This is a genomic window from Pontibacter anaerobius (genome assembly GCF_026241195.1).
GTDB lineage: Bacteria > Bacteroidota > Bacteroidia > Cytophagales > Hymenobacteraceae > Pontibacter > Pontibacter anaerobius.
In genome coordinates this window covers 1-57,671 of record NZ_JAPFQO010000002.1, presented here as the reverse complement: position 1 = coordinate 57,671, position 57,671 = coordinate 1, and the positions used below count along the sequence as shown (strand labels likewise).

The window sequence follows — 57,671 nt, the reverse complement described above, 5'->3', positions numbered from 1 at the left end:
TGGACAGTGTTGCCTTTAAAGGGCTCGACGAGCGCCTGCTGTTCTACCTGAAGCGCCACGTAAAGGTAAGCGGCAAAGAGGTAAGGCTTTCTCACCAGCAAATTGCCGATGAACTGAACAGCTCCCGCGAGGTAATTTCCAGGCTGCTCAAAAAGCTTGAGCAAACCGGCGCCATCACCCTGCACCGTAACTACATAGAGGTGCACGACCTGGACGTAGTATAGCCTTCCCACGCGCAGCAGCTTGCGCCTCCCCAAATTATACTTTAGGCAGATGCAGCAAGTACACAAAGCTTGCTGCAGGTTTCGCTTCCCGATTTATGCTTTGGGTCAGACGAAAATCCGTTTCCTCCGCTGGCGAATACTTTATGAAAGTGCCAGCGGGGGAAACAGATTAATATATAGTAATTATCTTTATACTCAGCGGCCATTTTACCCATCCGTACTGCTAACGCAAAAACCCTACTATTTAGCTACTTACACCCACCCACAAGGTTTATCTCATCCGGTAAACTTTACCTAAAAATCGCCCTCTGTGATAATAGTCACTGTATCTCCTTTTGCCATTATATACTTTTGTATCAGTAAAAACTAATACACTCGTATCACTTAACAACACACTAAAACACAAACTATCAATGGAAATACTTGGATATATTGCAGCCTTGATGATTGGACTTTCGCTGGGCTTAATTGGCGGTGGCGGCTCTATCCTTACGGTGCCGGTATTGGTTTACCTCATAGGGCTAAGCCCGGTAATTTCTACCGCTTACTCGCTATTTATTGTGGGCCTTACAAGTTTGGTAGGTTCATATAAGTTTTACAAAAAAGGGTTGGTAAGCCTTAAAACAGCCGTGGTATTCGGTTTGCCATCTATTGTGGCCGTTTACGTTACCCGGCGCTACATTGTACCAGCCATACCTGACAATCTGTTCACGGTGGGTGACCTGGTGGTAACCAAGGGCGTACTGCTTATGCTGCTGTTTGCCGGCCTTATGGTGTTTGCCTCTATCAGCATGATCAAGAAGAAAAAAGAAACGCCTGCTGACCCGGCCGAACCTGTAGACGAGAATATCGACACAGAGCTTGACGTAGAGCACGAGAACCCGAATGCTCCGCACCCGAAGCCAAAATTCAACTATGGCGGCATTCTGGCTGAAGGCGTAGTAGTTGGTACGCTAACGGGTCTGGTTGGTGCAGGTGGCGGATTCCTGATTATCCCGGCGCTGGTGCTGTTCAGTAAACTCGATATGAAAATGGCCGTGGGTACCTCCCTGCTGATTATTGCGGTTAAGTCGCTGTTCGGCTTCATTGGCGACATTTACAACTATGAGATCAACTGGCTGTTCCTGGCGATCTTCTCTACCATCTCCATTGCAGGCATCTTCATCGGGTCTTTCCTGTCAACCAAGATCCATGCAGATAAACTGAAGACTTCTTTTGGATGGTTCGTGCTGCTGATGGGTCTTTACATCTTCGCAAAAGAACTTTTCTTCTAAAAATATCCCTAGGTGACCAAAGTCACTGATAAGGGCTGATAATCTTACGATATTTGTATTGTCATCCAGCATTAGGACGACACAAATTATAGGAGCTTAAATTACTAAAACCCAATAACCATGAAAGTAGAACAGATCTATACCGGCTGCCTGGCACAAGGCGCTTACTACATCGAGAGCAATGGCGAGGCCGTAATCATTGACCCGCTTCGCGAGATAAAACCATACCTGGAGAAAGCAGAGAAGGATAGCGCTAAGATCAAGTATGTTTTAGAGACGCACTTCCATGCTGATTTCGTATCTGGCCACGTGGATCTGGCAAAAGCTACTGGCGCAAAGATTGTTTTCGGCCCGAATGCACAGCCAACCTTTGAGGCGCACATCGCTAAAGACGGCGAGGAACTGAAAGTGGGTGACGTGACTATTAAGGTGCTGCACACACCTGGCCATACCATGGAATCTACCACTTACCTGCTGAAGGATGAGAATGGTAAGGATTACGGTATCTTCTCCGGCGACACCCTGTTTATCGGTGATGTTGGCCGTCCGGACTTGGCGGTGAAGTCTGACCTGACCGAAGAGCAACTAGCTGAGCACCTGTACGATTCGCTGCGCACCAAGATCATGCCTTTGGCTGATGACGTGATCGTTTACCCGGCTCACGGTGCCGGTTCTGCCTGCGGTAAGAATATGAGCAAGGAGACAACCGACCTGCTGGGCAACCAGAAAAAGAACAACTACGCCCTGAGAGCCGACATGACGAAGGAAGAATTCGTGAAAGAGGTGACAGAAGGCCTGCTTCCTCCTCCGGGATACTTTCCGTTGAACGTGAAGATGAACAAGGAAGGCTATGCCAGCATTGACGACGTGATGGCCCAGGGCCTGCAGGAGCTTTCTCCGGAGGCATTTGAGGCGGCTGCTAATGAAACCGGCGCACTGGTACTGGATACCCGCAAGCCGGAAGATTTCACAAAAGGCTTCATCCCGAACTCCGTGAGCATCGGAATTGACGGCAACTTCGCCCCATGGGTGGGAGCCCTTATCCCGGACATCCAGCAGCCGATCCTGATCGTTGCCGACCAGGGCCGTGAAGAAGAAGTGGTAACCAGACTGGCACGCGTAGGATACGATAATGCTATCGGCTTCCTGAAAGGTGGTTTCCAGAGCTGGAAAGATGCTGGTCAGGAAGTAGACACTATCCAGTCGATCTCTGCTGAGGAGTTTGCCAAGCGTTACGAGCAGAACAGCACAATGAAGGTGGTGGATGTACGTAAGCCAAGCGAGTACCAGGCTGAGCACGTAGAGACAGCCCAGAGCGCTCCGCTTGACTACCTGAACGAGCACCTGGCCGAGCTGTCAAAAGACGAGGACCTGTACCTGCACTGTGCTGGCGGTTACCGCTCTATGATTGCGGCGTCTATCCTGAAGGCAAGAGGTTTCGATAAACTGGTAAACGTAGAGGGTGGTTTCAAGGCGATTGCCGAGACAAACGTACCTAAAACAGCTTTCGTTTGCCCATCAACCCTTAAGTAATAGCAGTTTGTGTTGGGGTTGCCTGCAAGTATAGGGCAGCCCCGACTACTGCCTTACTCCCTGTCTGTACTTAGTGCCGGATATTAAGACCTGCGTGATTAAAGTCACTGAATCAGCGTAATGCTTTTCCGACCTTTGTACAGTAATCAGTTAAAGTATAAACTAGTAAAAGATTCAAAGTCATGTTCAATATTTTCAAATCCGCTCCAAAGAACTATGAGGACCTGGACGGAAAAACTTTTAAAACGAAGTTTGAAGCAACGCCTAAGGCAAAGCTTCTGGACGTAAGAACACCAGGCGAGTTTTCTGCGGGCACCATCAAAGGAGCCCAGAACATAGATGTTACTTCCGCACAGTTTCAGTCAGCGCTGAAGACGCTGGACAAAGACAAGGAGTACTTCCTGTTCTGCCGCAGCGGAAACCGCAGCGGGTCGGCCTGCAAAATGATGGCTGACCAAGGTTTTAAAGTATACAATCTGGCCGGAGGTATTGGCGCCTGGCCTAGGTAACAGCTCTGACATGCATGTGCAGATAAGGTGCGGCTAAATGCATCTTATTTGCCTGCTACTACTACAACACTACCACCATTATCAACACCATTAACTTAAACATTATGTTAGAATTCATTAGCCAGCCATGGCCATGGTATGTATCAGGCTTCCTGATTGTCTTTGTGATGGTCGTGCTGCTGTTCTTCGGTAAGTCTTTTGGCTTCTCGGCCAACCTGCGTACTATCTGCTCTGCATGCGGTGCGGGTAAAACAGCAAAGTTTTTCGATTTCGACTGGCGCAGCCAGGTATGGAACCTCTTGTTCCTGGTAGGAGCCATTTTGGGAGGTTTAATTTCAGCGCAGTTCCTAAACGGAAACGCCCCGGTTGATATCTCTCAGGCAACTGTTCAGGATCTGACAGCACTTGGCTTCTCAGCCCCGGACGACCTGCAGCCTGAGGAGATCTTTAGCCTGGAGGCAATATTTACACTAAAAGGATTCCTGGTGCTGCTGCTTGGCGGTTTTGCCATCGGGTTCGGAGCGCGTTACGCGGGTGGTTGTACCTCAGGCCACGCCATCAGTGGCTTGTCTAACCTGCAGCTGCCATCGCTTATTGCTGTGGTCGGCTTTTTCATCGGAGGTCTAATCACCACCTTTCTGCTGATGCCGCTTATCTTTTAATGAATGATAAGTAATGAATGATGACTGTTGTTTAGTGAGTAATAAAGTGGTTTCGCTCTATAATCTGTTTACAGCAATCATTTAACTATTGTCGTCATACATCATTCTAAATTAATTGTTCATTCATCATTAGTAATTCTTAATTATTCGTACCGTGAAAGGATTAAAATATATAATCGCCGGCATTTTGTTCGGCATTGTCATGAGTAAGTCGGAGGCCATTTCGTGGTACCGTATCCAGGAGATGTTCCGCTTCCAGGCGTTCCACATGTATGGCATCATCGGCACGGCCGTAGTGCTGGGTGTCATCGTTACTTACATCATCAAGAAGTATAACCTGCGCGATTACCAGGGCAACCCGATCGTGTTCCACCCGAAGGAGATGTCTATTCCGCGCTACCTGATCGGGGGTACCATCTTCGGACTTGGCTGGGCGCTTACAGGAGCCTGCCCTGGCCCTATGTTCGTAAACATTGGCCACGCTTACTGGGCAATTATTGTAGCCGTGGTAGGTGCTCTGGTAGGAACATACCTGTATGGTGTGCTACGCGACAGGTTACCTCACTAAGTTTAAGTATAAAAGTATAACACATAATACAGCCGTGTTGCCAACTCGCAGCAGGAAGCAGCAGCACGGCTTGTTTAACCTCATCAACACTATGTTGGTGTTTTGGTGGATGTAGAGCGCTCTGTTAAACTGGTTTTCGTCAAGTTTTTGGCTGCCGGATACAGCGCGCTCTTTCCGTTTATACTTTAACTACAAGAAAATATATATGCGGAGCAGCTTCTTGCGGGCTTTTAAAAAGTGTGCTTAACAATAATTAGCTTCATCCAACACAAAGCCTTTAAACGCTTGCAACGGAACACATGATTCTGTATTTTTGTTAGAAGAGGCATACAGGCAAAAACACCATTCTTAAATGCCTGTTCCCGAGGAAAGGAATGCCAGTTGGTTTGCTAACTACTGGTTTACCCTTAAGAAGACATATGAGGAACTACCTTCTTTTATTTATCAGCACCATACTTTTGCTGTTTGCCCTGCCCCGCTACGGCAGCAACGGGAACAGCATTCCCGGTATGGAGAAAGCTGTGGTAAAAAAAGCATGTACCTATAAAAGACTCGTGAAGCGCAACTGCGTAAAGGGTTGCCTTAAACACCAGACGCATTCAGAACAGCAAAACACAGCCGGCGTGGTAATAGACTGCAGCCAGCCGTTTTATGCTATCGTTAATCCGCTGGAAGAGCAGTTGCTGCACGCGTTGGTGTTACGCCAGGACAACGTGCAGCCGCTTACCCCCAAGCCCCTCTCCCCTCCTCTGGAGATAGAGCCCGACCCACCTCGGTTTTCTTAAATTACTGTACACGTAAGGCAGTCCGCTTTAGGGCCTCCTTGTTTTGTGCTATACTTTATATCCTGCTCTTTCAGGGCAAGTATACAGGCAATCTCTGCCTGGAGTATGGCTATGCAGATCAATCTTAAGAAAACTAAATCTTGTTATCATGGAAAATACGCCATTGCAAAAGGCTTCCTTCCTGGTGCTCCGCATCTTGGGCAGCCTTCTCTATATTTTAGCAGGCATCCTTCATTTAGCTAAAACCGCTGAACCAACTGCCCGTCTTGAGAAAGCCGCTTTTGCACCTCTGGTAACCTGGATAGCCCCTGCCGAAACCCTGATCATACTTTCGGGAATAGGTTTGCTACTGGGCGGTGTACTGTTGTTTGTAGGCTTTAGAACAAGGCTGGCAGCCCTGGCGCTTGCCGGCATACTTGTGCCGATAACCCTTACCGTTCAGGTAAACAACCCGGAGGGCGCAGGCCCGCTGTTCAAGAATGTGGCCCTGCTGGGCATACTTTTCTTCTTTATGGTAAACGGTGCACGTTACTATAGCCTGGATCAAGTTTTAGAAGCGAAAAAGAAAATCAAGAAAAATATGAAAGTAGTACATAGTGGAAAATATGTAGCGATGCTGGCTACTGCAATTATGTTCGTTTTAGGCTCATGCGCTACAGGCACAACAGTGGCGCAGACTCCTCCTGCTACGGCGCAAGGTGCGGCAACTGCTGCGGCTAAAAAAGATTATGCTGTGCTTATCAGCCAGCCAAACCACCTGAAAGCCGCTGTGAACACCGCCCAGACAATTAAATCGGACAGCAAGTATAACAGCAACAGCTTTGTGATCATGGCCTGCGGCAAGTCTGTGGAGGCTTTCCTGAAGGATAGTAAAATGGTCCAGGAGTTTGAGGCAGGCAAGGCAGCAGGCGTTACCTACCGCATCTGCGGCATGTCGATGAAGAAGTTTAACATTGACAAAAGCCAGCTGATGGACGGTGTGGAGGTAGTGCCGAACGGCCTCACCCACATGTTTGACCTGCAACTGCAGGGCTACAACACCGTGGAGCTTTAAGCACGACATTTAGAACAACTAATAAAAAACATTATCATGGATAAGAAGAAATTTTCGATCAAGAGCATACCGGGGTGGGCAGTAATGCTGGGCATTTTCGGTATTTTATACTTAACCGGCCTGCATACAGAGGCCATTGGCCAGGTGCAGCGCCTGCTGCTGGCAACCGGCATAAAGAACGCCGATGTGCCGGAGACACTGCAAAACCCTGACGCTACCGCCGTAGTGGAGGCATCAGCTGCGGCTGGCTCGCCGATGGCGGGTGCCGGCTTTAAAATGGTAGACCTGAACGGCAAGCAGGTTAACTTCGAGAGCCTGAAGGGCAAAGTGGTTTTCATGAACATCTGGGCTACCTGGTGCCCTCCGTGTGTGGCCGAGATGCCGAACATCCAGAAGCTGTACGAGAAAGTAGGCTCTGACAAGATCACCTTCGTAATGCTTTCGGTGGATGAAGGCGGCATGGAGAAAGTAAAGAAGTTTATCGACAAGAAAGGCTTTACGTTCCCGGTTTACATGCCGGCCAGCCAGTTTCCGCAGGAGTTTTACTCAAATGCTATCCCTACCACGTTCATTATCTCGCCAGAGGGTAAGATAGTGGCCAAGCAGGAAGGTATGGCTGACTACGATACCAAGGAGGTGCGCGAGTTCCTGCAAGGTATGGCGAAGAAGTAACACAAATAAGCAGGCTGCCAGCAATATAAAGTTGCAGCCTGCTTATATTTATACGTTCAACTTATACTTCCAACCAATGATGAAAAGAATACCCCTTATACTTGCAGTAGCTTCACTCTTGGCTTCCTGCAGTGCCGAATCGGCTACGAATGCGCAAATCGAGTCAAGCGCTGTTCCCCTCTCCCAAACCGCGGAAGCCGCCAAGGTGCAGACCATCGGCAGCCAGGCTGCGAAAGCCCTGCTGGATCAAAAGAAAGATGTTGTGGTGCTGGATATCCGTACTCCCGGAGAGTTTAACGCCGGCCACCTGGCAAACGCGCAGCACCTCGACTTTTATCAGGCCGACTTTGCGCAGAAACTGAAGGCGCTGGATCCTGAAACGCCATACCTGGTTTACTGTGCCGTTGGGGGCAGGAGCCGTGAGGCTGTGCGGATGATGCAACAATTGGGTTTTCAGCAGGTATATGATGCAACAGAAGGATATGCGGCCCTGAAAAATGCTGGTGTTTCTGTAGAATAGTGGTGTTATAACTTAAATCTATGTAATCATGAGAATTAAACTGATCCTTGTACTAGTCCTGTTTGCTTATGTGACTTCGCCGTCGTTTGCGCAGGTTAAAACCAATGCAAAAAAAGCCAGCAGCAAAACAGCCCAGGCTACGCCGCACCGCATCGTGTACGACATGACGGCGGCCGACACAACGCAACAGTCTATGCTGATGAGGCAGCTGAACAACATTAAACGTGGTTGGCCTGAAGCGCAGATAGAAATTGTGGTACATGGCAAAGCACTGGATATGCTGGTGTCTGAGAAATCAACCAATGCCGCAGCCATTAAAGAACTGCAGGAAAAAGGCGTGGTTTTTGCCGCTTGTGAGAATAGCATGCGCGCCCGGAAAGTAGAAAAAGCACAATTGCTGCCCGGCGTCATCACAGTACCGATGGGCATCGGAGAAGTCGTAATGAAACAGGAAGAAGGCTGGAGCTATATTAAGTTCTAAGCCGGCTTCAACATACTATAAAAAGCTACATGGAAAAGTACTGGAACATTTTTATCTCGTCGTTCGCAGATTACGGAGGTTATCTGTGGCGCGAGATACTGAACCCCAGCTGGGGCAATTACTTCTATTGGCTAATTGGCTTATCGCTGTTCTTCTGGCTGCTGGAGGTTATACTTCCGTGGCGCCAGAACCAGGCGAAGATCCGGCAGGATTTCTGGCTCGATGGTTTCTACATGTTCTTTAACTTTTTCCTGTTTTCCCTGGTGGGCTTTAACGCCATCTCCAATATAGGGGTAGAGGCGTTCAACGATTTCCTGGGGCTGTTTGGCATCAAGAACCTCGTGGCGTTTGAGGTACAATCGTGGCCGGTGTGGGCACAGCTGCTGACGCTGTTCGTAGTGCGCGATTTTATACAGTGGAATGTGCACCGCCTGCTGCACCGCTCGGAGTTCCTGTGGCGCTTCCATAAAGTACACCATTCGGTACGGCAGATGGGTTTTGCAGCGCACCTGCGCTTTCATTGGGGAGAGACCATCGTATACCGCACACTGGAGTATATACCGCTGGCCATGATCGGTTTCGGCATCCAGGACTTCTTCCTGGTGCACATCTTCGCCACGGCTATCGGGCATTTTAACCACTCCAACTTTCATGTGCCGCTGGGGCCGTTCCGATACATCTTCAACAACCCGCAGATGCACATCTGGCATCATGCCAAGCACATGCCGCGCCGCTACGGCGCCAACTATGGCATCAGCCTGAGCCTGTGGGACTACCTTTTCGGCACAGATTATATGCCAGAGGATGGCCGCGACATTGAATTAGGTTTTGATGAAGTGGAGAAGTACCCGAAGTCGTTTATGGAGCAACAGCTTTATCCATTTAAAGAGAGACAGGTTAAAGAAGCGGATAACACACCCGTAGAAGATCCGCAGAAACTGGAAAGTGCCTGATCCCACCTCATCATCAGAAAGCCTCACTAACATACTTGGTGAGGCTTTCTGCTTTTAGGATATCCTACAATTCTTAATTCTTACCTTTCTTTCCTGAGCTCTTTCTCCGATCAACAGGATTCTGGCGCTGTTTGGCGGGCTTCTGCCGAAGCTGCTGATGCTGTTCGAAACGGGACTGCTGCTGCTCCGTCAGCAGTGCCCTGATCTCTGCAGTGCGCCGCTCCTGTATCTGCTGCGTCTGCTCTTTCCTCTCCTTCCGGCTTAGGCCCCTGTTATCCTTGACTTGCTGCATCTCCCGGGTTGTGCGTCGGTTAATCTCCGCTACCTGGTTTGTCTGTTGCTCATTAAGATTCAGCTGCTTTTTCAGGTCCTGCGTCATGCGCTCCGCCTTCTGCTCTGTGGTCTGCTGCTGGCTTTGCTGTTGCGTAGTTTGCTGCGCCATGGCGGGGCCTGCCAGCAAGCCACTCATTAACAACACCAGCACAGCCTTCATACTTTTGTCTTTCATAAGCCCTCTTTTTAAGTTAGAAAAAGGTATTCCCTTGGCTCTTAAAGTATACGACTAAAGTATAAAACAATGGTACTTCATAAAATGACAAAAGTCACACAACCACCTAAGGCTGTGTGACTTTTGAAAAACAAAGTATAAACTGGCTTACTTTCGCGTGATGCTTACCTCGCCCAGGTTGTCCGGCTTCGATACAGTTTTCTTCTCCTTCAGCTTCTCGATGATAAATTCCGTCAGCGGCTTTTCGGTTCTCTTGATGTTCTGCCCTTTGCCGATCTCCTTATAATTGTGCAGACCGGTCAGTAGGCCGGAATGCGTAACTACACGATAAGATTGGCTGTCGCTTATCGGTTTGTCTTCTATCCTTACATTGCTGATGCGTTGCCCCACCGGCTTGGTAAAATCAAGTGAATAAGCAATACCTGCCGTCTGGATCAGGCCCCCTACCACATCCAGCTTGTTGCCTGGTTTCAGGTTGGTGGCGCTTTGCTCAAGCGTCTGCTTCAGCTGGGCACCGGTCATATTCAGCGTAACGATCTTAGACGAATGCGGCAGCAGTTTGTATACTTCCTCGCTCGTAACAGGGCCAGGCTTAAACGAGATGCCATAGCCAACGCCCGGCATGATCGCCACCTGCCCGTTGTAGCCCTCATTCAGCAGGTTACCTACCAACCTGTCAAAAGGGCTTTCAGACTTATACTGTCTGCCGATCACGTCCTTGCTTTCCACCACAGGCTCCTGCAGCTTGGCCAGGTGTGGCTTGCGCAACTCGTTTACCAGCGCCTCCACTTCAGCGTCTGGCTGCCATTCATCGTGCCATAGCCAGTGGTAGTTGTCTTTCACCTCTACAAGCTTCTTGCCTTCCAGAATCAGCTCCGTATCGCCCAGCACGGCGGCATCCGACATGGCCTGCACCACATAGGTGTCCCCTATTTTCTTGCGTGGCTCAATAATATCGTGGCTGTGGGCACCTATAATCACGTCGATGCCTTCTACCTCGCGGGCCATCTTGTAATCCACGGCCGTGCCCTCATGCGACAGCACCACCACAATATCCGCCTTCTGGCGCAACTCCGGCACGTACTTTTGCGCCACTTCCTGGCCGATGCTGAATGTCAGGCCTTCCACGTTTTTGGGGTTTCCGGTTTTAGGGGTGTTGCGGTAACCGAGCGGTAATATCGCCACCTTTACCCCATTCTTCTCTTTGATGATGTAGGGCTCTCCGAAAATAGGCTGCCCAGTCTGGTTGTCCTGGATGTTGGCGGCGCGCATCGGGAAATTAGCCAGACCCTCCAGTTCGCGTGTTCTCTCCAGGCTATAATCGAAGTCGTGGTTACCCAATGCCATCAGGTCATAGTTTACGGTGTTCATCAGCCGGATCATGGCCTCTCCTTTTGTCAGGTTTGCCAGTTGGTCATCGCCAAAGGTATCGCCCCCATCCAGCAGCAGCACGTTCTCGGCACCCTTGTCTTCCCGTACCTTTTTGATGGCGCTGGCCATGTAAGCGTAGCCACCTATCTCGGCTTCTTTACTGAAGTTAATCAGGGTGTCACGTCCAGGATCACCGGTTTGTGCCGTGGCATTGTCGGTTACTGCTTTAAATGGCATGTAGGATCCGTGCATGTCATTGGTATGCAGGATGGTGATAACCTTCTGGTCTGAATTCGTTGCCTCAGTTGTTTCTGCTGTACTGGTATCTGTCGTAGTACTGGTACATGCCCCGGCCATCAGCAGGGGTGCCATCATCAACGGCAGGTAACTTCGCTTTTTCATAATAATAGTGAGTTGTTTATTGATGTTATACTTTGAGTTTATACTTTGAACAGGCTGCCACAGACTTAGGACGCCAGCCGAGTTAGGTTGTTAGACAGCTGTAAATGTACTGAGTAACGCAACCTCTATCGGGGCATGATACTTCAGGTAATCTATCATGGCCTCAACAGCTTTTATACCTGAACTTGCACGGTTATGCCCATACTTTGCCGGCACGCCCTGCTCCGTTACGAAAGCTGCTTTATACTTGCGCTGGGGTTCCACTTCTTCGCCGCTCACAAAAAGCTTCTGAATACGGTTACCTTTCGGTGCCTCGATTTTGATGAAAGCCTTCAGTCCCATACTTCGCTTCACGAAACCGCCCTGTTGGTTATACGGATCCGGGGAAAAGGTTTTTTCCAGGTTATCCTCCAGCATCTCCAACAGTTCCTGGCCTGTTATATCCACGGTCTGTACCGGCGGATTCATCGGGATGATATTGTAGAGGTCGTTCAGCAGGATTGGCCCCGGAACGATGGGAACGCCGTAGCGCCAGCCGTTCGAGAAAGCCAGTTCTGCACCGGTGGCTTCCAGCATACTTTGCAGCAGCAGGTTATCCATCGTGGACTCCAGGATGGTGTTGCGGTCGAGGGCGGTTTTGGTTTCGCCAACTTTTTCGCGCAGCATCTCCCGGTAAGGTATTACAGCCTCTTCTACCATACGCTTTATCTCCTCATCCTCCGGCAATTGCTCCGACACTTCCACCATCTCGTGGCTAAAAGCTGTGATTCTGCCGTCTTCCAGCGTCAGGTCCAGCCGGCCCAGGAAGGAGCCGTGGCAACCGGATTCGATCACGATAGTATCTCCCTGCCTGGCTGGTGCTGGTGTGCGGTAATGCGTATGGCTGCTCAGGCAAACATCCACGCCCGGCACCTCCGAGAGCAGCTTCATATTCTGCGGAAAACCCAGGTGCGAGATCAAAACTATAATGTCAGCTTTTTCTTCTTCTTTCAGTTTTTTGATATTACCAGGAAGCTCTTCGTTGCCCAGCGTAAAGTATAAACCCTTACTAAAGTGGGGCGGCATGGTTTTGTCTACGATGTTGCAGGCAATCCCTATCACGCCCACTTTCACCCCGTTCACTTCCTGCACCAGGTACGGCTTATACACCAGCTCATCGGTCTGCTTATCGTAGATGTTGATGGCCAGCATAGGGTAGTTTAGCGCGGTAGTGATCTTTTTGAACTGCTCCGGGCCATAGGCAAACTCCCAATGCGCCGTCATGGCGGCAAGGCCCAACTTGTTAAGTATGGGTACCATCACTTCGCCTTTGGTATGCACCGCCGGGTAAGTGCCATGGAAGGTGTCGCCGCAGTCCAGGGCCAGTACCGCCCCTTGCTGCTCCTCGCGCAGCTGCTTCAAGTAGCCAGCAATGCGGGCAAAGCCCCCGGCTGTGCGGTATACTTTATCGCCGCCCTCCCAGAACATCTCCTGGTGCGGCTCCAGGTAAGCATGGCTGTCGTTTAGCTGCAGGATTGTTATTTTCTTCGTCATGATATAAATACATTCCAGAACAGGAACGCTGGTTTCCTTTTCTGCGATAAGTAAAATTTTGTTACAAAGCTTTAAGCCCTGCCTCTGTCCCCTGCTCCGGTTAAACGCAGGAACAGGCGGCAGAGGCAAGGCTCAGGAGGCACTTATACTAGTTTTTAACGGGTTGTATTTTAGATTTCTCTTTCAGCTCCTCAGAGCCTTTTAGCACCACCAGGTCTCCTGTTGTAACATTGCCAAACACTTCCTGCAGGTTTTCCCGGCGCATGCCTTCTACTACCGGAACCCGTTGCACTTTGTTATTTTCGACTTTCAGCACAAAAACACCGGACTGCGCGTTCACCACACTACTTGCCGGAACCCAAACCGTGGAGTCTGGCCGCTGGAGCTTTAGCTGCACCTGCGCGTATTCCCCGCCGCTCAGCGCATTCTCCCGGTTGTCTACATCAAACTCTACATTTACGGACCGCAGCTTCTGGTTCAGCACTTTGCTGTTGCGCGACAGAGTGGCATGAAACACTTTGCCCGGCCTGTTGCTTACCGTAAACGTAAGCGGTGTGTCCTCGTCCAGGGACTGCGCATGTTTTTCGGGCACGGCAACCACCAGGCGCAGGCGCGACTGCTGTGCCACCGAGAACAGCGGTGTAGCCTGTGCGCTTGCTTCTCCCACCAGGGCCCCTACCGAAAAGTTTCGTGCCGTAATAATGCCATCAAAAGGAGCTTTTATAGTCAGATAGCCCCTCATGGATGAGATAGAACTAGCGCTTGCTTTGGCTGCCACATAGGCAGCGCTGTCGCTACGGACTTTTGTGGATGCCCTGTCCAGTTCTATGGCTGCCACGGCTCCATCCTTTGCTGCAGCCTGCTGCAGGCGTTTCAGCGCTTGTTTGCTATACACGAAGTCCTCGTAAAGCTTTTGTGCCTGTGCCTTAGCTGCACTCAGCTGCTGGTTCACCTCAGGGGCCTCAAGTGTGGCCAGTACCTGCCCCTGTTTTACATGGCTGCCTCTGTCCACATGCAACGTCTTGATAAAGCCTTTAACCTTCGGATAAATGTCTACCTGCTCGTAGGGTTGCAACTCTCCGGGTAAAGACAAGGCATACTCCGGCTGGTCACGCTGCACGGTTACTACCGGTACTTTGGGTACTGTCACCTGCTCATTCTCTTGGCTTACCTGGGTATTCTCGGCACTGCCCGTGCAAGCGCCCAGCGACAGCAGAACTATAGTATAAAAAAAGCCACTTACTACAGAATGGCTAAAGAATCTCTTTTTCATTAGATAGGATATCATGGTTGATTTTGATAAAATTAAACTGTCTGTGCTACAGCAAACCTGCTTTTCGGATCATCCGGGTCGAGGGAATTGCTGATGCGGCTGGCTTTTCTGCGCACGGCTACAAACAGGTGAGGCAACACCAGCAATGCCGTGAGCGTGGAGAACAGAAGCCCTCCGATCACGGCCTGCCCCAGGGGCGCTACCTGCTCGCCGCCATCGCCCATGCCGGAGGCCATAGGCACCATACCCATGATCATGGCAAGCGTTGTCATTAGGATGGGACGCAGCCTGGAAGAGGACGCCAGCATAGCTGCCAGTTTCACGTTCATGCCGCGGTCCAGCCGGTTGTATTCCGCCTGGTTGATCATCAGCACCGCGTTTGACACCGACACCCCCACCGACATGATGATGCCCATATAGGACTGCAGGTTAAGTGAGCTGCCGAATAGCAACAGGGTAAGCAAACTACCGCCAATCACAGCCGGCACCACAGAAAGTATAAGCGTTGAGATGGCAAACGACTGGTAGTAAGCCGCCAGCATCAGGAAGATCACCACAATGGCTACCCCCAGGCCAACCTGCAGACCGCTCAACGTTTCCTCCAGCAGTTGCAGCTGTCCGCCGGTGTTTACCAATACGCCTCTTGGCGGCTCGCCTGCACTTTTAATTGCTTCCTGAACGGCCTTAGACGCAGAGCCCAGGTCCTGCTGGTAGGTGTTGGCCTGTACCGTTACGTAGCGGTTTGCCCCTTTCCTGTTTACCTGCCCCGGCTGCTTCGCCAGTTGCAGCGTAGCCACGTCTTCCAGCACCGGGCGCGGCTGCCCTTCTTTCAGAGGCAGCTGCCGCAACTTGTCCAGAGACTGCATAGCCGCCTCGGGTATCTGTACCTGCGTCTGAAACACAAGCCCTGACTTAGGATCAAGCCACAGGTTTTTATTGGTAAAGCGCGTAGAGGAAGTAGCGATGGTAAGGGCCCTGGTTACATCCTGCATGGTTAGCCCAAACTGCCCCGCACGCTCCCGGTCTACCTCAATGTTCAGGCTGGGGTATTGCAGCGGCTCGGCAATGCGCACAGCGCGCAACGATTTGTTCTTCTTTAGCTCCGCCTCTATCTTTTTAGCATGTGCGGTAGCCACTCCTAACTGCCGGGCGGCTACGCTGATCTCAATAGGCGTGGCGGCTCCCTGACTCATGATCTTCTCCACCATCTCCATCGGCTCAAAGCTGAGCTCCACATCAGGGAGCTGCTCCTGCACGGCCAGTCGCACCTCCTCCTTCAGGTCCGCGATCGAGCCCGTATACTTTTCCTGGTCCACAGATACCTGCAGCACGGCCTCATGGGTGCCGCTTGTAAAAGTAAAGATGGGGTTGATGGCCATACCGGAGGGCTGCATCCCCACGAAGGCAGAGCTGATCTTGATCGCGTCGTCTGGCAGCTTCGACTCGAAGATTTCGGTTACCTGGTGCAGATATGATTCCGTTTTCTCCAGGCGTGCTCCCTGCGGGGCAACAATACGCACCTGTATGTCGCCGCTGTTACTAGTAGGGAGTATGTCGGTACCTATACTCAGGGCACCCACACTAATCACGGCAACCACCACCGCAATGTAAGCCAGGGTTACACCTGTTATCCGTTGCTGTGAGGCCTTCATCAGCACCAGGTAGCGTCGCTTAAATTTATCAAAACGGCTCAGCTTGCCTTTCTCGCCCTTCGCCTTATGGTGCTTGGTATGATCGGCTTTCATGATCCAGTTGGCCATGATGGGCACAAAGGTCTGGGAGGCAACGAAAGAGGCGATCATCGCAAAAGCCACGGCCATGGAGAGCGGCATAAACATATCCTTTGGTATACCTGTCATCATCACGGAAGGCACCAGCACGGCCAGTATACACAGCAGGATCAGCAACTTAGGAACCGAAATTTCGAGCAGGGCGTCGAGTATGGCACGTTCTTTCGGCTTTTCCATCTCAAAGTGCTGGTGGATGTTCTCGATCGTTACCGTAGCCTCATCCACCAGTATGCCCACAGCCAGGGCCAGCCCGCTCAGCGTCATGATGTTGATCGTCTGCCCAAACAAGTAGAGCATGATCACCGCCGAAAGTATGGCAATAGGTATGGTAAGCACCACGATCAAAGCGCCGCGCCTGTCGCCCAGGAACAGCAGTATCACCAGGCCGGTAAGTATAACGCCCAGCAGGCCTTCATGCACAAGGTTGTTCAGGGCATGCTCAATGTATACCGACTGGTCAAAAACATACTTTATCGTTACATCCTCGGGCAAAGCGGCTCCTAAGGTAGGTAGGGCGTTTTTCAGGTTCTCCACCACTTTCAAGGTAGAGGCATCCGCCGTTTTAATGACAGGCAGGTAAACAGAGCGCTTGCCGTTAACGATGGCATAACCCGTTGTCACGTCGGCTGCATCTTCTACCCGGGCTATATCGCGCACGAAAACGGTAGGCCCGCTACCCGTGCGGACAGGGATGTTCAGAAACTCCTCCGGGTTGCGGGCGATAGAGTTTACCGGCGCCATCAGGTTCTGGTCACCGATGCGTATGTTTCCGGCCGGGGAAGGCAGGTTGTTTTTGGCGATGGCTAGCGTCACCTCCTCCGCAGAAAGGCCATAAGACTGCATCAGCTCCGGATTTACGTTCACCACCATGGTGCGGATGTTGCCTCCGAACGGAGCTGGTGCCGTTACGCCCGGTATGTTCACAAACTGAGGGCGTATGCGCGTGACAGCCAGGTTTTGCAGCTCCGTGATGGAACGTTTGGGGCTCTCAAACACCAGTTGCCCGATCGGGAGCGAACTGCCGTCGAAGCGCACCACCTGTGGCGCCACAGAGCCCGGGGGCAAAAAGGCCATGGCCCGCGATACTTGGGCCGACAGCTCGGACGAGGCCTGCGCCATATCCGTGCCCGGGTAAAAAGTAAGCTTCATGAGGGTAAAACCCTGTACACTCTTAAAGTCCAGCTCTTTTACGCCACTTACATACACGAGCACTTTTTGAAACTCATTGGCCATAAAGCCATCCATGTAAGAGGGCGTGAGGCCGCCGTAAGGCATGGCCACGTAGATGGCCGGAGACTCAATTTTAGGAAAAATATCAATGTTTATGTTGCGTAGGGCCGAAAACGAAAAGTAGGCGATGGCAAGAATAGCCACTATCACCGTTATAGGTTTTCGTAAGGCAAACCTGATCATATTCATAAGGTGTCCGCTTTAAATTAGAATTTAGTCGAGAGGTAAGAGAAGTCGCCTGAAACCTCTGCCTGCATAATGGCCTGATCCCAGTACTGCTGATGCGCTTCGATATTGTCTTTTTCAAGCTGCTGCAGCACACTTTGCAGCTGTAGCAGTTCTGTCAGGCTAATCAGGCCGTTCTCATAACGGCTCAGGTATAGCTCGTAGGCTTTGGAGGCGTTTTCAAGGGCTTGCTGCGTGGCTTCTAACTGCTGCAGTTGCTCCTGCATGTTCGCCTCCACGGCCTGGAGCGAAGCAGTCAGTTGCAGGGCCTGCTTGTCGTAGCGGGCCTTGGTGGCGGCCAGCTGCGCGCCTGCTTCCTTGCTTTGCAGCGTGCTGGTGTAGCCTGCCGTCAGGTTCCAGGTAAGGCCTAAGCCCACCAGGTAGTTGTCAGCCCTGTTATTGAAACCGGCACCCCACTCACGGCTTACGTTACCGCCTGCGTCCACCCCGCTTCCACGGGTAGAAAGGCCGCCCAGAAAAGAGAGTGAAGGGTACTTTTGGCGTTCTGCCAGCTCTTTGCGGGCATTGGCAACATTCACCTGCTGATCTAAAACCTCCAGGTAAGGATGCCCCGCCGCCACAGTATCCTGTGTAAGTTTCATAGGGCCTACATCAGAAGGCATGAAGCTGGATGAGCTTACCTGGATGCTGCCCGGCGAAAGAGAAATTAACTCGGATAGCTGCACCTTACTGGAATTGAGTTTGCCCTGCCAGCTTTTGGTTCCAGCCACCGCTTGCTGATGCACCGAAGCCGCTAACAGCGAATCGGCACCGGCTTTGAGGCCTGCCGCAGCAAGGCTTTTCGACAAGCTCAGGATCTTTTCCAATCGCTCTGCGTTTGCCTTGGCCCAGGTAAGGTTAGCCTGGTTGTACTCTACTGCCACAAACAAACGGCTGACCTTCGCCTGCACAGCCACCTGCGAGGCCAACAAACCGTTCTGGGCTGCATTCTGCTGAAATGTGGCAACTTCAAGAGCCTTGTTCCTGCGGCCAAACTCAAATATTTTCCAGTCTACCACAGCTGAGGAATAGAAGCTGGAGGTGGCATCCGGCTGGTTCTCTAAAGCCGGTTTTGGGGTAACGTTAAAAATGCCGGGCAGCGGGAAAAACCCACCAGCGCTGCCTTCATAAGAACCATAGGTATTCTGAAGCTGCAGCTGAAGATTAGGCAGGTAGCTGTTCTTAACGGCTCTCTTGTTGTACGCTGATGCCTTGATCAGCGCCTTTTGCTCTGTAAACTCAGGGTAATGCTCGAACGCCAGCTGCCAGGCCTCGGATAAAGAAAGAGGTGTTGAATTTTGGGCGTGCGTATAGATACTGGCCAGCATAAACATGCCGACCAGATAAAGTTTTCGCTTTATCATACTTCTTTAAAAGAATAGACAGTAAAAAGTGTACTCCCCGGGAGCTGATTCAAAGCAGCTAAGGGAATAGAAAACAGTTGCCTGCACAAAGCCGGGCCTGGTGCAGAACTAGTCTAAAAGAAGTATAAAGCTTATAGCAGGATGCTGCGGTGCAGCAGAAATAAAGGTATGGGTAATGGAGAAAGGTTCTTGTGTGCCTGTCCGGAAGGTGCGCCTCTGCCATAGTACATTAACAGGAAGAGCATTGGCAGGACCAGAAGCGCCATCACAAGCGGTGCTTTCAGCAGCACAGGGGCCTGGGCGCTTTCCAGGTCTATTTTATCCAGCAAAGTGAGTTCCGTCGCTTTACAGGATTCCTGCAGCTGTTGCAGGGAGGGTACCTCCTGTGCTACTGCGGCCTGTGCAGGCAAGGGATTAACGGCGCGGGCAATGTTAAGGGCAGCCCGTAGCTCCAGCTTTATCGGACAGGTTAAAAGCAGGCAGGTTATCAGGAACAGGAGTGCCCATGATAAGCCAGAACGGTCAGAGTTCTGATAAAAACGATATCGTTTGATAGCTGCCAATAACTTGTTTTTTGCAAACAAAACTAAATTACTATTTAAAATCAAGGAGTAACACTGGAAAGCAGGTCACTCCCTACAGAAACATCATTAAAGCCTACACACGGCTGAACTACGCCTCCCGCTCCTCCTCACGCACTTTCGTAAAGTATCCGGCAACTCTCACAAAGCCCCCGGCTGTGCGGTATACTTTACCGCCACCCTCCCAGAACATCTCCTGGTGCGGCTCCAGGTAAGCATGGCTGTCGTTTAGCTGCAGGATGGTCAGTTGTTTTTTCATAGTTTGGAAAAGCGTTTCATATGGGCTGTGTTGTCACTTCAGTATCTACCTTGTGCCTGGTCAGTAGAAGCAATGGTATCTGCTTTACGCTGTTCTTCCGGACTTCCTAGTCCCCGTACTACTGTTTACGCGGGCTAGGAAGTCCACAGACAAGGATGTCCGAAACAGCAGATTAAACTTAAGTTGCGATTAACCCACCCCTAACCCCTCCGAAGAGGGGAATCACCTATACTTTTTGCGAAATGCCTATCCGGAGTTAGAGTGGGTTTATACCTTCACAGCATTTCATAAATCGCAACCTGGGTTAAAATGTATAGTTCATCACCAGCGTCAGGTGCGACATATCAACCTTGTTCACGATGAAGTTCGGGGTTTCGTAGGTTTTGCCGCGCTCGCCTTTGCGAATGTACAACGCCTGCAGGGCCAGCCCATCCAGTCTTCCCTGGAAGCTGTAATTGGTCATGAGCTGCAACTGCGAGTAAGAAGGCATGGCATACTTGTTCTGGGCCAGGTTCTTCACGTCCGGCAGGTCAGCGTGGCCGTAGCCGATGCGGGCCTTCCAACGCTTGTTCAGGTTAATGTCGGTTATCAGGGACACCATCCGGGTATCGGCTGTTCCCTCGAGGCGTTCGCGCGGCATAAACGTGTAAAAGGTCTCGATGCCCCACTCACGCGGGAAAAGCCAGCGGTTGCCGTCGCCGATACGGGTATAGTTGAGGCTGGTAAAGAAGACCGGCGTCTTATACCCTAGCCTGCCGCTGTACAACCAGGTTTCCGCATTCGGTTCAATGTAGGCTTTAAGCGGGTCCTCGTTGCCGCCATCACCTGCTGCTGTCTGGTAACCGGCCTGCAGGCCCAGCACAAGCGCGTTCTTCTTCTCCTGACTCAAGGGCAGGTCAACATCCGTCTGCGAGAAAGTGAAGTTGAATAGGTTCTCCGCAAAATAGTGGGTAAGCGTGGATTTAAGGGCACTAACAGGCATGTAAGTAAGTTGTCCAACGGCCATACCTGCGCTGCTTATGTTTTCCCGAAACTGCGAGGGGCCACCAAAGGCGCTGCGGCCAACAGGAATGGAGCCTATACTTTCCTCCACCGAGAAAAAATCTTGTGTAGAGCGTGGCCCGATACCGAACACCCAGCCGCCCTGGAAGCGCAGTTTCTCCAATTCATTCACCTCCAGCCAAAGCGCCTCTACCAGGCTGGGGCGCATACGTCCGTCCTGCGGGTTCAGGAAAGGCGTAACCACTTTCTGCCGGCCTAACGTGGCCCTGGATTTTTTATAGTTGTAGCGCAGAAACAGGCTCTCCATACGGCCCAGGTCGTGCTTATCATCCGGGTCCAGCAGGTCGAACAGGCCGATTTCGTAGCGGCTGTTGAGGCCGGTCTGCGGGTCGGTGCCAAGGTCACTGGAGAAGGCGTTAAAGACAAAGAAACCTCCGGCGCCTACCTGTAAGCCATGGAACTTAGCTGACTCATAGTATAAGCCTGCCCCCATTGCCAACGCGTGGTAGTCGGGGTAATCACCGGTGTTATCCGTGTACATAAAGAAGTTGCGGACGTGCCCGCTGAACTTGCCCCGCTGTAAAAAGGATTTTATACTTCCAGGCTTCGACTCAGCTAGGTTCTGGTCTTCAGGTACTGGTACGGTCTGTTTCACGGTATCCTGAGGTAACACAGAAGCTTGCTCTGTCTTGAGCGCACCGTTAACAGTTATTATCTCAGCACGGCTGCTGTCGGGCTGTACTTGCCCTTGCCCGCTGGCTGTACTCACACCTAATAAGGTAGCGGCTGCCAATCCCAAAGCGGTTCTGGCAATCTTATTTGTTTTCAGCATCTATGTTTTTAAAGTTGGGACTATCACGCAGAGGCGCTACGGTATTTTTATACGTATTACCGATAAAAACCTCAGAAGCTGGGCCTTTTCAGAAAGATAAACCTGCATTACTGAGAGAAACATGCAAGCTAGGAACATACTTTCCTGTGTTGTGTGATAAATGTCACATGTAACGAAGGTGGTTTTTATATTTGGTGCTGACCTTTTTTTATTTTTCAGGCTTCTTACTACCCTCACAATCTCCCGCTTGCACTGTGTAAATTTAAAAAACAATGATTTTTTTCAGTCACTCACCAAATAATGGTGCAATTTTCTTATATTGCACACATAAGTGAGTACATACTTTCAAATTATCCGTATTTACATATATAATATATAACACGCAGAAATACCCTTACACAACACCCCCGACTTGGAGCGCTTCCTGAAAATATGGTCTTTGCTGATGTTGTACACACATCTTTTTTTCCTGGCATTCACTAGCTTTATGCCGGGAGAGAGCACGGGTATTTCTTATAAAAAAGAGTGCTTGCGGGAGAAGAGTAAACATGCGGTTGTTGCGGCCTCTAATGATTACCACCCCTCTCCCTTCGATCATTTTGACAAATCTGAAAAAAAGCAGAAAACAGAAATTAAAGTATGCTCTTTAAAGCTTTTCTGTACCGCAGCTACTGAATCTGTTACCTCCCTGACGCCACCGCTGGTCTTAAAAACAGTAAAATTTAATTACAAAGCCTACCACTCCATTACAGAATCCCTGGAGCCCGACCCTCCTAGGCACTGCTAATTTACCCCTACTTCTTTTATTCGATACTGGTACAAGAGCAATTGCCCTGCCCTAAAGGCTGGCAACCTAACGCTATGTGCCTCTGCATAATCCCGTCTGGCTATGCCTGCTGCTAGTAGTATAACATAGCATGGCATACCTGGCGATGCCATCATGCGCTTTTCTCAGGGCTTATGGCGCTCTATGCAGTCTTACCCTGTACACTACACTTACAACCTTTACACATTTTACTTTAACTACCATGATACTTAACTTCAAGAAACTTGTCTATTCCGCCATTCCGGTAATAGGCATGTCACTTTTCGCCTCCTGCCAGACTTCTACTTCGCAAGACCAGTCACAGGCTGTGGCAGCGGAGGATGGCGTAGAGACCATCACTATTTTACAGACAGCTGATATCCATGGCCAGCTGTTGCCCCACAACGAATTTTTTATCGAGGACGGAAAGTTCTCCTTTAAGGAGCGTGGCGGGGTAGCCCACATTCAAACCATTTTTAAACAGGTAAAAACAGAGAACCCGGGCGGCACGGTGATCGTGGATGGCGGTGACCTAATACAGGGCAGCGCGGCGGCGGCACTTTCGGAAGGAGAGGTTTTCGGGCCGGTAATCAACGCCATGGACTATGATTTCCTGATTCCGGGCAACTGGGAAGTGATCTTCGGAAGCCAGAAAATGCGCAGCGTGCTGGCTTCTTACAACAAGCCGGTTATTTGCGCCAACATCTACGATGAGGCCAGCACCCAAATGCTGTACAAGCCATACCTGATAAAGGAGGTGAAAGGCGTAAAGCTGGGCTTTATCTCCTACAACGACCCGGAGGTACCTGTCCGCCAGAACCCATCGTTCAGCAAAGGACTCATCTTTAAAGGCCTGGAAGAAAACCTGGAGCCCCTGATCAAGGAGCTGAAGGAGGAGAAAGGCGTGGACATCCTGTTCCTGGTGACGCACCTGGGCATTTCGAAGCAGATATACCTGGCCGACCAGCCGGAGATTGAGGGCGTGGACTTTATACTTGGTAACGACACACATGAGCGTGTTCGCAAGCCTATCCAGCGTAAGTATGCGCAAGTGGTAGAGCCGGGCGCATTTGCCTCTTTTGTTGGCCGCCTGGACCTCGACGTGAAAGACGGGAAGATCGTTGACCAGCGCTACGAACTGATTGATGTGGACCCTGCCAAATACCCTGCTGACCCGATTGTGCAGAAAGTGGTTGACGAGCAGATGGCACCTTATAAAGAGAGAATGGACAAAGTGCTGGGCCATACCACTACCCCGCTTTACCGCTACCTGGTGGTGGAGAACCCAATGGATAACATGATCACGGATGCTGTGCGCTGGAAAACAGGCGTGGACGTGGCCATCTCTAACGGTTTCCGTTTTAGTACGCCTATCGTACCGGATGCCTCTGGCAAAGCAGCCATTACCTACAGCGATATCTGGAACATGCTGCCTGTAAACGAAAACGTGAAAACAGGAAAAGCCACAGGAAAGCAGATTCAGGAGTGGATGGAGAAAGAGCTGCACAACGTGTTTGCCGAGAAGCCACTGGAGCGTTTCGGAGGCTGGGTGATCCGTTTTTCAGGTATGGAAATGACTTTTAACGCCAATGCGCCGAAAGGCCAGCGCGTACAGTCTATCAAGATCGGTGGCCAGCCGTTGGACCCGAGCCGCGTGTACACCATGGCAGCCTGCCTCAGAAGAGGTGAGCCAGAGCACATGCTTTGCCGCATGCCAAACGCACAGGATCCGCAGGTGCTGGACTATACTATCCACGATGTGATGGAAGAGTACCTGAAAGTACACGGCACCATCTCTCCAAAGACAGACGGAAGAGCCGTAGCGCTGGACCTGCCAGCCCCAGTGCTGTCGCAGCTTCCAAATGTTGATTACGTATTCAGATAAAACCTACCGGGCAGGGAGCTTATACTTCCTGCCCGGTTTTAATACTACTACCCCAACGTCTAAGCATAGAAGACTGGTGCCACGCAACCCGGCCGATTTAGCACTTAGCACCTTTAGAAACAAAATCCGTTTAAGAAAATAGGGCACCGAGCAACTTAAACACCCCAGGCACCTTAACCCCTGCTTACTCCTAGGCTGAACATGGCTTGTGGAAGGAAGAAGTACCGCAGTTTATACTTTAACTACCTAAATAATTTCAAGCAGGCGGGTTTCTGTGACAAATGTCACGGTACAGGTGATCGCAAGCTGTTATTTTTAAAAAATCTATACACCTTACGCTACGTTAATTATTATGAAATCGAATCAGGATCAAGTAAACCAGGATCAGGAATTCGGGGAAGTGCTTGTCAGGATCACTAGGATTGTCGGCCTTAACATACTGGCCGTCATTATGCTGCTGGGCCTGATCATGCTTTTGATCTACAGCCCGCCCTCATTCTTTCAGAACAGGTTAGCGGAAAGTACGCCTGAGCAGGCTACTCCTGAAGGCGCTGCTCCTGCCTCCGCTTCGGCTCCGGTTGCTGCAACTGCAGCCCCTGCCGACGACATGTGGCGAGCCCCCGACCTTGCATCGCTACCGGCAGGCCCCGAAGGCGAGCAAATTAAGTATGGCCGCGAACTGATAGCGCACACGGCTAAGTACCTTGGCCCACAGGGTAGCGTGCTGCACATCTCCAACGGCCTTAATTGCCAGAACTGCCACCTGGACGCAGGCACGAAGCCTTATGGCAACAACTACTCCCGCATGTCTACCACCTACCCTAAATTCCGGCCCCGCTCCGGAACCGTTATTGATGTGGCCGGCCGTATAAATGGTTGTTTTCAGCGCAGCCTGAACGGAAAGCCCCTGGACGTGGATACTAAGGAAATGCAGGCAATGGTGGCTTATATACAGTGGGTAGGCAAAGATGTGCAGAAAGGCGAAACGCCGAAAGGCTCAGGCCTGATGCCAATTGAGTTCCTTGATCGTCCTGCCAGCCCGGAACTAGGCAAACCCATTTACGCGCAGAAATGCCAGGTTTGCCATGGCGCTGATGGCCAGGGCATGAAACCGGAAGGCAACCCAGAGTATGTATACCCTCCTTTGTGGGGTGATGACAGCTATAATGATGGCGCCGGTTTATACCGTATCTCTAACTTTGCCAAGTATGTGAAAGCCAACATGCCACTGGGTGCCACCCACGATAACCCTATGCTGACGGATGAAGAGGCATGGGACCTGGCTGCTTTCGTAAACTCTCAACCGCGCCCGAAAAAAGACATTACCAAAGATTGGCCGGACATTTCAACGAAGCCGTTTGACCATCCGTTTGGTCCTTTCTCTGACCCTTACAGCGAGGAGCAACATAAATACGGGCCGTTTAAGCCAATTATTGAGGCGAAAGAAAAGGAAAAGGAGAAAAAGAACATATAGCCATCGGCAAGCTGCAACTTATGATTTTGAAGGGCTCCCTGTTACAGGAGCCCTTCTTTTTTGTGCCCGGGCTATCTCAAAAGACTGTTATTTTTATTGCAGGATGTTTTACCTTATAATTCCTATATTTACACCAGACAACAACAAACAACAGCATGGATACAGGATTACAACATTTACACTCCTACATGACATACCTGGTGCTTCTCGGTGTGCTCATCAGTTTCGGCGCTGCCCTGGCGGGTTGGCTGGGTAACAAAACCTTTACGGACAAAGACAGAAAGATGGGGCTGCTAGGCCTTATTCCGGTGCACCTGCAGTGGGTGATCGGGGTTATCTTGTACTTTGTCTCTCCACTTGGCATGAAAAATTTCTCCGGCGAAGCCATGGGCGACTCGGTGTCCAGGCTATACATTCTGGAGCACCCGCTTACCATGATCATCGCTGTCGTGCTGATCACTATTGGCTACTCCCGCGCCAAGCGCCAGATCGGCACCGATAACAGAGGTTTCAAGAGCATCGCCATTTTCTACGGCATCGGCCTTTTCCTGATCCTGCTGCGCATTCCCTGGAACGCCTGGCCAGGCAACTAAGCCATTTAAGTATAAAAAGTATAACAGCCGCTCCGCCTTAAGGTGGGGCGGCTGTTTTTATTTCAGGAGGTAAAAAAGTACTATTTTAAGAATCCAGGTCCACCCTACGCCTGTTCACTAAAAAAGGTTTCTGCGGCACAATATTAAAACTTATATAGGGTTTAAGTAATTACCTCATCACGCTATAACACAAGTTAAAGTCCCTTTACTGAGTTTTTTTGTTGAATAAGAATTTGCCATGATAACATTTTTACTTGCCCTGATCGGAACCATAGGAACACTTTTTATAGTAGCCTACCTCAGACAGGTGGAGGATAAAATGCCGGAGTTGCTCAAAGAACTGGAGGCACCAGTGCCTGAATGCCCGGTTTGCCATTTACCGCACGAGCACAGCAACCACCGTACTGAAAGAAAAAGTTTCAGAAGAATAAAAGGGTACTGCCAACGCAAAAGGAAAGCCGCTTTTGGGTACTGTAAAAGTAAAAAGTAAGCCGGTTCTTTCACGGCTCGCTGCAGCGTTCAAAGTATAAAATCCTCTTAGGGATAGACCGCGACCTGTCCGCGCGAAAACCTCATCCATGAAATGGAAATTTGATTTGCAGCTGCTCTTTTGCTTATCTCCACTCCTTCGCTGCAGAACTTATCCTGCCATCCGAAGTATAAATTAGTACCCCCCCGGTACGCTCCCAGCGGTTACTGTTGCTTCCTCCTTTCCTACAACCCGGTAAACAACTTTGGCTTATGCAACTTCCGGTTTTTATTCTGCTGTCGTTCACGCTGCTTTTCCATCCTGTGCAGGAGCAGGATCGTTACAGGGAGAAAAGAGAAAACTTGGTGCGGGAGTCTATTGAAGGCAGGGGCATCAAAGATAAAGCCGTGCTAGATGCCATGCGCAAAGTAAAGCGGCATTTGTTTGTCCCCCCGGATCAGGCTACCTATGCGTATGAAGATCATCCTTTACCCATTGGCTCTGGACAAACCATCTCGCAGCCTTACATGGTGGCGTATATGACAGAGGTGATTAAGCCAAACCCGCAGATGAAGGTGCTGGAAGTAGGCACCGGCAATGGCTACCAGGCGGCGGTGCTGGCCGAAATCGCCAAGCAGGTGTACACCATCGAGATCATACCTGAACTCGGGCGATCGGCTGCCAACCGTTTAAAAGACCTCGGTTATGATAACGTGCAAGTGAAGGTAGGAAACGGCTACCATGGCTGGAAAGAATATGCTCCTTTTGATGCCATTGTGGTAACCGCCGCGGCCGAATCTGTCCCCCCTCCTTTACTGGATCAGCTCAAAGAAGGCGGAAGAATGGTTATCCCCATCGGTCCGGAATTTCAAATACAAACGCTGCTGCTAATAGAGAAGAAGAAAGGAAAGATAGTCACGAAAGAGTTAATGCCCGTTGCCTTTGTGCCTTTTACGGGTGGTGATAAGCAGTAAAGGCTGTAGTTGCTTTGGACAAAGTGTAAATAGCATAGGTTTTTCGGACAGGTCGTGATACGTTTTTACGAAGGTGCAGAATGATTAACCTACCCCTAGAGCTACGCTCGCTAGCTCAAAACTATCGTTTAGGCTAGTCCAGAGGAGGGGAGTTTCGCAGTACCGGTTCTAACCACCCCTGCCCCTCCTTGTCAAAGGAGGGGAGCCTGTAATGACTGATGTTGAAGTGTAAGTTCCATCGTTGGGTATGGCTGTCATCAGCAAAAGTATGAACCCTCCCCTAGCTCCTCCTTATCAAAGGAGGGGAATTTACCTCACCCCAGCCCTCTCCTTTTTTCGAGGACCCCTACCCCCAAAACAGGAGAGGGAGTTTTCGGCAGACGATTGTCATCCCCCTGCCCCCTTCAAAGGGGGACTTGGTTCAAGCTTCGTGAGCAGTGGCTATCGAAAACTGATCCCAGTCTTTCCGTTGAGCGCCTTGTGAGATCCGGTGCCGCGAGAGCGGCAGCGCCTTGGCGCAGGAGGGAACACAGCGCGATGCGGGAAGACGAGCCCTCTCGGGCTGGAGGGAGCCAAGGCAGGAGGTGCAACGGTAGGTTCGTAAGACTGAGGATGAACGGCAGCTAGCAAGGATAGCTTGTTTCGAGTTGAAGGAAGCAGTGGCTAAAGTATAAATGGACAGGTATAAAGTATAGCAATGCAACAGGTATGGCTCTCCGAGCCAGTCGAGTTACAAACTCAACACCATAAAAGGTCACAAGTCTGAAGACTTGCGTCAGCTGGGGTCCAGAAGGGAAGTATAGCACAAGTATGAAGTATGAAAAAGTATAAGTATAAAATCTATACTTTCACCACCACCTTCCCTACAGACTCACCCCGTTGGAATAGCTTTATCGCCTCGTGCATCTGCCCGAACTCATACACATGCCCGATGTGTTGCGGCTTCAGATGTAGTGCCTGTAGCTCGCCCAGCAGTTGGTGCATCATGTCGGTTTGCTCGTAAAGGTAGATAAGGTTAAAACCCATGAGCGATTTGTTTTCGGTAGGCAAACGCAAAGGGTCGATTTTGGGCCGCCAGAGGTATTTCCAGATCAGCCTGGGGTAATTGGGAGTAGCGCCATGGCTGCTGAAACTGGCATTGCCATACACCACCATCCGACCCATCGGAGCCATCGCCTCCCACCCCTGCTTCAGAATTTTGCCGCCAATGCACTCCATTATCAGGCGCAGCGGGCGCTCCCCCAAAGCATCCTTTAGCTTACCAGAAAAATCGCCATCACGAACAATAACAGCATCATAAGCTTCCTGCTTCTGCAGAAAATCCACCTTGCTGTTACTGCCAACCGTACCGATAGTGTATGCGCCATACTTTTTGCAGATACGGTTGGCCAGTATCCCCACCCCACCTGCCGCGCTGTGGATCAGCACTGTCATACCCTGCTGCAAATTGCCTAGTTCCTTTAAGGCATAGTATGCTGTAAGTCCCTGAACCAGGAAACCGGCTCCTTCTTCAAAGCTCCAACCCTCCGGCAAGGAAATGACGTAGCGATGGTTCAGGTTGATATGCGACACATAGCCACCGAACTTGGTGGCTCCCATCACCCTCTCTCCCACTTTCCATTCTTTAACGCCTTCCCCCACTGCCACAATCTCACCCGAAAACTCAAGTCCAGGTATAAACGGCCCCTCTGGAGTGGCGCTGTAAAGACCCTGCATGGCAAAAATGTCGGCAAAGTTGAGACCGATCGCCTTTACCTGCACACATACTTCCTCTGCGCTGGGAGGTCCTATTTCTTCCGTCTGTAATTTCAGGCTATTGATAGAACCTGCCTTTGGCATGCGGTACACCTGGCGCTCGAACATATACTTACTTTTGTTGATTTAAAATCTATTTTAAAGATACAGCAAAAATGGCCCTGACGGAGATATTTTCGTGTCTGTTTCGTAGTGGCTCAAGATTTTAATACTTTCCTGGCTACTGCGGCGCCACAGACCGTACCTAAACCTGAACGTATAGCAGTACCAGCTACTTCTGCTGCCGCAGGAGCAGAAACAACTAAGAAGCAAAAACATGTACACACCCCGGCCTATCACGTACCAGGCTGCTCAATTAATAGCGCCACAGGTAGAAGATCTCTTCAAAGGCAAACTGCAGTCTGCCCTGGAAAGCGGTACGGACGGACTCGCCCCTGCCCCTCCCCGGCCTGTTATAGAAGCGATACTGGACACCGCCTTCTGGGCCAGCCTGCGGCGCGAAGAGGGACAATCGCCTAAAATATCCCTGGCCTTTCTGCCACCAGAACAGACGGAGCAGCCGCTGCTTTTCGAGCATACACTTTCCTTATCCCCCGGGGGCTTGACAAAGATTGCACCTGGGGTTGAGCGTCCGGGCATACACCTAGGGGTTTGGTTTGAGCAGGATGAGCTGCGTGTTTGGGGTACAACACGCACGGTGCCCAGTTACTGTTTTGTGGTGGATGTTCCGGAGCCTGGCCTTTTGGTTATTAAGCACCGCCGCACCGATGGCTACGGCAAATTCGCCAACGTGGCGGTGCTAAAAGGCGACCAGGTAAAACTGGTGGACGAGTACAGCGCTAACCTGCCCGACTGCCCCGAACAGCTTACCTCGCTGCTCGGGCTCTCTGCGCCGTCTGCCACCGGCAGCACCACGCCCAATGTGCTGATCCAACTGGCTGTATCTATGCGTGCACACAAGCGGGGCGGCACGCTGCTGGTAGTACCTGCAGGCTCCATGGATTGGCAGAAGTCTATTGTACAGCCCATTTCCTACGCTATACAACCGGCCTTCTGCGCCCTGGCAGACCTGATGAAGCAGGAAGAGGAAAAGAAAAAGCGGAGCCGCTGGCAGGAATCGCTGCGGCGAGAGGTGGAAAGTATAGCCGGCTTAACAGCCGTAGATGGCGCCACCCTGATAACGGATACCTATGACCTGCTAGCGTTTGGAGTTAAAATTGGGCGCCCCAGAGGCAGCGAACCTGTAAGTCGCCTGCTGTTTACAGAACCGGTTAAGGGCACCAGGGCTACGGTAATACATCCCTCCCAGCATGGCGGCACCCGGCACCTGTCGGCAGCGCAGTTTATACATGACCAGCACAAGGCTTTGGCCCTGGTTGCCTCGCAGGACGGCAGCTTCACCATCTTTGCCTGGTCGCCGTGCGAGGAAATGGTGCAAGCCCACCGCATAGACACACTACTGCTGTAAAAGCCGACTTTATACTTTCATACTTCGGAAAACAGAGCGGACACAGCACTATGTTGAGCTGCAAAGTATAAAGCACTTACTCTGCTGCCCGTGCAAGTATAGTTGTTGCCTCAGCATCACATCAGAAGTATACTTGCCGGCTGTTAAGGCAGCACCTCATTTACCAGCGGTTTGCCTTCTTCAAAGTCGCTTATATTCTGGAGCGTCACCCGGGTTATCCCCTGCATGGCATCGGTGGTAAAAAAGGCCTGATGGCCCGTTATCAGCACGTTGTTGAAAGAAAGGAGCCGTACAAACACATCATCCTGGATCACCTTATTGGAGAGATCCTCGAAAAACAGGTCTCCTTCTTCCTCATATACATCCAGCCCCAGGTAGCCTATCTTCTCACTCTTCAGCCCTTTTATCACTGCTCTGGAATCAATGATAGCGCCCCGACTGGTGTTGATCAACATGACTCCGTCTTTCATACTGGCGATGGCGTAATCGTTAATTAAATGGTAAGTTTGCGGCGTGAGCGGGCAGTGCAGCGAGATAATGTCGGACCGCTGGTAAAGCTGTTCAAGCGAAGTATATTCCACCCCGATTTCCTGCGCCTCCGCACTTTCCCGGACATCATAGGCTAATACGGTACACCCAAAGCCTTTCAGGATGCGGGCCGTTACCAGGCCAATCTTTCCAACCCCGATAAGCCCAACAGTCCTGCCATGCAGATCGAAGCCCATGAGGCCATTCAGGGAAAAGTTTCCTTCGCGCACGCGGTTATAGGCCCGGTGGGTTTTGCGGTTAAGGGTAAGTATGAGCGCCAGTGTATGCTCCGCTACGGCATAAGGCGAGTAAGCCGGCACCCGCACCACTTTCAGGCCCAAGTCTGCTGCTGCTTTGAGGTCTACGTTGTTAAAACCGGCACAGCGCAAGGCTACAAGTTTAGTACCCGCCTTAGCCAGTTGCTGCAACACCTTAGAGTCGGCTATGTCGTTTACAAAGATGCAGACAGCCTCAGCCTCCCTCGCCAGCAACACCGTCTTCTCGTTCAGCGGCACCTCCAGGAAATTAAGCTTATGCCCAAATCGCTTGTTCTCCTCTACAAAAAACTGCTTGTCGTATACTTTTGAGTTAAAGAAGGTTACATCCATCCCTGAAAGTATAAAATGTATGGTTCTGCCCCAGGTTAGCCCTGTTTTTAGGTTTTACGCAAGTATGGCTCTGAATGGAAAATATGGCAAGTATAATTAGCTGACGCACAGGAAATCCCGCTTTTCATCTCTTACAACCCAATCTACAAGAGGCAACAAACGTCTAAAAGGGCACCTTATACATCTAATTTATAGTTACTTAAGTACAAGTACATAAGCAACCCTTACAATTGTGGCTGATACTCCCGCACATAAAGAGCCAAACGGCAAGACCCCGCGCACGCAGATGCCCTCTATCCTCAACTACCTGATGATTCTAGGGATGATTATCCTGTTCCTGGTGTATAATGCGAACAATGCGGCGCAACAGGAAACCTCCTGGCTGGATGTGGAGCGGCAGATGCTGAGCCAGCAGGCCATAGAAAGGATAGAGGTAGTAAACGGACAGGAGGCTAACATTTACATTAAAGAGACTTTTGCCGACGAAATCCCTTTTAAAGAGGTGATGAAACCCGGCGATAGCAAATCAGTGCTTCCGGGCCCGCATTATACCTTGACCATAGGCTCTGTGGAGACGTTTGAGCGCAAGTTGGAGGAAGCGCAGCAGGGTGTACCGGTGGAGAAGCAGGTGGAAGTCATCTACAAAAACCGCGACAACTGGCTGGGCAACCTGATGGTATGGCTGCTTCCGCTGTTTCTGTTGATACTTTTCTGGCGTTACCTCTTGCGCGGCGCAGGGTCGGCAGGGGCAGGCGGCAGTTCCGTTTTTAACTTTGGTAAGTCTAAGGCGATGCTGTTTGATGAGGGGCAGAAAAGCAAGGTAACGTTTGCGGATGTGGCAGGCCTGGAAGAGGCTGCTATGGAAGTGAAAGAGGTGGTGGACTTCCTGAAAAACCCGGACGACTTCACGAAGCTGGGTGCCAAGATTCCGAAAGGCGTGATCATGATTGGCCCGCCGGGCACCGGTAAAACGCTATTGGCCAAGGCCATGGCCGGTGAAGCACAGGTGCCTTTCTTCTCGCTGTCGGGCTCCGAGTTTGTAGAAATGTTTGTGGGCGTGGGAGCCTCACGCGTGCGCGACTTGTTTAAGCAGGCGAAGGAGAAGGCGCCCTGCATTGTTTTTATAGATGAGATCGACAGCATTGGCCGTTCCCGTGGCAAGCAGGCTTTCTATTCCGGCTCCAACGATGAGCGCGAGAGCACCCTGAACCAACTGCTGACTGAGATGGATGGTTTTGAGACAAACAGCGGCGTGATTGTGCTGGCCGCCACCAACCGCGCCGACCTGCTGGACCCCGCCCTGCTGCGCCCAGGCCGCTTCGACAGGCATATTTACCTGGAGTTGCCCAACATACGGGAGCGGGAAGAGATATTTAAAGTGCACCTGCGCCCGCTTAAGCTGAACGAAACGATTGATGCCGCCTACCTGGCCGGGCAGACTCCCGGTTTCTCCGGTGCCGACATTGCAAACGTGTGCAACGAGGCTGCTCTCATTGCCGCCCGCCGCAAAAAAGACCGAGTAGACAAGCAGGATTTCCACGATGCCCTCGACAGGATTGTGGCAGGGTTGGAGAAGAAAAGCAAGGTCATCTCGCCGGAGGAGAAAAAGATCATCGCCTACCACGAGGCCGGGCACGCCATTGTCAGCTGGCTGCTCAAGCATGTAGACCCACTCATCAAGGTATCGATCATACCGAGGGGCAAAACACTGGGCGCTGCCTGGTACCTGCCCGAGGAGCACCAGCTAAAGTCTGCCACCGCTTTTTCGGAGCACCTGAGCGCCATGCTGGCCGGCCGGGCCGCTGAGGAGATCACCTTTGGCGAAGTAACCTCGGGCGCGCTGGACGACCTGGAGAAAGCGACCAAGGAGGCCTACATGATGGTGGCCTACTATGGCTTTGACAAGAAGATCGGCAACATCAGCTTCTACGACTCCTCGGGCCAGCAGGATACCCGCCTCTCCAAACCCTACAGCGAGGAAACCGGCAAGGTGATAGATGCCGAGGTGATCCGGCTGATACACGAAGCCTACGAACGGGCAAAAGACCTGCTGCTGCAGCACCGCGACGAACATGTTAAACTGGCCGAACTGCTGCTGCAGAAAGAAGTTGTTTTTAAGGAAGACCTGGAAACCATACTTGGCAAACGCATCTGCCCTGCCCCGGAGTCAAAAATACTACCTGCAAAAGAAGGCAAGGCAAAGGTTTAGGTAAGAATCTTACCCCGGCTTACATCAAAAATGTATGGCTTTACTAAAATGTAAGCCGGTGCAAACGCCTTTTTACCGGCCTACCGTTTACAATACTATACTTGTAAGTTCAATACTTACCAGCTGTTGTATCGCTTTCGTTTTTAGTATAACCATAATACAGCAAGTATGAAAAGCTTAAGTCCGGTAAACACCAATTATCTGCTAGAGGTAAGCCTCGAACAGCTGCACAGTGAGAGCACCACGTGGTTATCCCAGATTGATTTCTGGAGAGTAGAACTAGGCTTCTTTCAGAGGCTGCTGGAGAGGGTGGCGGCCAGAATGCCCACAGAAGAAGACAAAAAGCGAATCGACCATTTCCAGAACCTCATCTTTTATTTTAAGGGGGAGCTGCTAGATGAGCTAAGGCATAATGTGCGCGAGCACGAACAGTATCTCGGTTATCAGTTAGACCAAAGAGCGCCTTTTAACGAACAAATTTACCGACAGGTGCACAAAAAGTATGAGGCCAAGATGGATGCCTTTGAGCGCGATTACAGAGACTATAAACGAGACCTGTACCGGTTTGCAGGGAAGTTCCTGTAGCGCTTTATACTTTTGATATAAATGCCACCAATAGCTGTTCCAGGTTTTGGGAGGCACCGTCTGTGTGTGGCAGGAAATGCCTGCTTTTTCATCATTATAGATTGTACTGTCTGACTCGTCAAAAATCGAGCATCAGGTAATTCTTTTGTCGTACCAGGCCGGTACCAAATACCATACTTTCACGGTGAAGCACGTCGGCCAGCCAGGCCACGTCTTTTTCGGAGGCGTGGTGCAGCCGGAACTTTCGTAACTGCATGGGCACCAACTTTAGTGACAGCAGTTTACCGGTTTCCATATCGAGAGTTGGGAAGTACATAAGTGAGAGATCGCCCCGGTATTGCTCGTGTCCGCTAATCCCTTCGTAATCATTTATAAAATCGCCAGCTCCATAAACAATGAGCTTACCCTGGTATACTTCCATACCGACAGGATGGTGTGAAGAATGGCCAAAAACCAGATCAATCCCAGCTTCATCTATCATGCTGTGCGCGAAATCCTGCTGGGCCTGCGGTATTTTGTAGCCCCAGTTGCTGCCCCAATGCACCGAGAAAACCACCACATCCCCTGGCTCTTTTACAGCCTTTACCTGTGCGGCTATACCTTGTATCGCCTCCTGGCTTAAGTCTGGCAGCAGGTTTACGCCCGCCCGAGAAGGTGTGGCAGCCCACTCTTTGTACACGCCACTGCTAACCGAGCCATACGCTACCACAATCACCCGACCCTTCGGGAGTTTAAGTATGGCAGGCTTTTGCGCCTCCTCCAGGTCTTTTCCGGCTCCTGCTGTGGTTATGTTGGTTTGGCCCAAGGCCTGCAAGGTTTCCATTAGACCGCTGCGGCCCCAGTCTAACGTATGGTTGTTGGCAAGAGAGGCAAAATCTATACTTGCGATGGTCAGTACGGCTACGTTATCGGGGTGCATACGGTACTGCACTTCCTTCTCTGGCCACGGTTCTGGCTGCGTGGTTATACTTGTCTCCAGGTTAATGAGCCTGACATCCGGTTTTTCCTGCTCCCATACTTCCAGTGCATTGCCCCAGATATACTTGTAGTCCACCGGTTTTTGGATCTCCCCGTTCTTCCGCTCAGCCAGCCGCACATAGTCCCGGGCATCTTTTACATAGGATTCGTAAATGCGCGGATCAACAGAGGCTGGCAAAATCTGGTCGATTCCCCGCCCGGTCATCACATCGCCACACATAAACAAGGTAATGGCCCCGGAGGCAGCGGGCGGCAAGTATACTTTCCCGGTACCGGTTCTGCTGCCTATAGAATACACATTTGATCTCTGCACATTTGCATCAGGTTTTGAGCAGCCGTTTAAAGGCACGTAAAAGAGCCCGGCAAGTATAAAAATATTGGCAAGGCTGGCTACTGCTCCTCTTTCCATCGCTCCATAAACTCCAGCGCTTCCTGGTCGGTGAGGTTGTAGAAGTTATAGTATACCTGCGACACGCCAGTGTAAAGATCCGGCGTTTCCAGGATCACCACCTCATCGGCCTCCTCCAGTAGCTCCCGCTTCTTCTCCCGCCCGGACACCGGTGCAGCCACCACAATCTTTGCGGCCCCTTTGTTCCTGCACAGTTTAATGGCGGCAAACACCGTAGACCCCGTGGCAATGCCGTCATCCACGAGCAGGACGGTCTTCCCCTTCAGCTCCGGCAGCGGCTCGCCCTTTCGCAGGAACTGTATCCGCCGCTCAATCTCCTTTTGCTGCTGCTCCTCCAGCTTATTTATCGTCTCTTCAGACAAGCCTGACTGGGCTTTAGGATTCAGGTAGATGCTACCGTCCTCTGCTATGGCCCCCACGGCATACTCCGGGTTGCTGGGGTGGCCCAGCTTTCTGGATACCAGCATTGAGAGTTCTGCCCCCAGGTGCTTCGCTACGTAGTAGGCTGTCTCGGCTCCACCCCTTGGTATACCCAGCACAATGGCTCCCGAGTCTTTGTAAGTATCCAAAGCTTTTGCCAGCTGCAGGGCGGCGTCTTTGCGGTCTTTAAACATGCGTGTTTTCTCAAGTATGGTTTCTGATGATGCGCTACCATGCACGGGCACAGGCAGCCACTGCACGGAACAGCTATACGTTTACATTTTACGTTAACAGTACTAATAAGTGAATAATTTGAACCATACTTATTCAGGATGCTGCGCTTGTAGCCCCTCGAAAGTATAAAACTCAATCTATGCTCTCTTTTTCTATCAGCGGCACTTACACAGACCTGTATGAGATTACCATGGGGCAGACGTATTTCCTGGAGGGGCGACAGGAGGAGCCGGCTAGTTTCGATTATTTCTTCCGGAAGATACCCGACAAGGGGGGCTACGTGCTTTTTGCCGGCCTGCACGATCTGCTTGATGTGTTGGAGGACCTGCACTTTACCGATGAGGATATTGCATACCTGCAGGACCTGAATCTGAATCCTTCCTTTATCGATTTTCTGAAAGGATTTAATTTTAAGGGCACTTTGTATGCCGCCGCAGAGGGCGAGGTAGTGTTCCCGAACACGCCCGTGGTGCGCGTGGAGGGTACGATCCTGGAGACGCAGCTGGTGGAGAGCCTCTTGCTGAACATACTTAACTTTGAGTCGCTGGTGGCTACCAAGGCCTCCCGCATGCGCTACGTGGCTGGTAACCGCATCCTGAGCGACTTTGGCCTGCGGAGGGCACACGGTCCGGGCGCTGTGCTGGCGGCAAGGGCAGCAATGGTGGGTGGTTTTAACTCAACCAGTAACGTATATGCCGCGCAGAAATACGGCATACCTGCTGCCGGCACCATGGCACACTCCTTTATAGAAAGTTACGACGATGAACTGGAGGCTTTCCGCGCTTTTGCCCGCGCCCGCCCTGACGGTTGCATCTTCCTGGTGGACACGTACAACACGCTTAAAAGCGGAGTCCCCAATGCCATTACTGCCGCCAGGGAATTGGAGGCGCTGGGGCATAAAGCCATAGGCATACGGCTCGACAGCGGCGACCTGGCTACGCTGGCCAAAAGGAGCCGCACCATGCTGAACGAAGCCGGCTTGCCATACCTGAAAATCATCACCTCAAACCAACTGGATGAATACGTGATCAAAGAGCTGCTGGAGCAGCAGGCACCTATCGATATTTTCGGTGTTGGCACCAAGCTGGTAACCGGCGCTCCAGACGCCGCCCTGGACGGCGTGTACAAAATAGCCATGGCCGCCGGCAAACCGCGACTCAAGCTATCAGAGACTAAAGAGAAAATCACCCTGCCAGGCATAAAACAGGTGTTGCGGTTGATGGATACAAATGGAATGTTTTACGGAGCTGATGCCATTGTACTTGCCGCAGAAGGCGACCATGCGGACCTTTTGCGCCATCCTTTTGAAGATGATACATCGCTACGTATAAACGGATACTTGCAGGAGCCGCTGCTGCAGAAAGTAATGGAGAACGGTAAAAGAACAGCACCCCAGCCACCGCTGCCTGAAATTACCGCCTTTTCCCAATCCCGTTTAAAGCTGCTGCCCGATGCCTTTAAGCATTTTGATAACCCGCAGGGCTATAACGTTGGCCTTAGCCAAAAGCTTTGGGACCTGCGGGAGCAGCTGAAGCAGCATTACCGGCAGTAACGTATGAATCCCGGAAAGTTACTGCAGGCTAAGCACTAAGCGGGAAGCTGATCACAAAGCTTGCACCGTCAGGCGTGATGCCATCCAGCCGGACCGACCCCCTCCTGGAGGCTTCCACGGCCTTGCTCATATCCGACAGGTTGTTGACGCGCCTTCCGTTTACCCTGGTAATGATGGTGCCGCGAGGTATGCCAGCCATGTCGAAGAAGCCCCCTCGCTGTACTTCCGTGACATACACGCCCGACCTGAGGCCATAGCGCTGTTTAACCTGGTCTGGCACTGGCTCAAAGGTGGCCCCTAGCTTGGCCTGAAGTCCCCTGGCTGTACCCGCATCTTCGCTTTCGGCCAGTTGCTCCGCCTCCTCTCCTTTCAGAACGACACTGGTTCTGCGGCTGCGGCCGTTCCGCAGGTACGTCAGCTCAAGTTTATCCCCGGGGTACTGGCGGGCAATCCGCTCCGAAAGCTCTGTGGAGGAGGCTACCCTCGCACCGTTTATACTTTGAATGATGTCACCTTCCTCTAGCCCCGCCACCGCTGCTGCACTTTTAGGCTGCACGCCCATTATGTACACGCCTTTTACCGAGGCTGGATCTATACCGCGTTCCTTCAGTATCTGGTCTTCTGCGGCAGGGGCCGGAAAGCTCACCCCGAGGTAGCCGCGCTTCACCTCGCCATACTTCTGCAGGTCGTTTACCACCTTTTGCATCAGGTTAACAGGTATGGCAAAACCATAACCGGCATAGCTACCAGTTTGGGAGGCTATGGCGGCATTAATACCAATCAGCTGGCCATTTGTGTTTATCAGCGCACCGCCACTGTTACCGCGGTTAATGGCAGCATCCGTTTGTATAAAAGACTCGATGGCGGTGTTTCCTGTAACCTGGTCGGGGTCTGAAAAACTGTCCTGGCTGGGCTGGTTAAGTATACCGATGCTCCGGCCTTTAGCGCTGATGATGCCCGCTGTAACCGTAGAGCTTAACGAAAGCGGGTAACCGACAGCCAGCACCCACTCCCCCACCTGCACACTGTCTGAGTTGCCAAGGGTAACAAACGGCAGCTCTTCAGCATCCACCTTTAGCAGTGCCAGGTCGGTGCTAGGGTCGGTGCCGATCAGCTTCGCCTGAAAACTGCGCTTGTCGGGCAGCACTACCTCTATGCCGGAGGCGCTTTCCACCACGTGGTTGTTTGTGGCAATATAACCGTCCTCCGTGATGAGCACACCGGAGCCGGAGCCACTTGCCGGCACAGGAGACTGCGGCAAACCGAAAAGATCGAAGTATGAGCGGTTAGCTCCCTGGGTGGCATAGGAGGTCTTGATGTGCACGACGGCAGGTGTAACAGCGGCGGCGGCATTTACAAAATCAGGAAATCCAGCCGAAGAAACGGTGCTTGTATTCTTGCCTAACGCCACCAAAGGTTCCTCCTGAAGTATACCCGTTTGCTCGTTGTTACGGCTATCTACCCACCAGTATCCTGCCACCACCAACGTGGCCGTGACCAGTGCAGTAAGTATAATAAGGCCAACACGCTTCATGCTTTTTCTCTCAGGTTAATGTTGCGTACCACTCAAGCTAAAAACAGCTACGGGTGAAGAGGTATTACCCGTAGCCTCCTGTTTTAACGAGAGGCTCTTTTTATATGTTTTGTTCGGTCCAAACCCTCTGAGCCTGCCACCTGCACGTCAGAAGCTGCACGCCTGTTTCCTGCTCCGCCTCCTTATATCATACCTAATATCCCCACAAAATAGCGCCGCATAAACCACTCAATTACTGCCGTTTAACGTACAAAAGCTTTCTAACCAAAACCATACTTACCGGGTGCGCCACCAGGGCGTATACTTTAACAGTTAGCCTATGGAATACTTTAAGGGTAAAGAAGCAAGCCTCCAAAGCGCTAAGGCCCAGCAGGCCCCTACCCAAGCAGCACCAGCCACTATAACGCCTTCTGCGGCGCCCAAACCCGTTCTGGGTAAAGTCGATGCTATTTCGATGATTGTAGGCATAGTAGTGGGAGCGGGTATTTTCAGGACACCGTCTCTGGTGGCGGCCAATACCGATGGGGCTGCCATGTTCCTGGTAGCCTGGCTGCTGGGTGGGTTGGTGTCGCTGATAGGGGCGCTGTGTTATGCCGAACTGACCACTACCTTCCCTAATGCAGGCGGCGACTACCACTTCCTGACACGCGCTTTCGGGAAGAAGCCAGCTTTTCTGTTTGCCTGGGCCCGGATGAGCGTCATCCAGACAGGCTCCATCGCACTTCTGGCTTTCATTATCGGTGATTATGCCGCCCAGATCTATAGTATTGGGGAGTTGTCGTCGGTTGTGTATGCGGCTTTGGTCGTAACCCTGCTGACGGGCATTAACATAATTGGGATAAGTGTGGGGGCGGGTACACAGAAGCTGCTGACGGCGCTGGAGGTACTGGGCATCCTGATCGTGATAACGGCCGGCCTGTTCTTTGCACCTTCCGGCAGTACAGCTTCTGCTCCGCCAGCTGCGCCTGAAACTGCCAACTCGTTGGGGCTGGCGATGGTGTTTGTGCTGCTCACCTTCGGGGGCTGGAACGAAGCGGCCTATATTTCTGCAGAACTGCGCTCCGGCCGCAAAGGTATGGCCAGCGTCATGATCCTGAGCATTCTCCTCATCACCACCATTTATGTGCTCATGAACCTCTCATACCTGAACGTGCTGGGCCTGCAGGGCATGGCACAGTCTAGTGCAGTGGCCGGGGACCTGATGGGGGCTGTTTTTGGAGAGGGCGGCCTGGTGCTGATCGGTGTAATTGTAGCCATAGCCGCACTTACTTCAGCAAACGCCACCATCTTTACCGGGGCCCGCACTAACTATGCCCTTGGCAGGGATTTCCCGGTTTTCGGCTTCCTGGGCAAGTGGAACCCCAGGACCTCCTCTCCGGTTAATGCCTTCCTTGTGCAGGGCGCCATCGCGCTCGCCCTGATCGGGCTGGGCTATATCACCCGCAATGGGTTCGAGACGATGGTAGAGTACACAGCGCCGGTGTTCTGGTTTTTCCTGCTGCTGGTGGGCATTGCGCTGTTTGTGCTGCGCCGCAAAGAACCTCATCTGAACCGCCCGTTCCGGGTTCCGCTCTACCCGTTTACACCGCTTATCTTCTGCCTTACCAGCGCCTACCTGCTCTACTCTAGTTTGGTCTACACCGGCCTTGGGGCCCTGGTGGGGGTAGCGGTGCTGCTAATCGGGGTACTGTTGCTGCTTGCCCTGCCCGCTCTGAACAGGTGGTCAGGAAATGGCAACGCTAACAAGTATTATCCCAATAAAAAGGAAGGCTAAACACCAACAGCTTAGGCACAAGTATAAATTTACATAGAACTGTAAATCAGCCAAACCCGTAGAAGTATGACTTATCTTTTATCTGCCCCCTCTCATCTCTCTACGTCACCTTACCCGGCGGCTGACAAACCGAAACATGTGTAGTGAAAGAATCCTGTTTTATACTATTCAAACTTAAAGTGAGGCATATGAGAATCCTAACCAACTCCCTCTTCACGCTGTTAATCTTGCTTTGTGCCACCGTTATAGTTCAGGCGCAGGAAACCATGAAGCGGGTACCTGATGTACCCTACGTACCTACTCGACAGGCTGTGGTGGATGCCATGCTGGAGCTGGCACAGGTTTCGGAAGGCGATGTACTTTATGACCTGGGCTGCGGCGATGGGCGCATTGTGATAACGGCAGCGAAGAAGTATGGCGCCACCGGCACAGGCATCGACATAAACCCTGAGCGCATACAGGAAGCCAACCAGAATGCCCGCGAGGCAGGCGTTACCGATAAAGTGCGCTTTATTGAGGGCGATCTGTTTGACTCGGACTTCAGCCAAGCAAGCGTGGTGACACTGTACCTGCTGCCCAGCGTTAATAAAAAGCTGCAGCCTATCCTGCTGGAGCAGTTAAAGCCCGGAACCCGTATCGTGTCTCATGCTTTTGACATGGGCGATTGGGAACCTGAGCAAACCGTAGAGGTAGACGGTGCCAAAATCTATTTGTGGACCGTTCCGGAGAAATAAGCATACTTTAAGCCCATCGCTCATTCCTGCTACAAACGTATAGCTCCCATTTCTAAACAAAAACAGGAGTTATATGTCATACTTTGGTGTGCCTTCTAAAGAAGTATGTAGAAGCCATCTAAAGTATTTATCAAATTATAATATACAAAGTATACGATGAGCAGCAACACGAAAAAGTTGTCTGAGATAGAATTGTCTGTGCTGGACCTGGTACCCATTTTAGCCGGAAAAACAGCTGCAGACTCATTTAAAACAAGCCTGGACCTGGCCCGCCATGTAGAGGAATGGGGTTACAAGCGCTACTGGATGGCCGAGCACCACAACATGCCCGGAATCGCCAGTTCAGCAACCGTCGTCCTGATCGGCCACATTGCCGGTGGCACCAAAACCATCCGGGTTGGCTCAGGTGGAATTATGCTGCCCAACCACGCTCCGCTGGTGGTGGCAGAGCAGTTCGGCACCCTCGAGTCTTTGTACCCTGGCCGAATAGACCTGGGCCTGGGCCGCGCCCCGGGCACTGACGGGCTGACAGCCATGGCGCTCCGGCGCGACCTGCAAGGCAGCGTGGATGACTTCCCGAAAAACGTACAGGAGCTGCAGTATTACCTGGGCCCCGCAGACCCAAAAGCGAAGGTGAGGGCCATCCCCGGCCAGGGACTCGAAGTGCCGATGTGGCTGCTCGGTTCCAGCACCTACAGCGCCCAACTGGCAGCGATGCTGGGCTTGCCGTTTGCGTTTGCCAGCCACTTTGCCCCGGCAGCGCTACATGCCGCCCTTAAAATATACCGCGACACGTTCCAGCCATCGGAACACCTGAAAGAACCCTATGCCATTGCCTGTGTAAATGCCGTAGCTGCAGCAACCGATGCCGAAGCCGAGAAACTGGCCACCACGCTGTACCAGGCCTTCCTGAACGTGATACGGGGTACGGCTAACCCCCAGCAACCGCCTGTGGATAGTATGGATGACCTCTGGAGTTCTGCCGAAAAATATGCCGTGCAGCAGATGCTGCGATATACTTTTATCGGCTCGCCGGTAACTGTAAAAAATGAAATAGAAGCTTTCCTGGAGGAAACGCAGGTGGATGAGGTGATGTTTGCCTCCCATATTTACGACCACCAGGCCAGGCTTCGCTCCTATGAGATACTGGCTGAATTAAAAAAGAGCTGATGCTTTACTGAAGCCGTAGCCCGCCACGCCTGTTTAGCAGAAATGGCGGGTTGCGGCTTCAGATTAATTGCACTGTTTCCCGTATAACCTGATGTACATTTAATAACATTGATTATGAGTATGGAAACCAAAGTAGCCCAAAATTTACAGCTTAGCAGCCCATCTTTCGAAGCTGGCGAAAGCATCCCTCAGGAGTACACCTGCGACGGCGAAGACATCAGCCCGGCACTGGAGATCGGCGACTTTCCGGAAGGTACCCAAAGCCTTGTTTTACTTGTTGACGACCCTGATGCCCCCAAAGGTAGCTGGACTCACTGGCTGATGTGGGACATTCCGCTTATACACACGATAGAGGAAAACAGCAGACCAGGCATTGTGGGTGTGAACGATTTTGGGAACACCAGTTACGGCGGCCCCTGCCCTCCTATTAGCACACATCGTTACTTTTTCAGGCTGTACGCCCTGGATACCAAATTAGGCCTGCCGGAGGGCAGCACCAAAGAACAGGTTTTTCTGCAGATGGAGAACCACATTCTCGGCTCCGGCGAACTAATGGGCCTTTACAGCCACTAAGCCCACCACCCTGCTTTCTGCCCTACTGCACGAATGGTTTGACAGCGCAGCGAAAAGCGCTATCTTACCCCTATGAAACAAGCGTTTTCTCTTGTCCTGCTTTGGCTGGCTATTAGCCTGTCCTCCTACGCTTTTGCCCAGGCTCCACGCGTTATAATTGGCGCGGAGCAGCTGCTCACGCCCGAGTTCCTGTCCCTGATAAAAGGCAAACGCATTGGACTGGTAACCAACCATACTGGTCTGCTGCCAGATGGCCGCCACCTGGTGGATGTGCTGCATGAGCGCCAGGATGTAAAACTGACAACCCTCTTCGGCCCCGAGCATGGCATCCGGGGAGATCAGGATACGCACGTGGCCAGCGGCACTGATGCCAAAACCGGGTTGCCGGTCATCTCCCTTTATGGTAAAGTGCGCAAGCCTACCCCCGAAATGCTGCGAAATGTGGATGTGCTGATTTTTGACATACAAGATATCGGTGCACGATTTTATACTTATATCGCCACCATGAACTATGTGTTGGAGGCTGCGGCAGAGCAAAACATCCCCTACCTGGTACTGGACCGGCCCAATGCGATTGGCGGAAAGTATGTAGATGGCCCGGTAGGAGAAAAAGCAGGAGAGCCCATAAGCGGAGTAGCCCAGTTGCCCGTAGTACACGGCATGACAGTGGGTGAACTGGCCACCATGTTTAACGGAGAACGCGCTGCCCGCAAGCTGCGACAGGCCAAATTAACGGTTATCCCCATGAAGCATTACAACCGCGAACAGTGGTATGATGACACGCAACTGCCCTGGGTGAAGCCCTCCCCTAACATGCTCACCCTCACCACTGCCACCGTTTACCCCGCCACCTGTCTGCTGGAGGGCACCAACATATCAGAATCCCGTGGCACGCTGCACCCATTCGAGCGCATTGCTGCACCCTGGATAGATGGGAAGAAACTGGCAGACCAGTTCAACAGCTATAAGCTGGAAGGCGTAACCTTCCGCCCCGTTACGTTTGTGCCGGATAGTATGGTGGATGGCATCAAGATTTACCCACCTAAATTTATGGGCGAGCAGTGTTTTGGTGCCGAGATGGTAGTTAACGACCGGAACACATTTGAATCGGCTAAAGCGGCCGTATACATTCTACATGCGCTGCAAACGATTTACCCGGAGCAGTTGGAATGGCGCGATGCCCGCATGGATAAGTTGTGGGGCACACCAAAGATCAGAGAGCAACTGCAGGCCGGCAAAAAGCCACAGGATATTATAAAACAATGGGACAAAGAACTGGCGCAATTCCAAAAGGTACGCGAGAAGTATCTGCTGTATTGATTTCCTGAATTCTCTATACAACAAGTATAAACAGAAGCCATACTATGAAAAAACACCTTCTCATCACGCTACTCTCCGCCCTCTGCCTCACCACTCAGGCGCAGGACAACAACTGGACCTGGGGCGGCCCTCTCGACCCGGCGCAAGCCACTTTTGATGTGAAGCACTACACCCTGCGGCTGGAGGTGGCTCCGGAAGCACGTACCATAGGTGGCTCGGCCGATGCCGAGGTAGAACTGGTGGCTCCAACCAATAAGATCAGGCTGAACCTGATTGATGCCTATACCGTGAGCGGCGTGAAGGTAAACGGCAAGAAAGCAAAGTATACCAGAGGTAAGGACGCCCTGGATGTGCAGCTGAAGCAGACATACCAGCCAGGGCAGCGGGTAACCGTGACGGTAGACTATGCCGGCACCCCGCCCGAGGCAGTACGCCCGCCGTGGCAGGGAGGCTTTACTTTCACGAAAGATGCAAATGGCAAGCACTGGATAGGATTATCGTCGCAGAACGAGGGGGCCAAGATCTTTATGCCCTGCAAAGACCACCCTTCCGACGAGCCGGACGAGGGTGTGGAGCAGTATATTTCGGTGCCTGCCCCTTACCAGGTAGCGGCCAACGGTGTGCTGGTATCGGAAAAGAAAAAAGGAGACCAGATCACCTATCACTGGAAGACCGACTATAGCATTAACAACTACGGAATCAATTTTACAGTTGGCGATTTTGCCGTTACCCGCCGCGACTATACTACCATGGATGGAAATACGGTGCCGATGGTGCTATACCTACTCAAACAAAATGCGGATAAGGCGCCAGAGTTGATGAACATACTGGAGATCAGCCTGAAGACGCAGGAGAAATACTTTGGCGAATACCCCTTCCGGAAAGATAAAGTGGGCATTGTAGAAACGCCATACTTAGGTATGGAGCACCAGACCATCAACGCCTACGGTAACAAGTTCCGGTTTACACAGGTTGGTGACGCCCCTTATGACCATCTGCTGCACCACGAACTGGGCCATGAGTGGTGGGGCAACAAAGTAAGCGTTAAAGACTGGGCTGATTTCTGGATACAGGAAGGCCTTTGCACCTACGGCGACTGGCTTTTTGTGGAGGAACATGCCGGCCACGAAGCTTACCTGAAACACGTGCAGCAAATCGGCAAGAATATTCCGAACCGCAACCCAATCATCATGCGGGAAAATAATGTGGACTCCGACGAGGCTTACCATGGCGAGATCTATTCTAAAGGTGCCCATGTAATGCACTCGCTGCGCTACATGCTCGGCGATGAGGTCTTCTTTCGAACACTCAAAAGCTTTATTCTGGACCCAGCCTATACGTATGGCAACCAGGTAAAAACTGCTGACCTGCAGGAGTACTTTACAAAAGAAACAGGGTATGATATCAAGCCCTTCTTTGACCTGTACCTGCGCACTACAGAGGTGCCGGAGGTTGTGGTGGAGCAAACATCTGAAAACAACTACTCCATCCGCATCCCTAACATTGACTTTAACTTACCCATGGATGTGAGAACAGATAGTGGCACGAAACGCCTGGAGCTGTCTGGTAAGCCAGTGCAAGTAACATCTACAACTGCGCCTGTGGTTGATGAAAAGGGATGGTACCTAAAGAAGGTGGTGACAGGAGACAAAACGCTGTAGTGTGTAGCAAGGTATGGGGGTTTCTGTAACAGATTTGGTTAAAGTATAAACTGCATGGTTGGTGGTAAAGCGCGTAGGTGTAAACCCACCCCTTAAGAGCTACGCTCGCTAGCTCAAAACTCCCGTTTTGGCTAGTCCCGAAAGGGGAATTGTCCAACCACCCCTGCCCCTCCTTGTCCAAGGCGGGGAGCCTGTAATTACTGATGTTGAAGTGTAAGTTTCATAGTTGGGGATGGCTGCCATCAGCAAAAGTGTAAACCCACCCCTAACCCCTCCCAGGAGGGGAATTGCACCTCTCCCCAGCCCTCTCCTTTTCTCGAGGGCCCCTACCCCCAAAACAGGAGAGGGAGTCCGGTCCCAGTGGTATAGCAATGGCTATCGAAAACTGATCCCAGTCTTTCCGTTGAGCGCCTTTGGAGTTTTTCGGTCCCGCGAGAGCGGGATTGCAAAGCGACAGCGAGCAAAGAAAAGCTCCCAGCGCGATGCGGGAAGACGAGCCCTCCCGGGCTGGAGGGAGCCAAAGCCAAAATTGAAACGATAGGTTTGTAAGACTGAGGATGTACGGTAGCGAGGAAGAATAACTTGTATCCAGTTGAAGAGAGCAGTGGCTTTGGAAGTATAAAGTACGGATTGCGCGGACTAGGAAGTCCGCGGCAGAAAGGTTCCGGACAAGGATGTCCGGAACAGCAAGTAGTATAAGTATGGCTTTTCAAGCCAGTTGAGTTACAAACTCAACACCATAAAAAGACACAAGTCTGAAGACTTGCGCCAGAAGGAAGAAGCTGTGGCTATGAAAGTCTAAAAGTATCGCCTAAGTATAAAAGTAGGTCAGCAGCCAGCAAGTAAAGCTTATGTCAGACTACCAAAACATCAGGCTATGCAATGTAGAGCAAACGGTTTATCAGAAGCCAAGCCACTATACCAGCTCCTTTATTCGGCGCTCAATCCAAAGTATAAACCCAACCCCTCTCCTCCTCGTTTCTGATGAGCTGAAAGTATAAACCATCAAAAGAAACGAATTTGGAAAGTATAAACATACCCCAACAAACAACACAAGAGATAGCCGGGCTTGTAAGGGAGCAACTGGTGGAAATGCTGGAAGGCGGCTTTGCCCCGAACGTAATCCTGCTGCGGGAGTTCGACTTTAAAAAAGCCGGAATTATACTTGACGGGCTGCACTTCTCTGCTTGGATACTGCTGGGGCATATCCGGGCGCGGCAGCAGACTTTGCTGCAGTTTATGAAGCACCCGGAGCAGGACATTGATGTATGGCCTGACGCGCATTGGCCGGAGAACCACCAGCCGGCAAGTGAGCAGGAATGGAACGAGGCCATAGATGCATATGCCCAAGAATTGGAGGAAGTGATTGTACTGGTAAAAGCCCCGGCCACCGACCTGTTTAAAGTACAGCCAAACGGCAAAACCCGCTCCTGGGCCGCCATAACGATCCTGCACCACACGGGTTACCACATCGGGCAATTGAAGACGATTGGCCGGCAGCTCGGTGTTTGGTAGCTAACTTTGGTACAGCGGCTGCTGGGAGGCGATGATCTCCTGCTTCAGTTCCTCAAAATCCCTGTGCGGCTGCTCAGGGCTGTATTGCATGGGCTGGCCAATGGAATCCGGATAACCCAGGAAACGAATCAAGGGGCTTGCGATAATACCTGCCTGCTCCACTTGCGCCTCCGTTAGCTGGTCCATCCAATAACCTGACTGCCCCTTTTTCAGGTGTTTTGGGTTTTGGGTTTTCATGGTGGCAAAGCTCATATCCTTCTGCAGCTCCTGCCGCTGTTCCTCGTTCAAATCTATTTCGAGGTAACGCAACAACCGGCCCAGCTCCTGCTGAAAGTCTAGCAGGAACCCTTCATAAAATGCGATGTGGATGTTATACTCGCGGCTCAGGCGCAGGTGGTCGTAAACATGCCATACCCACTCCAACATCAGCTCCTCAAAATGTTTCTCCAGGTAGCGGCCACTATCGGTTTCCTCCTGTGGGTAGTACTTCAGCATGTAACCCGAAGTATAGTATTTGGAGGCGGAGATGGCGCGGTCGCGGGGGTCACGCACAATGTATACTTTTTTATCGAACAGGCTGAACAGTTCGTCGCTACGCTTGCAAACCGGCGAGTGCGTCCATACATGATCAGTCTGGGCAACGTAGTTTTCTACACTTTCCACCGGCATCCGGAAAATGCTGCTGATGCGGTAACTGTACTGTAGGTCAGTTACGTCGAGCACATCAATGCTGGCCTGGCTGGGGTAGTTCAGGTCCCAGGTTTTTGCCAGTTCATAGATTGCTTGCCGCTGAATAAAGCTTGAAACGGATTGCCCGTTACGTTGCAGTATTTGCTGTATGATCTGGTAAAGCCATAGGTTACCGCATTTGGGAGCGCCCCCTTGCAGAATTTTCATAGCGTTGGTCTGGTACGGTTTAACATCGTCAAGCAGGCTATACGACTTTTCCAGGCTTATTGCCGTACAAGTTGGTCTGAAGTATAGCTTATACTTCAGCTCAACCTAGAGGAACCATGCAAAACATCTACCCATTTGAGTCGAAGGTTTGCTATGAGCAGCGGAAGCAACTGATGCAGCAGGAGCCACGGCTGGTGTGGCTCACGGGCCTGTCTGGGTCCGGTAAAAGCACCCTGGCCCTGCGCCTGGAGCACCATCTTTTTCACCTGGGCTACAAGGTTTTTCTGCTCGATGGCGACAACATCCGAAACGGCCTTTGCCAGGACCTAGGATTTACAGCACAAGACAGGAAAGAGAACATGCGTCGGGTGGCAGAGGTGGCGAATCTTATGCTGGAGTCCGGGTTGGTGGTGATTTGTGCCTTTATCTCCCCTTATGCATCAGAAAGGGCCCTAGTGAAAGAGATTGTGGGGCCGCAGCGCTTTGCGGAAGTATACATTAACTGCAGCCTGCAGGTATGCGAGCAACGCGACACCAAAGGGCTTTATGCCAAAGCGCAGCAAGGTCTTATACAAAACTTTACCGGCATCAGCGCACCTTACGAGGCTCCGCAGCAACCCGACCTCATACTTAAAACCGATCAGGAGCCAATAGAGGATTCGCTGCACAAACTCATTACTTTTGTGAAGCCGCAACTGCGGTTAAAACAAAATATGAAAGCCGCCATGTAATATACGTGGCCTTCCCGTTTTTAACCTTTTAAAGTATGAATTCAGACAGACCAGGAGCAAGTATAGCCTCCTTATTACAGCTTGCCAGAACAGCAGCACTGGAAGCTGGGCGTGCCATCTTGGAGATTTATACTTCCGGTGATGTAGGCGTAGCCTTGAAAACCGACGATTCGCCTCTGACCAGGGCAGACAGCGCTGCACACGAAATAATAAGCCGGCACTTAGAAACGACAGGCTTGCCCATACTTTCGGAGGAAGGCAGGCACACTGATTTTGAGCAAAGGGAGAAATGGGCACAGTACTGGCTCGTGGACCCGCTGGATGGCACTAAGGAGTTTCTGAAGCGGAACGGGGAGTTTACCATCAACATTGCCCTGATGCACCACAACAAGCCGGTGGGCGGCGTAATTTATGCCCCCGTGCCGGGCAATTTATACGTTGGCTCTTCTGAAACTGGCGTGTTTAAAGCAACTGACGGCAACAAAACTCAGCTGCAGCCTCTGCCCCAGCGGCGAACGCTGGAAGATCTGCTCGAAATGCCGCAACTTACACTAATTGCTTCCCGCACGCACCAAAGCCCCGAAACAGCAGCCTTTATACAGCGCTTCCCGGGGGCAAACACTAGCAGCATGGGCAGTTCGCTAAAATTCATGCTGCTGGCAGAGGGCAAGGCAGACCTCTACCCACGTTTCGCACCCACCATGGAGTGGGACACCGCCGCCGCCCATGCCATCCTTTCAGCACTTAACAGAGGTATCTACCAGAAGGACCTGCAGCAGGAACTGGTGTACAACAAACCCGACCTGCATAACCCGGATTTTATTGCGTTTTAAAGTATAGACCGTGCCTGGGATTATTGAGTTAAAATACTTATCCGTAACTTATACTGCCGGTTTCATGCCACACCTGTATGATGGCTGAAACCATCGCACCAAATTAGCCTTTAAATGCACAGCTGAAGTATAAAAAGCACCGATGACAAAGTATAAATCACTCCGAAAACTACTTCCGGCCCTTGTAGCCGCAGCCATCTTTTCCTCCTGCCAAACCACGGAAAAACAAGCAGACGTAACATACGACCTGTTGCTGGAGAAAGCCTCTGTGGTAGACGGCTCAGGCGCAGCGCCCTATATGGCCAACGTGCTCATCGGCGGAGACACTATCGCCCTTATCGACAAGGACACCGCCAATACCTACACTGCCCTGAAAACCATACCGGCCCAGGGGATGGTCATTACCCCAGGGTTTATAGACACCCACGCCCACGGCGACCCGATGAAGGAGCCGGAATTTAAAAACTTTCTGGCGATGGGCGTTACCACGATTTGCCTGGGTCAGGACGGCTTTAGCCATAATAACAAAGACATGAGTGTTTGGATGGACTCCGTGGATACAGCTAAACCGGGCGTAAATGTTGCCATGTTTGCCGGCCACAACTCGCTTCGTGTGCTATCGGGTGCCATGTATGATTCTATTCCCTCGGAGGAGCACATGCAAGCTATGGAAGCCTTGGTGGCCGATGCCATGGATGCCGGCTGCTACGGCCTGACCACCGGCCTGGAGTATAACCCCGGCTACTACGCCACCAGCAACGAACTGAACCGCCTGGCAAAGGTAGTAGGCTCTAAAAATGGATTAGTGATGAGCCACATGCGCTATGAGGATGATGCCTTGATAGAGGCATCTATCAAAGAACTGTTGGAGCAGGGGCAGTACTGCCCGGTGCATGTATCGCATATAAAAGTGGTGTACGGCAAGGGTAAGGAGCGGGCGCATCAGGTGCTGCAGCTGCTTGACAGCGCCCGCCAGAGCGGCACCAAGGTAACAGCCGACTTATACCCCTACACCGCCAGTTTTACCGGCATCGCCATACTCTTCCCGGAATGGGCTAAATCGCCTTACGATTACAAAGAAGTGCTGAAAACCCGCAAGGAGGAACTGAGGGATTACATGCGTAAGAAGATCATACAGCGCAATGGTCCGGAAGCTACACTGATCGGTTCTGGCCGATATACGGGTAAAAACCTGGCCCAGATAGCCAAGGAATTAAATAAGCCTTTTGAGGATGTGCTGGTGGAGAACATTGGGCCTTACGGTGCCAGCGGGGCCTACTTTATCATGAACGAGGAACTGCAGGAAGAACTGATGCTGGACCCGCACGTAATGATCTGCACCGACGGAAGCCCCAGTATGCACCACCCACGCGGCTACGGTGCCTTTGCTAAAATTTTAGAGACGTACGTAGTGGATAAAAAGCTGCTGACACTCAAAGAGGCCGTGCGTAAAATGACAGGACTGCCTGCCGAAACCATTGGCCTGCAAAACCGTGGTCTGCTGAAGCCCGGCTACAAAGCCGACCTGTTAATCTTTGACCCTTCTGAGATAAAAGAGAACGCCACTTACGAAAAGCCAGACCAGCTAGCCAGCGGCTTCCGGTATGTTTTGATAGGCGGTAAAATAGTGAAGGAGGGAGAAAACTACACCAGCAACCGCCAGGGCAAAGTGCTGCGTAAGCAGGTGCAGGAGTAAGTATAAATAGCTAAAACTAGTCTTATTTATACTTGTGCTGGCTTGTAATCTAACCTATTCAACTTGATGTATTATCGCTTGGCAAACGTTTTCACACATCAGTTTGCAACGTTTATCGGACTTTTAGCGTGCCAGGCACGGAATAAAGGCCTGAACAAAACCCTTTCTCCGGCTTAACCCGTAGAAACTAACGATTGTCATAAAGTACAAATCATACCTGCAGCTAACAAACAGGTATTTACCAGATGTTAAATTAAATAAAACTAATATGAAAAAGGTATTATTTGCATGTGCTATAGCTTTCGGTTCCCTTGGTTTTTACTCTTGCGGTGGCAACGAAGGCGTAACCAACGAAGAAACTGATGGCACAGTAATAGACACAGACACTACAGTATCTGAGCTTGAGGTTGAAAGAACCGTACGCGATATCGACACTACGATGGAAACTGAGACTGAAACCATCGAAACAGATACAGCAGATAACTAAGAAGTATAAATTGTAATGGAAGTGGTAGGATGTTCTGAGCCAGTCAGGTTCTGGATGCCCTACCACTTTCTTTTTACCCCTCCTTACAGCACCTCTGCAAGTTTTTTTAAGGCATATTTATGCTGCGCCCAGCTTTCTCCGGCTATACTTTAAACTGCAGAAATTGCATCAATTAAACAGTTGTAAACCTACTGCACCACGTATATACATCCACACTAAAGAGGCATCAAAATGGCTCCAACAGAGGCTGAGGCAAAAATTATCGTGTTTGATTTAAACGGCACTTTTTACAACAAGAGCTCCAAAACTGAATTCTATAAATTTATACTTAGCAAACAGCCCGGGCGGATAAAGTTCCTGTTCGAGATGGCCTATTACAAGCTGCTGCACAAGCTCCACCAGATGCGCCAGACAGAGTTTAAAGAGAACTTTTTCAACTACCTCGACAAGCTTCAGCCTGAGCGTGTAAAAGCCTTAGCCAAAGAGTTCTGGGAAAAAGAGTACCCGGATAACTTTAACAAAGAGCTAAAGCAGCATTTCGAGAAGATGCGGAAAGAAGGCGTGTTGCTGTTTTGCGCCACAGGCGGGCTGGAGCTGTATGTAAAGCCGCTTTTTGACCTTTTCCCGGTAGATGGCTTTGCCGGAACTGAAGTGAAGTATGAAGGCGGCACCTACCTGGTAGTTGACGAAGCCTGCAAAGAAGAGGAGAAACTGCGCCGGATCACAAAGCATTTTAAAGGCAGGAAGTTCAACATCATCGAAGCCTACTCCGACAGCAAAGAAGTTATACTTGACGAAGCGGACAAAGCCTTTCTTGTAGATGATGGAAAGATCACCCCCTACAAGCCTTAAAGCTTTTTAGTACCAGTTTATACTAACAAGCCTTTGAAACTCAAAAAAAATGCGGTTAGCAAACAGCCGAGATTCGGCAGGCAGCTAACCGCAAAGTATAAAGTAGCCTTAGCCAGCTTACGGAACTATGACCAGCTTACCGGTGGTATGCTGTGACTGTATCTGCTTCATCGCCTCGGCGGTTTCATCCAAAGTATAAGTTTGGGTTACTGGCACACGAAGTTGCCCCGCCTCTGTCAGTTCCCGCAAGTGATCCAGCTGCCGCGTATTGGGCTCCACAAACACATAACTGAAATCTATCTTCGGGTCCAGGTCTGTGCCGTGGTTAAGTATGGATACCAGCTTGCCAGAAGGCTTCAGGGCTTGCAGGCTTTGCTGCAGCGTTTCGCCGCTGGCACAATCAAAAATTATATCCACACCATCTGGCACCAGCAGCTGTACCGCCTCACCTACATGGGTATTTTTATAATCCACTGTATAATCAGCTCCTAAATTACGCATGTAAGAATGGTTCTTTTCGCTGGCCACGCCTATAACGTTAGCCCCTTTGGCCTTGGCCAGCTGTATGGCCAGGCTACCTACGCCACCTGAGGCGCCGAGAATGAGCACGGTTTGGTTTTCCTGCAGTTTACCCGCATCAAACAACGATTGATAGGCCGTAAGCCCCACCAGTGGAATACCTGCCGCTTCCTCCCACGACACGTTCAGGGGTCGGCCGCTAATGTAACTCTCCGGTATCACAATATATTCTGCGAAGGTGCCATGCTGCACCACGGGCCGTCGGGCATACGCATATACCTCTTCCCCCACAGCAAACCTCCTGGCGCTGTAGCCGCGTTCCACAATTTCACCGGCCAGGTCCCAGCCAGGTATAACCGGAAACGCTGTTGGCAAGTGATCTTTTAGGTAACCCTCCCGAACCGCATAATCTACCGGGTTCACGCCGGCAGCCTTTATCCGGATAAGCACCTCGCCCTCTCCTGTCTCAGGTATATCAACTGTGTTAATACTTACTTTCTCAGGACCACCAAACGCAGAATAGGTAGCCGCTTTCATTTGTTTTGCCATAGCTTTTGAATTTTACCTTAAGTTGTGATTACCCCACCCCTAACCCCTCCGGGGAGGGGAACCACCTACACTACACTTTTTACGAAACCCCTATCTGTGGCAGGGCCGTTTTAATCTCCAACTTATTGTTATCCTGAAAGGATCTTGGTTGTGGTAGTATAGGCTTTACCTCCGGGAGAAGGGGCGCTCATTTTACACCAGTTTTCTTAACAGAATCTCAACTATTTTTGGGGTTTATACTTGGTTACGCATATATGGAGAGCCAGCTTAGCCTGCCGGCCCTTCACCTTTTTATATCAGACCTACAGTATATTATGCGTTGGGGTTTAATTTGCTCTAGCGAGATGCAGATTTAACCCTCTAGTTGGTACACAAACTCACGGAGGTCCCGGTAAACGGCGGCAAGCTTTTTAGGGGGAAAATGAGCGTTAAGCCCACTTGGGTTGGGGAGAACCCAAAGCCGGGTCTGCCCCAGTGTCTGCTCCTGCAGCCCGATGTCGGCAGTTGCTTTGCCGAAGGCCACGCGGTATGCGCCAAGTCCTAGCAAGGCCAGCACCTGCGGCTGGTACAGGATCACTTTCTCCACCAGCGTAATGCCTCCCTCGATCAATTCTGCTTTGCTTAGCTCAGCCGCACTGGCTGTTGCCCTCTCCACCACGTTGGTAATGCCATAGCCCAATTGCAGAAGCTCATTCTCCTGGTGTGGCTGGTATTTCTCCGGGGTAAAGCCGGCGGCGTGCAGTGTGGGCCAGAAGCGGTTTCCCGGCCTTGCGAAGTGGTGTCCTTTTGCAGCAGTATATAAACCGGGGTTTATGCCACAGAAAAGCGTTTTCAGGCCCGGGGCAATTATATCAGGCACAGTCTTTCCGGAGGCGGCGGCTAATTCTTCTTTGGTTGGGCTTTTAGTAGACAGCATACTTCTCTTTTACTTCATGCTACACCTTACGGTTATACTTTGCGCTATTATTTACTTGGTTTTCAAACAGAAAGTATAACCTTGCAGAACTTCATACATCTAGTATAGAAAAGTATGAATTTATACTTATTTTAGGAGGCGAAAAGGAATTTTGGACTCCGCACATAATGCAGATAAACGTCACAGTGACGTTTACACAGAAGTTGGCCGTGATTGGGATTATTTTCAGGTTTTAAAGTGGCGTGTCTTTCAGGCTTTTTTAGGGCTGGGCGGCATCAAAGGCCACTAAAGCGGGGCAACGATCAGAAAAAGAGCCAAAGGAAGAAATGGCGTTTCTGACTGGAAGTCTTGCCTCGGCGAAGCCGGGAGAAAGCTGGCTTTCGGACGGGGGCGTCCAGGCAAGACTTTGAGGGGCGAAGTTATAGCTCGGGAATGACAAAGTCAAGAGCATAACTTCGGCAGGTGGCTCTTTTACAGAGGGTTGCCCGGCAATAGAGAGGCCAATGATAGGATTGGTTTTTCTTTTGATGGTGGGCCAGCCCGGAGCCTGACGCCTCTGGCAACGTCGCCAATACTGCATTAACGGCATTGCCGCCGGCTAAAGCGCCACTCGAGAAGGAGTTTAAAAGGAGAAAATAACCCAACCATCCGGGTTGCTTTTCCCTTGTTTTTACAACGCAGTGCCGGGGGGAAAAAGGGAAAAACAACCCCGCCCAACACACCCTAGCAGACACCCTCGCAAGCCTGACAAGCCAAAGCGTCTGCTAGACCATTTCGTTGTATAAAAGCTCAAGCATGAAAAAGAGAACTAAGATTGTTGTTTTATTATCTGTAGGCTTGGTATTCTTGTTTAGCGGCTTTCTATACCTGTCATTACATACCATGGAAATTGAAGATCATTATGGAGATCTACAGCACTTCTACTATCAGTCAAAGGACGGGGACATAATTATTAACCATGAAAGTAAAAAGTTTGGTCTCATTGAAAAAGACTCAAGAAGAATCTACATAGTTGATAATAGAAAGGAGAAGGTTGATCTTTATAATTGGGTATACATTTACAATGATTTTCAAGAATCAAAAGTTGAAGTATTCAGGTCCGACACAAAGTAAATCTTTCTAAAATGGACTATGAAGAAGTTGTTAACTTGACACAGCAAAAAGAAGTGGAGTTAGTAACTGAAAACAAAGCCTTTATACAACAAAGCCTATAGTGCATTTAAATGCACCATAGCCAAACACGTTAGGTGGCAAATAAAATCAATGAATTAGAAGCTCAGATGGATTTCATAATAAACATCCTACAAGTTGTCATAGGTATAATAGTCGCTTACTTTATCATTAGGCGATTTGCAGGAA

Annotated in this window: 53 protein-coding genes (1 of these 53 running past the window's edge); 35 read left to right on the top strand and 18 right to left on the bottom strand. The window is 51.1% G+C overall.

Annotated features, from left to right (window positions below; genetic code table 11):
* From OO017_RS03630 to OO017_RS03575, 12 genes are all read left to right on the top strand, one after another.
* Positions 1-224: the 3' end of a Crp/Fnr family transcriptional regulator gene (locus OO017_RS03630; RefSeq protein ID WP_266051084.1), read on the top strand. It extends 424 nt beyond the left edge of the window; 224 of the gene's 648 nt are visible here — the last part of the coding sequence; its start codon lies beyond the left edge, outside the window; its stop codon occupies positions 222-224.
* A 413-nt stretch (positions 225-637) separates the two neighbouring features.
* Positions 638-1,498 carry a sulfite exporter TauE/SafE family protein gene (locus OO017_RS03625; protein ID WP_266051083.1) on the top strand — a complete coding sequence of 287 codons (861 nt, stop codon included), beginning with the start codon at positions 638-640 and terminating at the stop codon, positions 1,496-1,498.
* A gap of 120 nt (positions 1,499-1,618) precedes the next feature.
* Positions 1,619-3,031, top strand: coding sequence for an MBL fold metallo-hydrolase (locus tag OO017_RS03620; protein WP_266051082.1), 1,413 nt, complete (start codon positions 1,619-1,621; stop codon positions 3,029-3,031).
* A 182-nt stretch (positions 3,032-3,213) separates the two neighbouring features.
* On the top strand, positions 3,214-3,540 hold the full coding sequence (locus OO017_RS03615) for a rhodanese-like domain-containing protein (protein ID WP_266051081.1): 327 nt from the start codon (positions 3,214-3,216) through the stop codon (positions 3,538-3,540).
* A 104-nt stretch (positions 3,541-3,644) separates the two neighbouring features.
* Positions 3,645-4,202, top strand: coding sequence for a YeeE/YedE family protein (locus tag OO017_RS03610; RefSeq protein WP_266051080.1), 558 nt, complete (start codon positions 3,645-3,647; stop codon positions 4,200-4,202).
* Between the two features lie 154 nt (positions 4,203-4,356).
* Positions 4,357-4,770 carry a YeeE/YedE family protein gene (locus OO017_RS03605; protein ID WP_266051079.1) on the top strand — a complete coding sequence of 138 codons (414 nt, stop codon included), beginning with the start codon at positions 4,357-4,359 and terminating at the stop codon, positions 4,768-4,770.
* A 419-nt stretch (positions 4,771-5,189) separates the two neighbouring features.
* Positions 5,190-5,555, top strand: a complete 366-nt coding sequence (locus tag OO017_RS03600; RefSeq protein WP_266051078.1) for a hypothetical protein — start codon at positions 5,190-5,192, stop codon at positions 5,553-5,555.
* A gap of 148 nt (positions 5,556-5,703) precedes the next feature.
* Entirely contained in the window at positions 5,704-6,609 is a 906-nt protein-coding gene (locus tag OO017_RS03595; RefSeq protein ID WP_266051077.1) for a DsrE family protein, read from the top strand.
* A 36-nt stretch (positions 6,610-6,645) separates the two neighbouring features.
* The gene (locus OO017_RS03590) at positions 6,646-7,281 is read left to right on the top strand and encodes a TlpA family protein disulfide reductase (protein ID WP_266051076.1); all 636 of its coding nucleotides are present in this window, start codon (positions 6,646-6,648) and stop codon (positions 7,279-7,281) included.
* Positions 7,282-7,357: 76 nt separating this feature from the next.
* Complete coding sequence (locus OO017_RS03585) at positions 7,358-7,801, top strand: rhodanese-like domain-containing protein (RefSeq protein ID WP_266051075.1); 444 nt, start codon at positions 7,358-7,360, stop codon at positions 7,799-7,801.
* A gap of 28 nt (positions 7,802-7,829) precedes the next feature.
* Positions 7,830-8,282, top strand: a complete 453-nt coding sequence (locus OO017_RS03580; RefSeq protein WP_266051074.1) for a DsrE family protein — start codon at positions 7,830-7,832, stop codon at positions 8,280-8,282.
* A gap of 29 nt (positions 8,283-8,311) precedes the next feature.
* Positions 8,312-9,235, top strand: a complete 924-nt coding sequence (locus OO017_RS03575) for a sterol desaturase family protein (RefSeq protein WP_266051073.1) — start codon at positions 8,312-8,314, stop codon at positions 9,233-9,235.
* Positions 9,236-9,308: 73 nt separating this feature from the next.
* On the opposite strand, the gene OO017_RS03570 is transcribed toward OO017_RS03575, so the two are convergent.
* The 9 genes from OO017_RS03570 to OO017_RS03530 form a co-directional block, all read right to left on the bottom strand.
* Entirely contained in the window at positions 9,309-9,743 is a 435-nt protein-coding gene (locus OO017_RS03570; RefSeq protein WP_266051072.1) for a DUF4890 domain-containing protein, read from the bottom strand.
* Between the two features lie 147 nt (positions 9,744-9,890).
* The gene (locus OO017_RS03565) at positions 9,891-11,516 is read right to left on the bottom strand and encodes a bifunctional metallophosphatase/5'-nucleotidase (RefSeq protein ID WP_266051071.1); all 1,626 of its coding nucleotides are present in this window, start codon (positions 11,514-11,516) and stop codon (positions 9,891-9,893) included.
* A 90-nt stretch (positions 11,517-11,606) separates the two neighbouring features.
* Complete coding sequence (locus tag OO017_RS03560) at positions 11,607-13,049, bottom strand: bifunctional metallophosphatase/5'-nucleotidase (protein ID WP_266051070.1); 1,443 nt, start codon at positions 13,047-13,049, stop codon at positions 11,607-11,609.
* A 148-nt stretch (positions 13,050-13,197) separates the two neighbouring features.
* A complete protein-coding gene (locus tag OO017_RS03555) occupies positions 13,198-14,322 on the bottom strand; it encodes an efflux RND transporter periplasmic adaptor subunit (protein ID WP_266051069.1) in 1,125 nt (374 codons plus the stop codon).
* Between the two features lie 32 nt (positions 14,323-14,354).
* Positions 14,355-17,531: an efflux RND transporter permease subunit gene (locus OO017_RS03550; RefSeq protein WP_266051068.1), complete on the bottom strand. Its 3,177-nt coding sequence runs from the start codon at positions 17,529-17,531 to the stop codon at positions 14,355-14,357.
* A gap of 17 nt (positions 17,532-17,548) precedes the next feature.
* On the bottom strand, positions 17,549-18,931 hold the full coding sequence (locus OO017_RS03545; protein WP_266051067.1) for a TolC family protein: 1,383 nt from the start codon (positions 18,929-18,931) through the stop codon (positions 17,549-17,551).
* 131 nt (positions 18,932-19,062) lie between these two features.
* Positions 19,063-19,494 (bottom strand): hypothetical protein, encoded by a 432-nt coding sequence (locus tag OO017_RS03540; RefSeq protein WP_266051066.1) that lies wholly within the window; start codon positions 19,492-19,494, stop codon positions 19,063-19,065.
* A gap of 109 nt (positions 19,495-19,603) precedes the next feature.
* Positions 19,604-19,771 carry a hypothetical protein gene (locus tag OO017_RS03535; RefSeq protein WP_266051065.1) on the bottom strand — a complete coding sequence of 56 codons (168 nt, stop codon included), beginning with the start codon at positions 19,769-19,771 and terminating at the stop codon, positions 19,604-19,606.
* A gap of 304 nt (positions 19,772-20,075) precedes the next feature.
* Positions 20,076-21,605, bottom strand: coding sequence for an OprD family outer membrane porin (locus tag OO017_RS03530; protein ID WP_266051064.1), 1,530 nt, complete (start codon positions 21,603-21,605; stop codon positions 20,076-20,078).
* 412 nt (positions 21,606-22,017) lie between these two features.
* Between OO017_RS03530 and OO017_RS03525 the strand changes: the two genes are divergently transcribed.
* The 5 genes from OO017_RS03525 to OO017_RS03505 all read left to right on the top strand — a co-directional run bounded on the left by OO017_RS03525 (position 22,018) and on the right by OO017_RS03505 (position 27,805).
* The gene (locus tag OO017_RS03525; protein ID WP_266051063.1) at positions 22,018-22,392 is read left to right on the top strand and encodes a hypothetical protein; all 375 of its coding nucleotides are present in this window, start codon (positions 22,018-22,020) and stop codon (positions 22,390-22,392) included.
* A 241-nt stretch (positions 22,393-22,633) separates the two neighbouring features.
* Positions 22,634-24,295, top strand: a complete 1,662-nt coding sequence (locus OO017_RS03520; protein WP_266051062.1) for a bifunctional metallophosphatase/5'-nucleotidase — start codon at positions 22,634-22,636, stop codon at positions 24,293-24,295.
* A gap of 352 nt (positions 24,296-24,647) precedes the next feature.
* Positions 24,648-25,769, top strand: a complete 1,122-nt coding sequence (locus tag OO017_RS03515) for a c-type cytochrome (protein WP_266051061.1) — start codon at positions 24,648-24,650, stop codon at positions 25,767-25,769.
* Positions 25,770-25,924: 155 nt separating this feature from the next.
* Positions 25,925-26,362, top strand: a complete 438-nt coding sequence (locus tag OO017_RS03510; protein WP_266051060.1) for a hypothetical protein — start codon at positions 25,925-25,927, stop codon at positions 26,360-26,362.
* A 741-nt stretch (positions 26,363-27,103) separates the two neighbouring features.
* Entirely contained in the window at positions 27,104-27,805 is a 702-nt protein-coding gene (locus tag OO017_RS03505) for a protein-L-isoaspartate(D-aspartate) O-methyltransferase (protein ID WP_266051059.1), read from the top strand.
* 840 nt (positions 27,806-28,645) lie between these two features.
* On the opposite strand, the gene OO017_RS03500 is transcribed toward OO017_RS03505, so the two are convergent.
* On the bottom strand, positions 28,646-29,668 hold the full coding sequence (locus OO017_RS03500; protein ID WP_266051058.1) for a synaptic vesicle VAT-1 family membrane protein: 1,023 nt from the start codon (positions 29,666-29,668) through the stop codon (positions 28,646-28,648).
* Positions 29,669-29,876: 208 nt separating this feature from the next.
* On the opposite strand from OO017_RS03500, the gene OO017_RS03495 reads away from it, so the two are divergent.
* The gene (locus OO017_RS03495; protein WP_266051057.1) at positions 29,877-31,028 is read left to right on the top strand and encodes a putative sensor domain DACNV-containing protein; all 1,152 of its coding nucleotides are present in this window, start codon (positions 29,877-29,879) and stop codon (positions 31,026-31,028) included.
* 143 nt (positions 31,029-31,171) lie between these two features.
* Here the strand turns inward: OO017_RS03495 and OO017_RS03490 are convergent, their stop codons facing one another.
* Entirely contained in the window at positions 31,172-32,164 is a 993-nt protein-coding gene (locus tag OO017_RS03490; protein WP_266051056.1) for a 2-hydroxyacid dehydrogenase, read from the bottom strand.
* A gap of 232 nt (positions 32,165-32,396) precedes the next feature.
* Between OO017_RS03490 and ftsH the strand changes: the two genes are divergently transcribed.
* Both ftsH and OO017_RS03480 read left to right on the top strand, forming a co-directional pair.
* A complete protein-coding gene (gene ftsH / locus OO017_RS03485) occupies positions 32,397-34,373 on the top strand; it encodes an ATP-dependent zinc metalloprotease FtsH (RefSeq protein WP_266051055.1) in 1,977 nt (658 codons plus the stop codon).
* Between the two features lie 168 nt (positions 34,374-34,541).
* On the top strand, positions 34,542-34,958 hold the full coding sequence (locus tag OO017_RS03480) for a hypothetical protein (protein ID WP_266051054.1): 417 nt from the start codon (positions 34,542-34,544) through the stop codon (positions 34,956-34,958).
* 118 nt (positions 34,959-35,076) lie between these two features.
* Here the strand turns inward: OO017_RS03480 and OO017_RS03475 are convergent, their stop codons facing one another.
* Together OO017_RS03475 and OO017_RS03470 are read right to left on the bottom strand one after the other, a co-directional pair.
* Complete coding sequence (locus OO017_RS03475) at positions 35,077-36,345, bottom strand: CapA family protein (protein ID WP_266051053.1); 1,269 nt, start codon at positions 36,343-36,345, stop codon at positions 35,077-35,079.
* Positions 36,327-37,025 (bottom strand): phosphoribosyltransferase, encoded by a 699-nt coding sequence (locus OO017_RS03470; RefSeq protein WP_266051052.1) that lies wholly within the window; start codon positions 37,023-37,025, stop codon positions 36,327-36,329. The genes OO017_RS03475 and OO017_RS03470 overlap by 19 nt, the downstream gene beginning before the upstream one ends.
* 113 nt (positions 37,026-37,138) lie before the next feature.
* Between OO017_RS03470 and OO017_RS03465 the strand changes: the two genes are divergently transcribed.
* Entirely contained in the window at positions 37,139-38,551 is a 1,413-nt protein-coding gene (locus tag OO017_RS03465) for a nicotinate phosphoribosyltransferase (RefSeq protein ID WP_266051051.1), read from the top strand.
* 28 nt (positions 38,552-38,579) lie between these two features.
* Here the strand turns inward: OO017_RS03465 and OO017_RS03460 are convergent, their stop codons facing one another.
* Positions 38,580-40,085 carry a trypsin-like peptidase domain-containing protein gene (locus tag OO017_RS03460; protein ID WP_266051050.1) on the bottom strand — a complete coding sequence of 502 codons (1,506 nt, stop codon included), beginning with the start codon at positions 40,083-40,085 and terminating at the stop codon, positions 38,580-38,582.
* 319 nt (positions 40,086-40,404) lie between these two features.
* On the opposite strand from OO017_RS03460, the gene OO017_RS03455 reads away from it, so the two are divergent.
* The 8 genes from OO017_RS03455 to OO017_RS03420 all read left to right on the top strand — a co-directional run bounded on the left by OO017_RS03455 (position 40,405) and on the right by OO017_RS03420 (position 48,832).
* Positions 40,405-41,859 carry an APC family permease gene (locus OO017_RS03455; RefSeq protein ID WP_266051049.1) on the top strand — a complete coding sequence of 485 codons (1,455 nt, stop codon included), beginning with the start codon at positions 40,405-40,407 and terminating at the stop codon, positions 41,857-41,859.
* A gap of 188 nt (positions 41,860-42,047) precedes the next feature.
* Complete coding sequence (locus OO017_RS03450; protein WP_266051048.1) at positions 42,048-42,593, top strand: SAM-dependent methyltransferase; 546 nt, start codon at positions 42,048-42,050, stop codon at positions 42,591-42,593.
* Positions 42,594-42,749: 156 nt separating this feature from the next.
* Entirely contained in the window at positions 42,750-43,763 is a 1,014-nt protein-coding gene (locus OO017_RS03445; RefSeq protein WP_266051047.1) for an LLM class flavin-dependent oxidoreductase, read from the top strand.
* A 120-nt stretch (positions 43,764-43,883) separates the two neighbouring features.
* Positions 43,884-44,336 carry a YbhB/YbcL family Raf kinase inhibitor-like protein gene (locus tag OO017_RS03440; RefSeq protein ID WP_266051046.1) on the top strand — a complete coding sequence of 151 codons (453 nt, stop codon included), beginning with the start codon at positions 43,884-43,886 and terminating at the stop codon, positions 44,334-44,336.
* Between the two features lie 72 nt (positions 44,337-44,408).
* On the top strand, positions 44,409-45,656 hold the full coding sequence (locus OO017_RS03435; protein ID WP_266051045.1) for an exo-beta-N-acetylmuramidase NamZ family protein: 1,248 nt from the start codon (positions 44,409-44,411) through the stop codon (positions 45,654-45,656).
* A gap of 44 nt (positions 45,657-45,700) precedes the next feature.
* The gene (locus OO017_RS03430) at positions 45,701-47,317 is read left to right on the top strand and encodes a M1 family metallopeptidase (RefSeq protein ID WP_266051044.1); all 1,617 of its coding nucleotides are present in this window, start codon (positions 45,701-45,703) and stop codon (positions 47,315-47,317) included.
* Between the two features lie 851 nt (positions 47,318-48,168).
* On the top strand, positions 48,169-48,318 hold the full coding sequence (locus tag OO017_RS03425; protein WP_266051043.1) for a hypothetical protein: 150 nt from the start codon (positions 48,169-48,171) through the stop codon (positions 48,316-48,318).
* 19 nt (positions 48,319-48,337) lie between these two features.
* Entirely contained in the window at positions 48,338-48,832 is a 495-nt protein-coding gene (locus OO017_RS03420; protein ID WP_266051042.1) for a hypothetical protein, read from the top strand.
* On the opposite strand, the gene OO017_RS03415 is transcribed toward OO017_RS03420, so the two are convergent.
* On the bottom strand, positions 48,833-49,729 hold the full coding sequence (locus OO017_RS03415; RefSeq protein WP_266051041.1) for a sulfotransferase domain-containing protein: 897 nt from the start codon (positions 49,727-49,729) through the stop codon (positions 48,833-48,835).
* A gap of 116 nt (positions 49,730-49,845) precedes the next feature.
* Between OO017_RS03415 and cysC the strand changes: the two genes are divergently transcribed.
* From cysC to OO017_RS03390, 5 genes are all read left to right on the top strand, one after another.
* Positions 49,846-50,460, top strand: a complete 615-nt coding sequence (gene cysC, locus OO017_RS03410) for an adenylyl-sulfate kinase (RefSeq protein ID WP_266051040.1) — start codon at positions 49,846-49,848, stop codon at positions 50,458-50,460.
* Positions 50,461-50,495: 35 nt separating this feature from the next.
* Positions 50,496-51,293: a 3'(2'),5'-bisphosphate nucleotidase CysQ gene (gene cysQ, locus OO017_RS03405; protein ID WP_266051039.1), complete on the top strand. Its 798-nt coding sequence runs from the start codon at positions 50,496-50,498 to the stop codon at positions 51,291-51,293.
* 142 nt (positions 51,294-51,435) lie between these two features.
* Positions 51,436-52,989: an N-acyl-D-amino-acid deacylase family protein gene (locus tag OO017_RS03400; RefSeq protein WP_266051038.1), complete on the top strand. Its 1,554-nt coding sequence runs from the start codon at positions 51,436-51,438 to the stop codon at positions 52,987-52,989.
* A gap of 268 nt (positions 52,990-53,257) precedes the next feature.
* Entirely contained in the window at positions 53,258-53,476 is a 219-nt protein-coding gene (locus OO017_RS03395) for a hypothetical protein (protein WP_266051037.1), read from the top strand.
* A 231-nt stretch (positions 53,477-53,707) separates the two neighbouring features.
* Complete coding sequence (locus OO017_RS03390; protein WP_266051036.1) at positions 53,708-54,328, top strand: HAD family hydrolase; 621 nt, start codon at positions 53,708-53,710, stop codon at positions 54,326-54,328.
* 117 nt (positions 54,329-54,445) lie between these two features.
* On the opposite strand, the gene OO017_RS03385 is transcribed toward OO017_RS03390, so the two are convergent.
* The 3 genes from OO017_RS03385 to OO017_RS03375 all read right to left on the bottom strand — a co-directional run bounded on the left by OO017_RS03385 (position 54,446) and on the right by OO017_RS03375 (position 56,892).
* Positions 54,446-55,396: an NADP-dependent oxidoreductase gene (locus OO017_RS03385; protein WP_266051035.1), complete on the bottom strand. Its 951-nt coding sequence runs from the start codon at positions 55,394-55,396 to the stop codon at positions 54,446-54,448.
* A gap of 352 nt (positions 55,397-55,748) precedes the next feature.
* Entirely contained in the window at positions 55,749-56,312 is a 564-nt protein-coding gene (gene mug, locus OO017_RS03380) for a G/U mismatch-specific DNA glycosylase (RefSeq protein ID WP_266051034.1), read from the bottom strand.
* A gap of 259 nt (positions 56,313-56,571) precedes the next feature.
* Positions 56,572-56,892, bottom strand: coding sequence for a hypothetical protein (locus OO017_RS03375; RefSeq protein ID WP_266051033.1), 321 nt, complete (start codon positions 56,890-56,892; stop codon positions 56,572-56,574).
* 215 nt (positions 56,893-57,107) lie between these two features.
* Here OO017_RS03375 and OO017_RS03370 point away from each other — a divergent pair, with 215 nt between their 5' ends.
* Positions 57,108-57,425 carry a hypothetical protein gene (locus OO017_RS03370; protein ID WP_266051032.1) on the top strand — a complete coding sequence of 106 codons (318 nt, stop codon included), beginning with the start codon at positions 57,108-57,110 and terminating at the stop codon, positions 57,423-57,425.
* Positions 57,426-57,671: the final 246 nt, after the last annotated feature.

Bases quoted from the DNA above. Each gene is read 5' to 3' on its own strand.
- OO017_RS03490 (WP_266051056.1), bottom strand. From the start codon at position 32,164: ATGGATGTAACCTTCTTTAACTCAAAAGTATACGACAAGCAGTTTTTT.
- OO017_RS03465 (WP_266051051.1), top strand. From the start codon at position 37,139: ATGCTCTCTTTTTCTATCAGCGGCACTTACACAGACCTGTATGAGATT.
- OO017_RS03615 (WP_266051081.1), top strand. From the start codon at position 3,214: ATGTTCAATATTTTCAAATCCGCTCCAAAGAACTATGAGGACCTGGAC.
- OO017_RS03515 (WP_266051061.1), top strand. From the start codon at position 24,648: ATGAAATCGAATCAGGATCAAGTAAACCAGGATCAGGAATTCGGGGAA.
- OO017_RS03455 (WP_266051049.1), top strand. From the start codon at position 40,405: ATGGAATACTTTAAGGGTAAAGAAGCAAGCCTCCAAAGCGCTAAGGCC.
- OO017_RS03555 (WP_266051069.1), bottom strand. From the start codon at position 14,322: ATGAAAAAGAGATTCTTTAGCCATTCTGTAGTAAGTGGCTTTTTTTAT.
- OO017_RS03425 (WP_266051043.1), top strand. From the start codon at position 48,169: ATGTCAGACTACCAAAACATCAGGCTATGCAATGTAGAGCAAACGGTT.
- OO017_RS03585 (WP_266051075.1), top strand. From the start codon at position 7,358: ATGATGAAAAGAATACCCCTTATACTTGCAGTAGCTTCACTCTTGGCT.
- OO017_RS03580 (WP_266051074.1), top strand. From the start codon at position 7,830: ATGAGAATTAAACTGATCCTTGTACTAGTCCTGTTTGCTTATGTGACT.
- OO017_RS03475 (WP_266051053.1), bottom strand. From the start codon at position 36,345: ATGGAAAGAGGAGCAGTAGCCAGCCTTGCCAATATTTTTATACTTGCC.
- OO017_RS03565 (WP_266051071.1), bottom strand. From the start codon at position 11,516: ATGAAAAAGCGAAGTTACCTGCCGTTGATGATGGCACCCCTGCTGATG.
- OO017_RS03445 (WP_266051047.1), top strand. From the start codon at position 42,750: ATGAGCAGCAACACGAAAAAGTTGTCTGAGATAGAATTGTCTGTGCTG.
- OO017_RS03570 (WP_266051072.1), bottom strand. From the start codon at position 9,743: ATGAAAGACAAAAGTATGAAGGCTGTGCTGGTGTTGTTAATGAGTGGC.
- OO017_RS03440 (WP_266051046.1), top strand. From the start codon at position 43,884: ATGGAAACCAAAGTAGCCCAAAATTTACAGCTTAGCAGCCCATCTTTC.
- OO017_RS03575 (WP_266051073.1), top strand. From the start codon at position 8,312: ATGGAAAAGTACTGGAACATTTTTATCTCGTCGTTCGCAGATTACGGA.
- OO017_RS03510 (WP_266051060.1), top strand. From the start codon at position 25,925: ATGGATACAGGATTACAACATTTACACTCCTACATGACATACCTGGTG.
- OO017_RS03610 (WP_266051080.1), top strand. From the start codon at position 3,645: ATGTTAGAATTCATTAGCCAGCCATGGCCATGGTATGTATCAGGCTTC.
- OO017_RS03545 (WP_266051067.1), bottom strand. From the start codon at position 18,931: ATGATAAAGCGAAAACTTTATCTGGTCGGCATGTTTATGCTGGCCAGT.
- OO017_RS03620 (WP_266051082.1), top strand. From the start codon at position 1,619: ATGAAAGTAGAACAGATCTATACCGGCTGCCTGGCACAAGGCGCTTAC.
- OO017_RS03395 (WP_266051037.1), top strand. From the start codon at position 53,258: ATGAAAAAGGTATTATTTGCATGTGCTATAGCTTTCGGTTCCCTTGGT.
- OO017_RS03625 (WP_266051083.1), top strand. From the start codon at position 638: ATGGAAATACTTGGATATATTGCAGCCTTGATGATTGGACTTTCGCTG.
- OO017_RS03550 (WP_266051068.1), bottom strand. From the start codon at position 17,531: ATGAATATGATCAGGTTTGCCTTACGAAAACCTATAACGGTGATAGTG.
- cysC (WP_266051040.1), top strand. From the start codon at position 49,846: ATGCAAAACATCTACCCATTTGAGTCGAAGGTTTGCTATGAGCAGCGG.
- OO017_RS03530 (WP_266051064.1), bottom strand. From the start codon at position 21,605: ATGCTGAAAACAAATAAGATTGCCAGAACCGCTTTGGGATTGGCAGCC.
- OO017_RS03590 (WP_266051076.1), top strand. From the start codon at position 6,646: ATGGATAAGAAGAAATTTTCGATCAAGAGCATACCGGGGTGGGCAGTA.
- OO017_RS03495 (WP_266051057.1), top strand. From the start codon at position 29,877: ATGTACACACCCCGGCCTATCACGTACCAGGCTGCTCAATTAATAGCG.
- OO017_RS03415 (WP_266051041.1), bottom strand. From the start codon at position 49,729: ATGAAAATTCTGCAAGGGGGCGCTCCCAAATGCGGTAACCTATGGCTT.
- OO017_RS03560 (WP_266051070.1), bottom strand. From the start codon at position 13,049: ATGACGAAGAAAATAACAATCCTGCAGCTAAACGACAGCCATGCTTAC.
- OO017_RS03600 (WP_266051078.1), top strand. From the start codon at position 5,190: ATGAGGAACTACCTTCTTTTATTTATCAGCACCATACTTTTGCTGTTT.
- OO017_RS03385 (WP_266051035.1), bottom strand. From the start codon at position 55,396: ATGGCAAAACAAATGAAAGCGGCTACCTATTCTGCGTTTGGTGGTCCT.
- OO017_RS03500 (WP_266051058.1), bottom strand. From the start codon at position 29,668: ATGTTCGAGCGCCAGGTGTACCGCATGCCAAAGGCAGGTTCTATCAAT.
- OO017_RS03480 (WP_266051054.1), top strand. From the start codon at position 34,542: ATGAAAAGCTTAAGTCCGGTAAACACCAATTATCTGCTAGAGGTAAGC.
- OO017_RS03460 (WP_266051050.1), bottom strand. From the start codon at position 40,085: ATGAAGCGTGTTGGCCTTATTATACTTACTGCACTGGTCACGGCCACG.
- OO017_RS03435 (WP_266051045.1), top strand. From the start codon at position 44,409: ATGAAACAAGCGTTTTCTCTTGTCCTGCTTTGGCTGGCTATTAGCCTG.
- OO017_RS03370 (WP_266051032.1), top strand. From the start codon at position 57,108: ATGAAAAAGAGAACTAAGATTGTTGTTTTATTATCTGTAGGCTTGGTA.
- cysQ (WP_266051039.1), top strand. From the start codon at position 50,496: ATGAATTCAGACAGACCAGGAGCAAGTATAGCCTCCTTATTACAGCTT.
- OO017_RS03390 (WP_266051036.1), top strand. From the start codon at position 53,708: ATGGCTCCAACAGAGGCTGAGGCAAAAATTATCGTGTTTGATTTAAAC.
- OO017_RS03535 (WP_266051065.1), bottom strand. From the start codon at position 19,771: ATGAAAAAACAACTGACCATCCTGCAGCTAAACGACAGCCATGCTTAC.
- OO017_RS03505 (WP_266051059.1), top strand. From the start codon at position 27,104: ATGCAACTTCCGGTTTTTATTCTGCTGTCGTTCACGCTGCTTTTCCAT.
- mug (WP_266051034.1), bottom strand. From the start codon at position 56,312: ATGCTGTCTACTAAAAGCCCAACCAAAGAAGAATTAGCCGCCGCCTCC.
- OO017_RS03520 (WP_266051062.1), top strand. From the start codon at position 22,634: ATGATACTTAACTTCAAGAAACTTGTCTATTCCGCCATTCCGGTAATA.
- OO017_RS03450 (WP_266051048.1), top strand. From the start codon at position 42,048: ATGAGAATCCTAACCAACTCCCTCTTCACGCTGTTAATCTTGCTTTGT.
- OO017_RS03400 (WP_266051038.1), top strand. From the start codon at position 51,436: ATGACAAAGTATAAATCACTCCGAAAACTACTTCCGGCCCTTGTAGCC.
- OO017_RS03375 (WP_266051033.1), bottom strand. From the start codon at position 56,892: ATGCAGTATTGGCGACGTTGCCAGAGGCGTCAGGCTCCGGGCTGGCCC.
- OO017_RS03430 (WP_266051044.1), top strand. From the start codon at position 45,701: ATGAAAAAACACCTTCTCATCACGCTACTCTCCGCCCTCTGCCTCACC.
- OO017_RS03595 (WP_266051077.1), top strand. From the start codon at position 5,704: ATGGAAAATACGCCATTGCAAAAGGCTTCCTTCCTGGTGCTCCGCATC.